The following is a 46,309-nucleotide window of genomic DNA, read 5'->3' as shown; positions in this document are numbered from 1 at the left end:
CCCCGAATAGTAATTCTCTCAAAATACTTTTCTCTCAATCGAGCTCCTCAAAATATCTCAATTATTTTCACCTTCGCCAATACGCACTAGCTCCCGATGAATATTCTCCACCGCTTCCGACTCGAAGAACCGCTCCCGATCGAACCGAACTGCAGTATTCGATCCCAACTCCCTGGCCAACTCGTCCAAGCTCCCGACCATTGACGCAGCACCATCGTCGACGAGCGGCCGGAGCACATCCGCACCATCCGTCTCGAACACGAACGTCTCCAGATCGAAACAGATCCCCTCGTACACCGCCGTCGATCCAACTCCAATCTGCGCGGTAGACTTTGCGAAGAGCCGGTAAAGGGGTGGTTCGGACTCGTCGATGACTCGCATGTCCGACGTCGCGAGCCACGGGTACTCCTCCTCCCACCGGTCGTACTCACCCGGGTGAAGCTTGTAGACGACGTCGTGGTCGATGCGCACGTCTTCGTGAACCGCCAGGGCGAACCGTGAGAGTTCGCGGCCGATCGTCCCCTGTGAGATGAATAGGAGCTGTTTGGAGCGCTCGATGTCATCGTAGGCGTCGAGACGTTGTTCGAGGTACGGATAGCCGACCGGGATCACGCGGTCCTCGGGGATCGGGAAGGAGACGTTCTCGTTCCAGAACTCGCCGAACGTCAGCAGATAGTCCGGAAAGGTGTTCTTTGTCACGTTCTCTGGATACGCGTACCCGTAATGGTGTTCGTAGATCACGCCGTGTTGTAACTCGACGACCGGGATTTCCTTCCGCTTGCATGCTTCGATCAGCGTCTCTTTGCCATACGAGACGACGACAACGACGACCGACGGATCGATCCGGTCTAGCAGTCGCTCATACAAGGGAAGAGTCGTGTTCCGGACGTGGAGTTTTTCTCTCGCTATCGAGACGAGGTCGATGTTGGCGCCGAATCGGCGTTGGATCTCCGTTTCAGCTTCGTGAAGACGTGAGACGACATCGTCGGGGAGTGACGGTCGGCGTAGCCCGAGCCGTCGTTGGAGAGTCCCGCCATACTGGATGAGTTCGAGGTAACGGAGGTTTTCCGTCTTCGCAGGACGTCGATGAGACATGAGGTGCGGTGTTTCCATGTGAACGTAGTCCAGTTCGTTTCGATCGTGGATCGGATCACAGTAGAGGTCCCACCAGTAGCCGTCCTCCTCGAGCTTTCGCCGGCTGTGACCGAAAAAGAGGAAGTCGTGTTCGTCCGCGAGATACGGGTTTCGGTAGACCGCATTTTTGAGTAACAATCCGAATCCGCGGAGGTTTGTCAGTAATCCCATCTCGTTTTGGGTATGGGCTTGGCCGCGGCCGTTCTGTTGGGCGATGTCGCGGAACGTCTTGAATCGGATCCGTTCCCAGATAGAGATACCGTCTACAGTAATTGAGAATAAATCATTGCCCTTCTCGAAGGCCTCAAAATCCTGTGGCTCCAAACTCATTCACCTCTGTATGAACATACTCTATATGTAAATCCGTGACTGTTTGGAGGCAGCGTTAACTTAGACAGCGTTCTATGTCTGGTAATTTCGTGTTGAAGAAACTTTCATGGAGAATGTGGCGTGTTTTGGGATCAACTGCTACAAACAGCGTGAGCTCTTTGCCATGTTGACTGATCGAAGTTTCGTCGAGTAGACAGACGGACGCTAGTTGAACTCCCGAGTCCACTTCCAGATCGCCACATTTGACCGCTCGAGGCCGATCTATTCGAAGATCTGCTCGCTCCCACGCTGGTTCAGACCGCAATCATACCGCAGAGTCACCAACTCGATGGGGGGTGCACCGGTAATATTTAATAACTTTGTATATGATCATTGAATATGGAAGCAGAAATTCAAGACTATGCGGAAACTCTTAATGAAGATGGAATTGTAATTATTGATAACTATTTGGATGAAAGCACCTGTGAGGAACTCTACGAAGAGATATCTCGCGAGATCGAAGAGGGTGGCTACGACGTGGTGGAGGGTGGTGACCACGAATATGGATACAACGATTTCGCCAACTGGGGTAGTCCAGTCGTAAACAAACGGTCGGGGCGTGACGAAGGGATGCTTGACGTGTTTAACGTTGATATGGCGGTTTCTGAAGTTGCCTCGTTCAAATCGGATGAGATGGTAAACAATATAATCAACCGAGCTACCTCGGAGGGTTACTCGCCAGATAACCTCAATGTCTACTGGAATAGATCGGTTACGACGACGCGTGACTTTCACGCAGATACGTACGGCGGAAAATTCAAGTCGTTCGTATATCTAACAGACGTTCCAAATCAATCGTTTGGTCCATTCAGCTACGTCAAAGGATCGCATCAGTCTTCGAAGATTAAAAATAAGACATCCAGCATCGTTAATAGAATTAAGGACAAACCCTCAACGGATGCTGTCTTCTATGATAAGGATGATATAACCTACTGCACGGCACCAAAAGGCACACTAATAATAGCGAACCAAGCGGGCTATCATCGAGGACAGCCACAAGAAGATGGAAAAGAACGAATGCTGATGACGACATCATATACACCGACCAATTAAACTTAGTATCCGGTATGATCACACATTTCAAACAGAAGATTCTACGTGCACAGAAAATCCGTTCCACAGAGGGAAATATTGCTCTTTTAAAAGATTCAATCGGATTCATTTATAGAAATTCTATCCGTAGAGTGGTACCCACTTCAGGATACTACACAAAAGCAGGAATCCCGGTTCGAGCTCGAAAACCCCTGGACTCCTTTGTTCCTGGAGTAAACTATTCGGATGATCCAGACCATGAGAATGCGCTAGTTTCCGAACTTCGATCTCATGTTGAATCCGGCGACAGCATAGTTATCGTCGGCGCTGGAAGCGGAACAACAACTGTAATAGCGGCCAAGCAAGCGACAACATCAGGACATGTAATATCATTTGATGGGGATGCCAGTAGAGTACGACAGGCACAAAACACCATTGCTCTTAACGAGATCCAGAATGGATGTGAGGTGCGTCACGCAATTGTTGGACCTGCAATACATCTCTCTATAGTTGAGGAAAACAAATCACAAGCTGAGCAAATATCACCTGAAGACCTTCCAGAATGCGATGTTCTAGAACTTGATTGTGAAGGCGCTGAAAAAGATATACTTGAGGAATTAAAAACTACTCCGAGAGTTATAATTGTGGAAACTCATCCCCACTTTGGTGCAGAAACAGAAGATATCAAAACTATCCTAGAAAATAGGGGATATAAAATTAGTAACCAAATAGATAGAGGTTCTGTACCAGTATTAACTGCGGTATATGATACAGGATGCTAAAGTTCATTAATATACTTGATATTAAATCTCACTCCATAATGTAATGTTATTAAAAGGGGTTTTATTTCTCATCTGACTTTCAATGTTATCATAGAATTCTCATTTCGACTCACATGTGGTGGAAATACGATGTCATAATATTAATGATGTTATTAAATTTATTATTTTAATACCACTATTTTGCAATTAATTTTAATAATACTTTTTTAGAAATGAATGCCGATATCCACGCCTTTAACCACCTCTATCGGAAGAGATTCATGCCATCGAACAAGTCCAAACATAATGAGCCAGCAAACAGTCGCAATTATCCAAGCCCGAATGGGTTCGACGCGCCTTCCTGGCAAGGTCATGCTCCCCCTAGCTGGTGACCACGTCATCACACATGACGTTCAACGCGTGGAGGCGGCCGAAAGTATCGACGAGGTCGTCGTCGCAACTTCGAATCGGACGGCTGACGATATCGTCGCCAGATACGCATCACGAAGCGGAGCGAGCGTGTTTCGGGGAAGCGAGTCGAATGTACTCGAACGAATATACGATGCCGCCCGAACCGCTAACGCCGACGTAATCGTTCGTATCACAGGGGACTGCCCACTCATCGATCCGGAAACGATCGACGCGGTTATACACCCGGTAACAGCGGGAAACGCAGAGTATGCAGCTAACTTCTTCAAACGAACCTTTCCGCGAGGACTCGACGTGGAGGCGTTCACGTTCGAGAGCTTCAAGCGAGTCTACGAGGAGGCGACCGAACCACACCACCGCGAACATGTGACTCCATACTACCGAGAAGGGCAAGAGGCTTTTAGGACAAAAAGCATAACTTCCAGGGACGTGTTCAACGAACCCGAGTTTCGGAATCGTGGTGACCTTCGTTTGACCCTTGATGAAGCCGACGATTACGAGGTTCTGCGGACGATCTATGAGAACGTTCCATTTGATGAGATTCTTCCGATTCGAAGGGCAATCCGTTACGTGGATGACAACGATCTGATGGAATTGAACAGGGATATCGAACAGAAAACTCACTGATGCATGTCGTCATTCGCGCCGACGGCGGACCGGAGATCGGCTACGGACACCTCGTCAGGACTGGCGCGCTCGCCAGTAAACTACTCGATCGCGGTCACCTCGTCACGTACGCGACGACGACTCCGGAACACGTTCAAGAGGTCTGTCCGGACGATGTCGAGATGGAAACCATTCTGTCCCGAGATGATCCCGAGCCGGTTCGCGAGTTCGTACGAGGTCATGCCGATGTAACCCTATTGGATTCGTATCTCGCGGATGGGAAATATCAAGAGCGACTTAGGGAGGTGGTTCCGCTCGTTGTCGTCGCCGACGACACGCGTCATCGGATCGCTGCTGACGTTCTTGTGAATGGCAACCTCTACGCACCCGAACTGAAGTATGACGTGATCGGTGCAGAACCCGAGTGGTGTCTTGGGCCCGAATACCTCCTCCTCCGGCCGTCGATCACGAAGTACGCCACAAGGGATCCACCTTGGCGTGAGACACCGATGCGTGCTATCGTCACGATGGGAGGCAGCGATATCGCCGGTCTGACGCCGACAGTGATCCGGGCCTTCGACGGATTCGATCTTCGCGTAGATGCTATCGTCGGACCAGGTTTTTCCGAGAAACAGGAGGCATCAATCAAACGGGCAGCTAACGAGGTAAGTGTCGACGTCCGTGTCGTCCGCGATCCCGAGAACCTTCCGAAGCGAATGTTCCAGGCTGACTTCGCCGTCACCACCGCGAGTACGACCACGTACGAACTGCTCGCGCTCGGAACGCCGATCGTGAATCTCCCCGTTATCGACAACCAAGCGCTGATCGCCAGTGCACTTCGAGAACACAACGCAGCAACCGTGCTGGATAAAACCGCTGACGAAACAGAGTTTGGCGAAGCGATCGAGGAATACGTCACGGATTCATCTCTTCGCCGGACCCGACATGAGATCGGCCGCAACCTCATTGACGGCCGAGGAACGAATCGTGTCTATCGAGAAGTTCTTTCAGCCGGTGACGCAAACTCAAAGCTATGACCGACGATATCGAGATCGTCTTTCTCGGCGTGAACGATGCCGGAATGCGAGTTTACAACTGGCTCTGTGAACGAACGAACGTCTTCGTTCGTGCCCTCTTGACGACAGAAGAGCAGTTAACCCTCATCGAGGATACGGAACCCGATCTCGTTGTTTCATGTGGATTTCGTCACATCGTTCCAGAGCAGATCCTCGATATACCCGAGATGGGGTGTTTGAATCTCCACCCTGCGTACCTCCCGTACAATCGTGGTGCGAATCCGAATGTCTGGAGCATCGTCGAAGACACTCCTGCCGGAGTGACGCTTCATTACATGGATCCAACGCTGGATACCGGGGATATCGTCGCGCGCCGGGAGGTAGAGAAACACTTCTCCGACACGGGAAAGGATCTCCATCAACGTCTCGAGGACGCACAATTCGAATTGTTCAAACAGACTTGGCCAAGCGTGGCCGCCGGTAACGTCTCGACGATCGAACAGGAAGACGGCGACGGGACATACCATCGTACTAGCGATTTCGAAGAACTGTGTGAACTCGATGCAGATGAGACCGTACGGACGAGAGAACTCCTTGACCGGCTCCGCGCACTCACGTTTCCACCCTACGACAATGCGAGAATCGAAGTCAACGGTGACACGTACTACGTAGACATAGACGTTCGTCGCGAGTGATCAGTCCTGATCGACGTCTTCCCACTTTATCCCCTTTCCCCGTTGAATATCACGGGTAGCAGTCGTCTCCAAGAGTTCATTGTAGAACTTCGGGTGGAGTCCGGACTCTCTCTCACCCGGCCGCAATACATTCAGATTTTCTTTGGTTAGCGGTTCGCCCTGTTCGATGTACTCACCCGCATGAATAGCACGGCGTGCTTTTTCGTGGAGTTCTTGCTCGACTTCCAGCACGCGTTTCTCCCCAGATCCGAGCGTGGCTTCCGTATCGCGGATCGCAGAGACCATTCGACCTAGTTCGTTGGGTTTAAGTGCAAACTCGTGGTCCGGCCCTTCCATCGACTTATCAAGCGTAAAGTGCTTCTCGACGACGCTCGCACCGAGTGCGACCGCTGCCGCCGGAGCTGTCACGGGATCAAGAGTGTGATCGGAGAGGCCAGTCGGAACGTCGAACTCCTCGTTGAGCGTCTCGACGACGCCGACGTTGATCTCGGAGATCGGCGTCGGATACGCGGCGACACACTGTAACAGGACGAGATCGGTGGCTCCCGCCTCGCGGAGCGCCGCTACCGATTCCGCCACCTCCGCTAACTCGTGAGCGCCCGTAGACATGATGATCGGCTTGTCGGTGCCCGCGAGGTGTTGGAGGAACGGAACGTGGCTGCTCGTGTATGATGCTACCTTCCAGGCTGGAACGTATTCTGCGAGCTCTTCGGCGGATCGTTTGTCGAACGGAGTCGACATGAACTGGATGCTCTGCTCGGAGCAGTAGTCGTGTAACTCCGGGATCCACTCGTAGGGCATCTCCATCGACTCGATGATCTCATAGATACCCCGATCGTCATCGAGATACTCGACTTCACCACTCTCCTCGACGTAGAGATCCTCCGCCCGGAACGTCTGGAACTTCACTGCATCGGCTCCAGCATCGGCAGCGACATCGATGAGTTCCTTCGCCGTCTCGAGGTCACCGTTGTGGTTCGACCCTGCTTCTGCGATCACGAACGTGGACTCGTCCGGACCAACCGGACGTCCTCCGATATCGAACGACTCCATGCCGAGAAACGGACCGCCCTCCGGATAAGCGCATCTACTCGGCGTGGTACGCGTGGAGTCGCTTGATCGCAGTTACAACGTCCGTAACGTCGCCATCATCCATCTCCGCGTGTAGGGGAAGACTCACCAGCCCCTCATACACCTGTTCCGTCTCGGGGAACATCCCTCTCTCATACCCAAACTCTTCCTGGAAGTACGGGTGATAATGGAGAGGAACGTAGTGGACCTGCACTCCGATGTTCTCCGCGTGCATCGCATTGACGAACTCCGTCCGGTTACACCCGAACGCCTCGCCAATCTCGACGGCGTAGAGATGATACATCGGATCGGCGTTCGTCGGATCTGGTGGTGTCCGAAATCCCTCCATGTCGACGAACGCCCCGTCGTACTCCGCGATGATTTCGTCACGACGTGTCTTGAACTCCCCGAGCCGATCAATCTGGGCGAGCCCGAGGGCTGCCTGGATATCCGTAACGTTGTAGTTGTAGCCAACTCCTTCCGTCACCTGATACCATGGCTCCTCCTCGTGGCCATCCGGACTATAGTCCATGTCGAACGAGCGGAGACGACGCAGTTGCGCCGCAAAGTCGTCGTTGTCAGTGACGATCATCCCGCCCTCGCCGGTGGTGACGTTCTTCACCGGATGAAAACTGAATACGGCCATGTCACGCTGTGCGCCGATCGGCTCACCGTTCCAGTTCCCGCCGAAGGCGTGACACGCGTCCCAGATCACAGTCAGGTCGTGTTCGTCAGCCACTTCGAGATGGCCCTCGATGTCGGCCGGCTGGCCGGCGTAGTGCATCGGGACGACCCCTTCCGTCTCCGACGTCATCTGTTTGCGGACGGCCTCCGGGTCAAGCGTTCGGCGATACGGGTCGATATCGGCCAGGACCGGCTCAGCCCCACAGTACGTTGCCGCGTGTGCCGTCGACACGAATGTGAGTGGCGTCGTGATCACTTCGTCGCCAACGTCGAATCCCGCTGCCCTCCCAGCGAGGTGAAGCGCCGTGGTGCCAGACGTCGTCGCGATCGCGTGGTCGACACCCACCAGATCGGCCACACGCTCTTCGAACGTCTTGACGGTCGGCCCACGCGTGATGTAGTCGCCCTCCAGCGCTTCGACGACAGCCTGCTTCTCGTCCTCACCGATACTCTGTGAACCGTAGCCGAGTACCTCCGTGCGGACGGGCTCGCCGCCGCAATATGCCGGAGTCCCCGTCATTATCGAGTGGTCTCCGCTTCCTCCTTGAGCCACGTCCGGAGGAGGGACACACCCTCCTCAAGTGAGACCTCCGGTTCCCAGCCGAGCAGCTTCTTCGCCTTCGTCGGATCACACAGCAGTTTCTGGACCTCACTTTGCGGGTGATGGTGTTCGACGTGGGTGATCTCCGTTCCGTCGGTCGCGATCAGCTCCGCGAGTTCGTTTATCGAGACGTCGGTCCCGGTCCCTGCATTGAGCACTTCGCCAATCGTCTCATCGCTGAACGTTCCTTCGACGATGAAGCGGGCACAGTCAGTTGCGTACAACAGATCTCGCGTCTGTGTTCCGTCGCCGAAGATCTTCAGCGTCTCGTCACGGATGTCTCGACTCGCGAAGATCGACACGACACCGCCGGCCATCCCGGTCTTCTGGTAGGGACCGTACGTGTTGAACGGGCGCAATATGGTAACTGGCAGGTCGTACCCATGGTAGTATCCCTCGGCGAGGTCCTCTGCGGCCAACTTCGACCCGGCGTACGGCGAGGCCGGCTTCGTGGGATGGTCCTCACTGATTCCCTCCTCGGAATCGACCATATCGTACACCATACACGTGCCGACAAGGCCGAGCCGAGTGTCGGTCCGTCGGCACGCTTCAAGGACGTTCTGTGTGCCGATCACGTTCGATTCGAAGTGTGATTGTGGATCTTCGAGACTCTCTTGGACGTCGATCTCGGCGGCGAGATGGATACACGCGTCCACGTCATGCTCAAAGATCCGATCGACATCGTCTCGGGAACGAACGTCGCCCTCGTAGATGTGGAACGCGTCGTCATCCCGGAACGACTTGATGTTCCGTTCGGACCCGTTCGAGAAGTCGTCGAGTCCGTAAACCGTGTGGCCACGATCGAGGAGTTCCGACACGACCCAGCGACCGATGAATCCTGCAGCGCCGGTGACCGCGACTGTCTCATTCATTGCTCGTCTCGAAGGAACAGTTATTCTCCAGAAGGGAGACGATTTCGTTCTTGGACAGCTTCTCGGCGTTCTTCGAGGACAGAACGATGTCTGACGCCTCCTTGAATCCATCCGGGGGTGTCGGTGTCCGGTTTTCTGTCTCTTCCGGGAGGATCGCATACATCGAGCCGTTCTCGTAGGCGCGCCGCGCTTCTCGTTCGGTCATGATCTTCTCGTGGAACGTCTCGCCGGGGCGGGGACCGATGATCTCGACGTCGATCTCATCGGGTGCGTATCCATACTGTGGAGCGAGCGTCTTAATCATGGCCTCCGCGAGGTCGACGATCCGGATCGACGGCATCTTGAAGACGAATACCTCTCCGCCCGTCGTTTTCTCGGCTGCACCTGTCACGAGATCGAACACGTCATCATAGGTGAGAAAGAAGCGAGTCATCCGTTCATCAGTCAGCGTGACTGGTCCTCCCTCTCGGATCTGTTCGGTAAACAGTGGAATCACGGACTGCGAGGAGTTGATCACGTTTCCGAAACGAACCGACGCGAGCCGGAGATCTCGTTCGCCGCGGTAGGTGTTGCCCGCGGTAACGAGCTTCTCACCGAGCAGCTTCGTGGTTCCCATCGTGTTTGCCGGATGGACTGCCTTGTCACTGCTCGTGAATACGACTCTATCGACGTTCTCATCGATAGCCGTATCGACGACGTTCTGGAGTCCGAGCGTGTTGGTCTTCACCGCCTCGAACGGATTATACTCACAGATGTCCACGTGCTTCATCGCGGCCGTATGGAAGACGACGTCTACACCGGACATCGCACGTGAGAGACGGTCCGCGTCCCGGACGTCGCCCGCGAAGAAACGACAGCGGTTGTCGTCGAGTTCGGACTTCAGGGATGCCAACCCCGGTTCACTGTTGTCCAGGATTCGGAGCGTCTGCGGATCTCGTTTGAGGATCCGGGGAACGATGGATCGACCGACCGACCCTGCTCCGCCGGTCAAGAGGATAGTACTGCCACTGATCATCTATTTCGTACCCTTCTAGACGATACGCATCAAGCTATTGAATCCGATCGAAGTACCGTGTGATGAGCTAACAGATCGATGTCCCGATCGAACTTCAGTTACTTCAATCGAGATCGATCCGGCTCTCACAGCTGACAGTCATTGAATCTGCAGATGAGAGATCCGCTACCGACTCGACTGGATCCCGTATAGATCCGCGTACTTCCCACCCTCCGCCACGAGCTCATCATGCTGTCCCGTCTCCGTAACTCGGCCATCCTCGATCGTGTAGATCCGGTCGGCGTTCTTCACCGTCGACAGGCGATGTGCGATCGTCACGATTGCGTAGTCACGATCCATCTCCTCGATCGATCGCTGGACCTGCTTCTCCAGGTTCGAGTCGAGGTCGCTCGTCGCCTCATCGAGGATCAACACGTCGGCGTCCTCAAGCAAGGCCCGTGCGAGCGCGACACGCTGCTGCTGTCCGCCAGACAGCCGAACCCCGTCGTCACCCAACAACGAGTCGTACCCGTCCGGAAGCTCGTCGATGAACTCGTCGACCTTGGCGATCGAACACACCCGGTCGAGGTCTTCCTCGGAGACGTTCCGGTTCCCGAGCGTCAAGTTGTACCGGAGCGTGTCGTTGAAGATGAACGGGTCCTGTCTGACCATCGAGAGCCGGTCGCGCCACTCCGCGATGTCCATCTCATCAATCGGGATCCCGTTCGCTCTAATCTCACCCTCATCGACCGGGTACAGCCGAGCAAGCAGGGATACGATCGTCGATTTCCCCGCGCCCGATTGCCCGACAAATCCGACGAATTCGCCCTTCTCAACGGTGAAGTCGATCCCACGGAGCACCTCCTCTTCGTCGTCGTACGAGAAGTGAACATCGTCGAACTCAACTTCTCGGATCTCTTCGGGAACCTCCCGGCTCGATCCGGTCGGTTCGTTATATGACGCCAATTCGTCGGTGAACTGGATGGTGCGGACGAGGTGCGGGAGATTGTTCTCGACTCTGTAGTACAGCGTGTTCACCTGGCTCGCCTTCGGACCGAGTCGGAACATCGCGAAGAGGAAGACGCCGAGCTCGCCGACCGAGAGGTTCGCGAATGTCAACGCGAGGTAGATGAGCACGAACACGGAGACCGCGACGACGAGGTTGTAGAAGTTGTTAATCGCGGCCTCGTTCCGCCGGAGGACGATCCGTGACTTGGTGAACTGTTCGATCGCCTCCGTGAAATCCTCGAAGATTTCCTCGGCAAGCCCAAATATCCGAACGTCACGGATGCCCTGCGTTCCGGCCTGTGCAGCCTCCTGTCGCATCTCGTTCGCCTCGGCGACTTTGTCCCCGACATCATAACCTGAATCAAGCACTCGCCGGAAGAAGACCGAAAACCCTCCGAGGATGACTCCGGTGACGATTGTCAATGCCGGCGCGATCACCAGCGCGACGGCGAAGTATACGCCGGCGAGGAACACCTGTTGAGTAAACTGGATTGCGTATTGAATCACCCGACTGGCATAGTTCGTTTGCGTGACGATCGCGTTCAGAATGTCGTCGGAGCCCTCCCTATCGAAGTACTCCACGCGTGCGTTCAGCGCGTTCCGGAACGCCCGCGTCTGGAGGTCCCTGATGTAGTAGGTCCGCAGTGCCTCTCGGAACCACGCGACTGCGAAGCTGGTCGTATACCGTGCGACCATCACGGTGGAGACACCAAGTACGACGTATCCCAGCGTGAAGGGGATCCCAAGCGTCTGGTAGGCCGTGACGAATACCGCGAGCAGCCCCTCCGCCTCCGCGGCAGGGTCCTGAAGCTGAACGAGTTCGACAATAGGAAGAATGAAGCTCAGGCCGACACCTTCGAGCACCGCGGCGACGACCCCGAGCGCGACGACTGCCACCGTGTACGTTGGGTTGTACCTCGCGACGTCGCGGAGGGCGTTGAGTTTCGCACGTCTGGAGACCGGTACCGGTTCGGGATCTGACGATGACATAGAGATGAGTTATCCTGATTTCAGGCAGCGGTCCGAATAATATCGTCGGTCTCGTTGTGCAAACCGCTCACGGCTTCCAAATTGGTCTCACTCGATTCCAAACATCCAACGACTACTCTCTACGTTAACTTTGAGATCCCGTAGGGACTCACGGGCTCGGTCGGATGGTCCTCCTCGTAGGGCAACGAGCGCGGCTTGCCGTACACCGACGAGGAACTCGCGATGATCACGCGATCGATGTCGGCCTCCGTCGACGCCTCCAGGAGGTTCACCGTCCCGTCGACGTTGATGTCGGTCACCTTCCGGGGGTTCTCTCACGCTCTCGCGCACGCCCGCCTGCGCGGCTTGATGGACGACCACGTCCGCGTCGGCGACGACCTCTCGGACCGTCTCTCGGTCTCGAACGTCGCCCTCGACGAACCGGTACTCGGTTCCCTCTTCCTCAGCCACCTCGCGGTGGATCTCGAGCGCGTGGCGTTTGATCCCCTCCGCGTAGAAGGGTTCGAAGTTGTCGAGGACCGTCACGTCGTGGCCGTCGGCGAGGAACGACTCGGCGAGGTGGCCGCCGATGAATCCCACACCGCCCGTCGAGGATTCGCATTACTGTGAGTGGGATGATCGACGGGCAAAAACCTCCCGTCTTCACGATCGGATCGAACCCCTCTCGCGTCCACGGGGAGACGATCGACATCCCCACCATCCACCGATCGGTCGGCACACTGATCGACGACGTCGACCACGAACAAGACACACCGGAGCGGGGATCTGACTCCGACCTGCCGTACTCGTACTTCGTGTGGCTGTCGACACGGGCGATACACGTCGACGCCGACACGGGTACGGTTGAATGCTCTCGCACCTGTCCACGACATGGCAGGTGCTGACGGAGCGGCAGGTACTGAGATCGAGACCGGTGTCACCCCACCATGTCGAGTGTTCTGGGTAGGGAGCATCCGGGAGCTCTCAGACCAGTCATACCACTGTGTCGAATGTTCCAGATCTCCGAGAAGGGATGTGTGTCACCCCACCGTGTCGAGTGTTCTCCGTCGGAGTGCTATCGTTGAAGATGGCGAATAACGAGAGACGGGCCACGCCAGAAGTAACCCACCCACACCACCGTGTCGAGTGTTCCAAACGACCGAGTCAACGATGGTGAGGACAGCGGACACACCCCGTACCGAGTGAATTCGGATGTGATCCATGGTCGTCGAGACGACGGGGAGACACACACCGGATACCGAATGAATATTGGCGTCAACGTGGGGGACACCTTCGAGTCAGTACCCACCCACACCGCATACCGAGTGAAACGGCTCGTTCCCTGAACCGACTCAATCGTGATCGAGAGCTTTGGCGACGATCTCCGGCGAGCGAAGCAGCTGGTGGACTCGATAGCTACCTTCACCGTGTCCACCGCCCGTGTGCTCGCTTTCGGTGATTCCCAGAAACGCCTGTTCGTTGAGTAGTCGCTGAACGCGATCGTATCCGAGCGGGTCGGTGTCCGCTTGTGTGGCGACGTTTTTGTACGTCTCGAAGACCTTTGCTGTGCGGAACCGCTTTCGATCCGTTCCCTCGGTCAACAAGGCGAGTGAACGGAGGATGTGTTTCACGTGGGGTGTCTGGCCGCTGACCAGTTTTTGAAACCGGTTGAGCTCCGCCCGCTGGAGCGCGGCGTCGACGTGACCCTCGTGGACGGACTCGGCGCGTTCCTTCTCCGCGAGTCGGCCGGCCTCATAGAGCATGTCCACCGCCTTGCGTGCATCCCCGTGTTCGCGTGCGGCGAGAGCAGCCGTCTTCGGGATCACGCTCTCCTCGAGAACACCGTCCACGAACGCATCCCGACGGTGAGTGAGGATGGCCTTGATCTGTGTTGCGTCGTAGGGATCGAAGACGAGTTCGTTGTCCTGAAGCGAGGAATCGACGCGCTCGCTGAGTCGATCGCGATACTCGATCTTGTTGCTGATGCAGATCGCGCCGATCAACGCGTCCGCCTTCCCGCTCTCCCGAGCTCGCGAGAGGCTTCGAAGGAGATCGTCGCCGTCGAGCTTGTCGATCTCGTCAAGGATCACTACGAAAGACTGCACGTCGTGTTCCGCCAGCAGCTCCCAGGTAATGTCGCGGTAGTCCGCGGCGGCGATGCCCTTCCGTGGGATCGACGTGTCCGCGGCCGCCTCATCGAGACTCGACTGGAGCTCCCGTGCGATCTCCCTGCTCGCCTGGGTCTCCGTCTGGTAGTCCGAACAATCGACGTAGGCGGACGCGAGGGTATGTCCGTTGTTCTCGGCTCGGCGCTTGGCTTCACGCGTGACACACCGCGCAACGAGTGATTTCCCGGTTCCGGTCTTGCCGTACACGATCGTCGTCTCGGGTGGTCCCCCCCGAGTGGCCGGGGCGAGTGCACTCCCGATGGCTTCGACCTCCGAATCCCGGCCGACTACCCGGTCGAGCTCCGGGACGTGTCCAACGCGGACGAGCTGTCGATCCGTGAACTACCCTACTCTACTCGCTCACGGCTGACACCGCTCGCTCCTTGAGGGTAGGGCTTCCTGCTTCAACGACGCGCTTTGCAGATACAGGCGTATCCACAGGGAGCGCAGTCTCCACAGGCGTTAACGAATCGCGGAGCGATTCGTTCGCACACCAGAAATCGGAGATTTCTGGGGACGCTGTATCCCCAACCTCCTCCGCTCCCTTCGGCCGCTCCGTTGAGAGGGGCTTAGCGCCTATATCAAGCGAAACGGACACACCTCGTACCGAGTGAAGATCTGGGTCGATATGGATTCCGTCCGTTCTCCTCCACGTCGACGAGAACACGCTCCGTTCTCGTCCACGCCGAGACGTTCGGACTCGAACGACATCACCAACCGTTTTTCTGACCCCTTATCCCGACCCGTCCGTGATAACGCTTAACCCGGCACGCTCATTTCTCCCGCCATGGACGGACCGGATGCGGGGTACGATTGCGGATTTCTGGACGACGTCGTCGACGACGGCCGAGTGAGTTTCGACGTGAGCCGTCGCGAACAGTACGCCGGGGACGCAAGCCCCCACGAGCCGCGGACGCCCGATGCAGTGGTCTGGCCGACCGACGCCGAGGGAGTGTCCCGCGTCCTCGCGGCGGCGAACGAGCGACAGGTCCCCGTGACCCCATGGTCGGGCGGATCGAGTCTTGAGGGCAACCCCATTCCAGTAGCGGGCGGGATCGTCCTCTCCACCTACGAGATGGAGTCGATCGAGGTCCGTGCCGACGACCTGCAGGCGACCGTCGGACCGGGCGTCGTCTACGACGACCTTAACGAGACGCTGGCTCGTGACGGCCTCCGGTTCCCGCCGGGCATCTCGAGCGGCGACGTCGCCACGATAGGCGGGATGATCGCCAACAACGCCAGCGGTTTCAACGCCGTCCGCTACGGGGAGACACGCGATCACGTCCGCCGCCTCGAAGTCGTGCTCCCGGACGGGCGGATCATGGAGTGCGGCGGCGACGTCGTCAAGACGTCGGCGGGCTACAGCCTGAAGGATCTCTTCGTGGGGAGCGAGGGAACGCTCGGCATCATCACGGAGGCGACGCTCGGCCTCGACGGCATTCCCGAACATCGGCGGGCGGCGCTCGTGACGTTCCCGACCGAACGGGACGCAAGCGAGGCCGTCTCCGAGGTCGTCCGCTTTGGCGTCCGGCCGGGCGCGATCGAGTACATCAGCGAGGGGACCATCGAACTCATCGACGAGTACGCCGACGACCTGTCGTTGACCGCCGCCCCGACGCTCATCGTCGAACTTCACGGCAACAACGAGGGCGTCGACGAGGACGTCGCATTCGTTCGCTCGATCTGTGAGGACAACGGCGCCTTGGGCTGGGAATCGGCAGCCGGCGACGATCGCGAGGACATCTGGCGGGCGCGGCGGGAGACCTACGATGCCGTCCGCAACTATCAGGAGGACCTCGCTCCGGCCATCGTCGGCGACGTGGTCGTCCCGATCTCTCGGTATCCGGACATCGTCGAGGCGCTCGGCGAGGCGAGCGCCGACCTCGATATCTTCTGCCCGGCGGTCGGTCACGCGGGCGACGGCAATCTCCATTATACGCCGCTCGTGGATGCCGACGACGAGGACGCCGTCGACCGGGCCCTCGAACTGAACGACCGCATCGTAAAGCGGGCCATCGACGTGGGCGGGACCGCGACGGGCGAACACGGCGTCGGCATCGGCAAGCGGAAGTTCATGGAGCGGGAGCACGGCGCGGCCGTCGACCTGATGCGTGAGATCAAGGCGACGATGGATCCGAACGGCATCATGAATCCCGGGAAAGTCATTCCCGACTCCAACGAATAACGCCGCACCTGGGCCAGCGACAAGTAACGTCACGTTCAGGACATCGACGAGTAACGCCGCACCCAGAACCCCGACGAATAACCCGGGCCCGGGACAGGAGTTAACTCCCCCACCGGCGACGTATCGGTCCATGAGCCGCGTCGGCGAGACGACTGAACGCGACGTATTGACAGTGGCAGCGAGGCTGGACCTCGAGCTCACGGACGAGGAGGCGGTGGCGGCCGCGGACCGCATCGAGGCACTTTCGGGACTCTACGACGATCTCGAAGCGACTCCGGCAGGCGCGACAGCTGGCGACCGGGACGTCTTCGAGACCACGCCGCACCGCCCGGCCGAGGGCGACGACCCCCACAACGCGTGGCTGTGGCGCTTCGATCTCGTCCGTCCCGACGGATCGGGTGCGCTCGACGGCCTCGACGTCGCCGTCAAGAACAACATGGGCATCCGTGGCGTCGAACTGACCTGTGGATCACGTGCGTTCGAGGGCGTCGTTGCCGGCGCTCACAGCGCGGTCGTCGAGCGCCTGCTCGATTCCGGCGCGCAAATCGTCGGCGCGACCAACATGGACGAACTCGCCTTCGGCCCCACTTCGGAGACGAGCGCGTTCGGGCCGACGACGAATCCCGTCGCAACCGACCACGTCGCCGGCGGTTCCTCGAGCGGGAGCGCCGCCGCGGTCGCCGCTGGCGACGTCGACCTCGCGCTCGGCTCCGACACCGGCGGGAGCATCCGTATCCCCGCGAGCTACTGCGGCATCGTGGGTCACAAGCCGACCTACGACGTCGTCCCGCGTCGCGGCTTCGTGGCGATGGCGTACTCGATGGATCACATCGGGCCACTGGCGCGCGACGTGGAGACTGCCGCCCGCGGCATGGACGCTATCGCCGATGCACCGCCGGATGCCGATGCCTACGCGGCGGACCTCGGTGTCGACGCCGACGATCTCACCGTTGGCGTCCCCGAGCGGCTCTTCGAGAAGCACGTCTCGGCGGACGTCGACCGGACCGTCCGCGATGCCATCGACCGACTCGACGATCTCGGGGCGACGGTACAGGAAGTACAGATACCGGAACTCGACCGTTCCCGGGAGGCCTGGTGGGGAATCGCTCCCGTCGAGTTCGCTGCGACGTACGCCACGAACGGTCTCGGTCTCTGGCGGCGCGGTCGGGTCGATCCCTCGCTGGCGGCCGCCGCTCGCCGGGTCCGCGGAGCGACGAGCCGGGAACTGGGGGCGAACGTCACGCAGATGCTGGCGCTCGGCGGCGCGCTGCTGGAGACGCATGGCGGCAGTCACTACGTCCGCGCGCGGAACCTCCGGGCGGAGCTCGCCGAGTCGTTCGAACGAACGTTCGAGGAGGTGGACCTGCTCGCGTCGCCGTCGACGCCGATGACGGCCCTCGAACTCGACGAATTCGAACGCGGCGTCACGCCGCCGATCAACTGGGACACCCACCCCGCGGATCTGACGGGGCATCCGGCCATCAGCCTTCCCTGCGGCGAGACCGACGGTCTGCCGGTGGGACTCCAGTTCATCGGCCCGCGACACGGCGACAAGGCCGTTCTCGATGCGGCCCACACCTTCGAACAGGGGGCGTAGTTCGAGGAGTTCCGACCCGTTTCGGGTCCAATTCTGTGGTGTCGACGACCGGGATGGTGACCGACGATTCGACTGAGACGGTCACTGACGGTTCGGCTGTGGCGGTGACCGACGGTTCGACCACGACACTGACTCACAGTTCAGCTAGACGAACGACCACTCCCCCGCCCCTATATGACCGACCGAGACAAGGAGGGGGGACTTATTATCCCGGCAGTCACCCATTGCCCCATGGCACCAGCCATCACGAAGATCGAGTCGACCGAATTCAGCTATCCGCTCGAGGATCGCGGCCCGTATCCCGACGGATTCGGGATGGGGTATCACCCTGGCCAGACGACGGAACGGCACCTGTTCGGCCTGCGGGTCTACACCGACGAAGGCATCACCGGCGAGTACGTCGGCGGCAACTCCCCGGCCATGGCCGAACTCCACCAGGTAGCGGACTACCTCGTGGGGAAAAACCCCCTGAACCGCGAGAAACACTGGTCGGAGCTCAAACGTGCGCTCCGCAAGTACGACCGGATGGGGATCGGACCGATCGACATCGCACTGTGGGATTTCGCCGGCAAATACCACGACTCGCCGATCCACGAATTGATCGGTACCTACCGCGAGCGTATCCCCGCCTACGCCTCGACGTACGGCGGCGATCGCAACGGTGGACTCGACTCTCCGGAAGCCTACGCCGACTTCGCGGAGGAGTGTCTCGAGATGGGCTATCCCGGCTTCAAGATCCACGTCTGGGGTGGCGAGTGGCGAAACACGTCGGAAGTGATCGACGTCGTGCACGCGGTGGGCGAGCGCGTCGGCGACGAGATGGACCTCATGTGCGATCCCGCCTGCCATATCGAGACGTTCGGCGAGGCCCTGAAGGTCGGGAAGGCCTGTGATGAACAGGACTTCTTCTGGTATGAGGATCCCTACCGCGACGGCGGCATCTCCCAGCACAGCCACCGCAAACTCCGACAGATGCTCGACACCCCCATTCTCCAGACCGAGCACGTCCGCGGGCTGGAACCGTTCACCGACTTCATCACTAACGAGGCGACGGACTTCGTCCGCGCCGACCCCGAGTACGACGGCGGCATCACCGGTGCGATGAAGCGCGCCCGCGTGGCCGAGGGCTTCGGATTGGACGTGGAGTACCACGCGCCGGGTCCGGCCCAGCGGCAGTGCATTGCGGCGACGCGCAACACGAACTACTACGAGATGGCACTCGTTCACCCGGAGGTCCCGAACACGACGCCGCCGGTCTATACCGATGGCTACGACGACCAACTGGACTCGATAGACGAGAACGGGTACATCGAGATTCCGGACGGCCCGGGACTCGGCGTCGAATACGATTGGGACTTCATCGAGGCGAACAAGACGGGCCGGCGCGTCTACGAATAGCCGAAGCCGGCCTTCAAGCACCGCGATACACCCGCACTCACAACGTCGGCGTCGGCGTCGACGTCGGTCTCGGTCTCGGTCTCGATCTCAACCGAGTTAGGGTCCGCGGCTTCCCCAGGCGAATGCCGTCCACCCGCCGTCGGCCGTCAGAACCTCGCCCGTGACGAAGTTGTCCCGGGAGGCCAAAAAGAGCGCACAGTTGGCCATCTCCTCGGTCGTTCCGAAACGTCCCAACGGCGTCCGGTTCTGGATGTCCGTCTCCGTGTAGCCCGCCGACTCCATCGATTGGTCGGTGATTGCGGTCCGGATGTAGCCCGGTGCGAGCGCGTTGACGTGGATCCCGTGTTCGGCCCACTCGACGGCGAGCGTCCGTGTCAGGTTGTCCACGCCTCCCTTCGCGGCGCAGTACGGCGAGCGGCCGTGCAGCCCCATCGACCCCATCATGCTGGAGATGTTGACGATGGCACCGCCGTCCTCCTGGTCGATCATCTGCCGACCGGCCGCCTGCGATCCGTAGAAGACGCCCGAGAGGTCGACGTCGATGACCTGCTGCCAGTCCTCGGGATCCATCTCCTCGGCAGGGCCGACGATCGTCATTCCTGCGTTGTTCACCATCACGTCGAGGCGACCGAACTCCTCGACGGTCGCCTCCACCATCGCCGCCACCGAGTCGGGGTCGGTCATGTCACACTCGACGGGCAGCGTGGATGCGTCGTCGACGTCGGCCGCGATCTCCTCGGCGGCGGCCTCCGCTCGCTCGTACGACCGTGAGTTCGTGACGACGTTTGCGCCCTCCCGCGCGAGTTCCGTCGCGATGGCTTTCCCGATTCCTTTGCTCGATCCTGTGATGATGGCCGTCTCTCCGTCAAATCGTCCACACATGTGAGTTTCCGGTCGTACTCACAGTTAATAGTCCCTTCCCTCGCGCGGTCGGACGTCCTCGTTGATGGCCCCTCGATCTCGCGATCGACACTTGGTGTTCGCTCGATCATGGCGGTGCCTCCCGGCGTCGCCGCGTGACGAACGCGTGGCGTCGGCGTACCGCCTTCGACCTTGACTCCTCCCTCCGGTTGAGCGCGTCGACTATGCGTCCTCGGCGACCGGTCGGCCGTCGTCGCTCGTCGGCGGTGCGCCGATGATGAGCCAGACGTGTTCGCCCTCGGTGTCGTTGAGCACCTGTCGGTTCGTCTCCGGCGGGATGCGGACGGCCGTCCCTTCGGGCACGTCGATCAGCTCGTCCTCGATCTTCATCCGACCGGGACCGTCGAGGAGGTAGTAGAGTTCCTCCTGTTCCGTCTGGCGGTGGTAGCTCATCGCGTCGCCGGGCGAGAGATACCACACTTTCGGCCGCATCTCCGTACACCCGAGTTCCGACACGAGATCGACGTGGTCCGTCCCCGAACTCGCCGATGGCGTGGGCTCGACGTCGTCGACCTGTACCATGCTGTAGTCGTCAGTCATGCTCCGGGATTTGCCGTCCTCCGACAAAAAGATGGGCCGTTTCTCGCTCGCGTCGGATCCGGTCCGTTCGCTCGATCAGGGGATGCTACCCCGAGGAACGTCGTGAACGGCGTGTCGAATGAGTCGAGTTAGTTGGTCGACACCGTGGTAATACCGTTCTACCACTCCCAACTCGTCGCGCCGTCGACGTGACTGCGCCGCCCCCCGAAAAGAGCGTTCTCGGCCGATACGGAGTCCGTAGGTCGAACCTACCGGAGTCGAAATCGGTGTATAACTATCCGTCGGCGTAACCGTCTCTCCAGTATGAGCGCACAAGTAACCGATCGCGATGGCTTGGAACAGCACCTCCAGGAGGCGCTCGAAGTGGCCGAGAACGACGAAGCGAGGTACCACCTCCGCGAGTCGCTCCAAAAGCTCCAGGTCGAGTGACCCAGATCAAGTTAACCACCCCCCGCACGCCCTCGGAAACCGGTCCAGAAGATCGCCGTGACGTCTCCGAACAGTCCCAAGACTATTGGGGAGGAGACGGGAAAAACGGCCGTGAGCGATACACTGCGCGAATGGCGGCTCGCCGAGCGACCGCATGGGGAGCCGGATGCGGACTGTTTCGAACTGCGGGAACGAGACGTCCCGGAGCCGGATGCCAATGAACTCCTCATCCGTGTCAACTATCTCTCTGTCGATCCGTACATGCGTGGCCGGATGCGTGACACCGAATCGTACGCGGAGCCGTGGGCGGTCGGCGACGTGTTGAAAGGAGGGATCGTCGGCGAGGTCACGAAGAGCGAAAGCGACCGGTACGACGCCGGCGATCTCGTCACCGGCAGGGGAACGTGGGGCGACTACAGCGTCATGGATGCGGACGATGTCGTTCCGGTTGACCCCACGATCGCCGATCTCCCGGCGTATCTGGGCGTGCTGGGGATGCCCGGACGAACGGCCTACTTCGGCTTGCTCAACGTCGGCGATCCGAAACCGGGTGACACGGTCGTCGTCTCCGGTGCGGCAGGCGCGGTCGGATCGGTCGTCGGGCAGATCGCGAAATTGAACGGCTGTCGCGTCGTCGGCTTCGCCGGAACGGCGGAGAAAACCGAGTGGCTGACCGAGGACCTGGGGTTCGATGCCGCGATCAACTACAAAGCCACCGACGACTACGGTGCGGCGCTTGCGGAGGCGGCACCGGACGGCGTCGACGTCTACTTCGACAACGTCGGTGGTCCGATCACGGACGCGGTGTTCACGAAACTGAACCTCGACGCCCGCGTGGCGGTGTGCGGCCAGATCGCCCACTACAACGACGAGGACATGCCCACGGGACCACGAAAGCTCCCGCTGCTCATCGCCACTCGTGCCACGGTCGAAGGGCTACTCGTCCACGATTACGCGACGCGGTTCGGCGAGGCACGCGACCGGCTCACGACGTGGGTCGCCGACGGTGACATCCGCCACCGCGAAACCGTCGTGGATGGACTCGAGCAGGCCCCCGACGCCTTCATGGGCCTCTTTAGCGGCGACAATATCGGAAAGCAGGTAGTGCGGGTTTCGACGCCGTCGTCCTGACGACCGGACCCGTTCAGGGGAGGTCCGTCGCGAGGACGCCGACGATGCGGTCGAGCCGCTCGTTTATCTCGTCGTCATTCGAATTGCCCGAGTCCTCCCACTCAGCGGATTCATCAGAAGTGTCCGAATCGCCGGCGTCCGTCCGTTCACTCATGGGCCGTGATCTCGGATCCGGCGTGCCTCTTGTGCTCTCCAATGTGTCTTCTCGTGCCTGTCAGGGCGAAGAGGACGTCACAGCCGCTTCGGGGGCCGAACGGGCTGCCGACTTTTCATCGAGACTGATCGCTCCGTCACTAGTAACGGTAACCTCGTGGCCCGCGTACGTGAACGTGACCTCGCCATCCGACATCGACTCTATGATCGCGTTCAGCGCATCCGGATCGACTGCGTCGTACAGCAGCGGGAGATCCAGAGGGTCACTGTCGGTGGTCTCCGCTACGTTCCGTATCACTCGTTCGGAGACGGGGCCGTTCATCCCTTCCATACGTCGTTGTGATACACACGACACTTAAACTCTCCGTCAGACAATCGTTGGAATGCTGATGCGTGTCGTGAGACCAACACTCACACGGGCGGGTCCGTAGACGCCCGTATATCATCGATCGAATTATCGAATACACGAATCGACCTATCGGATTCTCGATGACACGAGTGATAGTCTAATTACACAAACGAGGGACAGTTCGTTCGCGTCTGACGTAGGTTAATATGCGTCGGTACTGATGGATCCACCAACACATGGTCTCAGCGATCCCCGTGCGGTTCGACCGATCACGCCGACGACACGGACAGTCCAGCCGAAAGAGCCGGAGGAATCGACGATGAAACTCGCGACCATCGGTGTCGGGAACGCAGGAAGCAAGCTCATCGATCGGATGATCGAGTTCGAACGGGACACCGGGCGAAACCTCTGTCGACACGCGCTCGTCATTAACACCGCCCGCACCGACCTGGCAAAACCCGAATACATCCCCGAGGACCGGCGCGTCCTGATCGGCGATACCCACCGGAAGGCCAAAGGACACGGCGTCGGCGGCGACGCCGAGGTCGGAGCGGAGGTCGCCAAAACCGACATCGACGAGATCCGGCGGGTGTTCGACGACGTCGAGATCCACAACGTCGACGCGATCCTCGTGGCCGCCGGGCTTGGCGGCGGCACCGGCAGCGGGGCTGCCCCAGTCGTCATCGACGAGATACAGAAGATGTACGACGAACCGGTCTACGGCCTCGGCGTCCTGCCCGGCAAATACGAGGGCGGTCGCCCGGCCCTCAACGCCGCCCGGTCGCTCCAGTCGTTCGTCACCAAGGTCGACAACTTCATCGCCTTTGACAACGACGCCTGGCGCTCCCGCGGCCAGACGATCGAACAGGGCTACGAGGAGATGAACGAGGAGCTTGCGACCCGGATCGTCACGCTGCTGGCGGCCGGCGAGGTCGACGAATCCGACGTCGGGGAGAACGCGATGGACTCAAGCGACATCATGCGGACGCTCGACACCGGCGGAGTCTCCTCGATCGGCTACGCGTCCACGGAACTTGACGTCCAACAGGAAGGACTTCTCTCGCGGTTCAACGACGGGGAGCAGCCGGAGGCCGACTCGACGGATGCCGCCAAGATCAAGGGCCTCGTTCGCCGGGCGGTCAACTCCCGATTGACGGTCCCCTGTGAGGTGTCGAGTGCCGACCGCGCGCTGATAGTTTTCGCTGGACCGCCCGCGGTGATCTCACGGAAGGGCGTCGAGGCTGCCCGCGAGTGGCTGGAAAACGAGGCGGACACCGTCGACGTGCTCGCCGGTGACGATCCTCGAACGGACTCGTCGACGCTTGCGGCCGTGGTATTGCTCTCGAACGTCACGGAAACCCCGCGTATCGACGAAATACAGAACCAGGCCGTCGACGCACAAAACAAGATCAGGGAACTGGATGCCGTCCGCGAGGAGGAGATCGAGTCGCTGATCACCGACGATGACAATGACCTGGATCCCATCGTTTAGCGTGCCACGTCGACCGCGCTCGACGACGAGGGCAGACGGATGAAGCTCTCGCTGCTCGGCGTCGGAAACGCTGGCACCCGGATCGTCGATCGACTGGTCGAGGCCGAAGCCGGCACGGACCGGAACTTCACCGACGGAAACGTCCTCGCGTTCGACACCACGACTACGGCCTTCGAGGAGACGACGTCGATTCCCGAGGAGCGCCAAGTCCTGATCGGTGACACCCATCCGGCCGTCACGCAGCACGAATCACGCACCGAGACCGCGGGCAATGCGACCGCGAATGACGACGACGGCGACGGTGATTCCGCGAACAGCGGCGATGGCGAGCGTGCCGGCGTCGGCGGAGATCCGGACGTGGGGGCCTCGGTTGCCGACGAGGAGCGTCCGGAGATTCGTCGTGCGCTGGATCGGGTCGACGAAACGGAGGTGGACGCTGCGATACTCGTCGCCGGGTTGGGCGGCGGAACGGGTAGTGGCGTCGGGAGCGTCCTGCTCGAGGAGCTCAAATCGAGCTACGAGGACCCAGTCTACGTCCTCGGCGTCCTGCCAGCCACGACGGAATCGGACGACCGAGCCCTAACCGCCGCTCGGGCGGTGCGGACGATCGTCCCGATGGCGGACGCGGTAATCCCGATCGATAACGAGGCGTGGCGACGGGATGCCGATCGGATCGCCGACTGCTACGACGAGATCAACGACGCGATCGCGACCCGCATCGTCTCGCTTTTTGCGGCCGGCGAGTCGGATCCGACGTCGGTCTCGGAGATGCGGATCGATCCCACGGATATCAGCCGGACGCTCGGGGTCGGCGGTCTCGCCTCGATCGGCTATGCCACGTTCGAAGCCGAACCCGACTCAAACGGCTTGCTCGCCCGCCTCAAACGGCTATTGGGTCTGGCGGATGACACCGAAGCCAACACCGCTACGGACGCCGCCACGATCAAGCGGCTCGTGCGCCGAGCGCTCGAATCGAAGCTGACGCTGCCCTGTGACGTCTCGGCCACGGATCGTGTACTCCTGATCCTCTCTGGACCACCCGGAGACATCTCCCGGAAGGGTTTCGAGACCGGTCGATATCTCCTTGAGGAGGAGACGGGGACCGTCGAGGTGTTGGCCGGGGACGAACCGCTTGCGGGGGCGACGACGATCACGGCGACGGTCCTGTTCTCGAACGTGACTGCCGTTCCACGGATCGAAGAGTTGCAACGGCGGGCAGTCGCTCATCTGGACGAGACGTCGGCGGCGGCGGTGGACGATCGGGGCTTCGAGTTTCAGGATGAGTCCGCCGATCGAGCGCCGGCGGAACAGGAAGCCGAACGGGAGTAGGTGTTGAGTCCGAACGGGAGTCGATGGCGAGTGTGCGCGGAGGCAGACATCGAGCCCGAACGGAAGCAGACATCGAGCCCGAACGGAAGCAGACATCGAGCGAGCACGGTTTCTGACTGATTACCACAGTCGGGATGCGTCCGACATCTCGGAGATCAATGAGAGACGGAGATCACATCTAGATACCGAATTAGCATCCAACATCCCAAAATGCCAATACTGGATACACCTCGGAGGGATAGACGGTATATTTTACTTGGCGAGGAGAAAATGGGTAGCAAATGTATATTGTAATCGTCGGGGCGGGAGATGTTGGATCGCCGCTCGTCGAGATCGCGACTCGGTCGGGCAACGACGTCGTCGTTATCGAAAAGGACGAAACAAGAGCAGATCGGATAGCAAGCGAATACGATTGTTTGGTACTTAACGCGAATGCGACGACAAAAGACACCCTCAAAGATGCGGACATTACGCGGGCTGACGCGATCATCTCGACGACGGAGCAAGACGCGACGAATATTATGGTCTGTCTGCTCGCAAAGGAATTCGAGGTGCCAACGGTCGTTTCCGTCGTCCACAACCCCGAACATATGGGGCTTTACCGGCAGATCGGTGTCAATACGATGGAAAATCCCCAGCAGCTTATCGCCGAATATCTCTATCGTGCCGTCGCACGTCCAGCGATCGTTGATTTCCTCCGGATCGGTGAAGAGGCGGAAGTATTCGAGATAACGATCACTGAAAATGCGCCTCTGAGTGGAAAAACGGTCGAGGAAGCGGCCCAAGAGGACATCCTTCCGGACGATGTTCTGATAATCGCCGTCGAACGAAATGGCCGCGAATCTCCGATCACACCCAAAGGAAGCACTACGTTCAAACCGGGTGATCTCGTGACAGTCTACTCCGGGTTTGGTGCTGACCCGGAACTCACAGACCTGTTTGGACATTACGAGGATCAATGAGTCACCATCTCAGCCGACTTCCGAAACCACGATCAACGTCGCCCCAATGAGCACATCCAAGACTAACCTCGCTGTAGACATGGCGGAGCACGGACGATGAAGGTACATCTGAGAGCGGTCGGTCGAGACGTTGGCCGTATCCTCCAGGCCGTCTCGCTCATGTTGATGGTTTCAATCGGGGTCGCGGTGATAAACCAGGAGTATTATGCCGTCCCTGCGTTCGCGATCTCGGCACTCGTAGTGGCTGTTATCGGTGTCGTTCTCTCCCGGCTCTACCGTGATGCGGAGCCACCGGGGAAACTCGAAGCAATGATTACTGCAGCTAGCGCCTGGGGTGCGACTGGGTTACTGGGGGGATTACCATTTCTGTTACTCGCGTGGACGATCGTCCTCGATCCGTTTCCGGTGTGGACTCAGACGCCACCACTGAATGAAACGACGGCGATATTTCTGCATCCGTTGGATGCGCTTTTTGAGAGCATGAGTGGCTTCACCGGTACCGGGCTGACGATGGCTGCCGTCGAAGAAGAGCTTCCGCGGTCGCTTCAGTGGTGGCGTTCGTTCACGGAGTGGATCGGGGGTGTCGGTGTAATCGTCTTGACGGTGGCTATCCTTGCGCGACCCGGGAGTGGGTCGTTCACCTTGTATGAGAGTGAAGCCCGCTCGGAAAAGATCCACCCGAGTATTGTCTCGACCGTCCAGGAAATCTGGAAGATCTACTTCGGGCTCACCGTCGGATCAATTCTGCTGTTCGTTGCGGTAGGAATGCCGTTATGGGACGCGATTAATCACGGGATGACTGGCATCGCAACTGGAGGATTTTCGGTCCATGCGGATTCTATCGGCCACTATGGCAGTCCGTTAATAGAGTACGCAGTCGTCCCAGTAATGGTCGCGGGGAGTATCGCGTTCCCGATCCATTATCTGATATTTAAGGGAGAACTGCATAATTTCTATTCTGACCTGCAGACGCGGTGGGTCTTCATTTGGTTCTCCATCGGTACCGTTGCGCTGACGGGCATTCTGTATACAAACGGACAGTACGAGTCGTTCGAAGAGACGTTCCGAATTGCGTTGTTTCAGTTCGTTTCCGCCACTTCGAACGCCGGCTTCGGGACGGCAACGGTTGGAACGGGAACGGGACAGGTCTGGAGTGCTGGGGCAACGTTACTGATGTGTCTCGGGATGCTTACGGGGGCTGCGGCTGGTTCGACGGTGAGTGGTCTCAAGCTCATTCGGGTGATTACTCTTATAAAAGGTACCGTCTGGCAAATCAAGAGTGTGTTTTTGCCGGAAAGTGCGGTTCGCTATCTCCAAATCGGGGAACGAAGACTCAATGAGCAACAGGTTCAGCGTGAATATACTGAAGCAACGGTCGTGTTCGTTCTGTGGCTGCTATTTTTGGCCATTGGTGTCTCCGTTCTTTTGCAATCACTGTCTCCGGCCCATCCGTTGGAGTACGTCATTTTCGACGTCATGAGTGCACAGAGTAACGTTGGATTGGACTCCGGTATCACTGGGCCCGATATGCCAGCACCTGCAAAGGCAATGTTAATACTCAACATGTGGGTCGGCCGTCTCGAAATCATTCCGATTGCGGTGCTCCTTGGTTCGATCTTTGGGCACCTCAATATGTACCAGCAGTAAGAGGGGTTATCTCTCACACCATCCATTCTCGTCGAATTGTTGAAATCCTCGACCACTGATAGTTTCTGGCGCCATTGCCGGTCAAAACAGAGCACTCCGGCTCTGTCGAACTGTCTATTCGACGCAATTTCGTTTGAATCTGCCAGCGTTGAAGACTGCTATTTGATCACTCGATTTCTAATTGGTCGCTCCCGCCATCCCCCTCACTGCCGTTTTCGTCCCATTCGAGCTCGAACTCGATACTCAATTCACCGGGGCCGTCCGTCGGTCCTTCGCGTTCGGCTTTGACCTCAAACGTCGGGCGGGCTGGTGGTTCCATTGTCACGGACTGGGAACCGGATGTTAGTGTGATAGAATCTCCTTGTTCGAGCCTATCAGCGACACTGCGAAGAGACGATGCGATTTCTTCTCGGCTCTGGTTGCGCTCCGATTTGAACAGGACTTCTTCGGGCATACAGAGCCAATACACCGCCTGCACCGATAAGTACATCCGCTCTGTTGGCCTTGGTAAACGAACGCGCTCCACCCCTCACTACTCACTCGTGGTTCGAGACACCTTCTGCGTCCCGTCATCACGAAAGACCTCTGGTCTTTCGTTGAAAGTAACCCGTTCGTTCGAGAAGTATCGGTCAATGAACGACTTTCCGAAATCGGATCTGCTTCGGTTCGTCGAACGAGCCGTTGAGCTTGCCAGTCGGGCAGTCGCTCGATATTCCTCAAAATTCTCGAAGAAGCGGAACACCCTTCGCCAGCATGTCGTCTTGCCCTGTCTCAAAGTGACGAAGACCACCACGCACCGCGATCTCGCTGATGAACTCATCGAGATGCCCCGCATCCGTGATGCCCGTGCTCTCGACTCGATTCCTGCATCCTCGACACTCTGTAAGGCGTTCGAATGAGTAGGAAGTGCTGACCAACCTGGTAGACCATCCCACATGGTTATCCGTCTCCCGCTCCTTTTTTCTAAAATGGAAGATGTCTCTCCGCGGCGTTCACTACGAGCATATCTGACTATGGCGTTCCCACACGGTGAGACCGCATGAGGCGACGATCTCTCATCAAGACCACCGCCGGGCTCGGAACCGTGCTCCTTGCCGGCTGTTCCGGCATCGACAGTGGTGCTGATGACGGCAGTACGGAAAGCGGGACATTCCGGCTGTTGATTAGCGATCAGCCGGTAGCCATCGAGGACTTCGACTCACTGGATGTCACCTTCTCGGCTGCTCGTGTCTTTCAGGCCGATGAGGACGAAGAGATCACTCCAGGAGTCGTCAACGGCACTGTAAACGAAAGTCCCACGCCGTCATCCGACGACGATACTGGGGATTCCGAAGACGACGAGAGCGGGGGATTCGTCGAATTCGACCTCGATAGTGTGACCGTTGATCTCACCCAGGTCAAGGGTGATCGAGCTGTTTCGGTGCTTGAGGCCGAACTTGATGAGGGGCGGTACTCGGGGATCGAACTCCGAGTCGCCAGCGCCGAGGGGGTCGTTGACGGCGAGGCTGTCGACGTGATGGTGCCAAGTGATAGACTCCGCATCATCAAACCCTTCGAGATCGGGGCTGACGAGGAACTGAACTTCGTCTTCGACATTAACGTCGTCCAGAAAGGCCCGACAGGGGACTATAACTTGCTCCCAGTCATCGGAAAAAGCGGCGTCGCAGGTGAAGACGTTGAAGTCGAAGAAGTCGACACCGAAGCCACCGAAGCGACGGGGGCACCAAACGGCACTGACACGGCAGACGAAAACGAAGATTGACACGCAGAACCCCTGAGCGCTCCACGATCCAAGCTAGCCCCGAGGATAACGGAATCGGAGATGGGGATACCACGGACTGAGGAAAGAGCAACGGCAACGACGCCAGTGATTGCGACGCCAGTGATTGCGACGTCGATGGTGGCGGATGTCAAGACATCATAGCGTGCAAAACGGGTTCTGAGATTTAGACGGTCGGTAGCGTAAACGAAGCGAAGCCACGGAGTGTCTCCGCTTCGATTTCGAGCAAGCGGTTGTACTTCGCTAGTCGTTCGGACCGAGCGAGTGACCCGATCTTGATCTGGCCCGCATCCAAGCCGACGGCGAGATCCGCGATGGTGCTATCACACGTCTCTCCGGACCGGGCCGAGATGACCGGATTACATCCCGCGTCCTGAGCGCGATGGACGACGTCAATCGCTCGCGAGATCGTGCCGGCCTGATTCGGTTTGACCAAGACGGCATTTGCCGCATCCCGTTCGAGCGCGTGGTCCAACCGGTCTCCATTCGTCACCAGAAGGTCGTCTCCCAGTAACTGAACGTCAGTCAATCGGCTGGCAAGTTCCTCCCAACCGGCCCAATCATCCTCGTCAAGTGGATCCTCGATCGAGACGAGTGGATACTGTTCAGTCCATGACACCACGCGATCCACCATCTCGGAGCGTCTGAGTGTTGCATCGACACTGGAGAGCGTGTATCGCTGGGTATCCTGATCGTAGAAGTGGGAGGCCGCCACGTCAACTGCGAGACCGAGATCCGTTCCCGGAACGAATCCGGCTGCCTCGATGCCGTTGACGACGAGATCGAACGCGTCCTCGATCGAGTCCAACGGTGGGGCGAATCCACCTTCGTCAGCGACGAGTGGCCGATGGCCGGCGTCCACGATGGACGATTCGACGGCGTCGCGGACCTGCCAGACCATCGCGAGACCCTCGGAGTACGTGTCCGCGCCCGTAGGAATCACCAGGAAATCCTGGATCTCGATTCCGCCCCGGGCGTGCAACCCTCCGCTGAGGATATTGACCATGGGCATCGGAAGCGTGCCGTCGGCCACATTGGAATGGTGTTTCTGGCCGATATACTCATACAGTGGACGCCCGGCGACGCTCGCTGCCGTGCGGATTGCGGCGCCGGAGACCCCGAGAACGGCGTTGGCGCCGAGACGTTCGAGTTTCTCAGTACCGTCGAGTTCGACGAGTGCGTTGTCGAGTCCTCGCTGGTCGAACACGTCTCGACCGATGACGGCGTCTGCAAGCTCCCGCTCGACGGCGTCAATAGCTTCCTGCACGCCCTTCCCGCCGTACCGGTCGGCATCATCACGGCGTTCGAGCGCCTCATGGACTCCGGTGCTTGCACCCGATGGGACCGAAAAGACCCCGCGCTCGCCACCTGCCTCGATGGCGACGCGCACGGTCGGATTCCCGCGGGAATCAAGGATCTCCCAGGCAGAGACCGTCTCGATGGTGCTCATGCGTCAGCCACCTCCGTGAGAAGGTCCAGATAACCCGGGACAGTCGCAACGTCCTCCGTGAGGGCTCGTTTTGCGATTCGTCGAAGGATTTCCTTCGTGTCGGGTGACGTGACGTACTCCACTGGTGATTTGCCGTCGACGCGGGCAAGCATCAGTATCGCAAGTTCGGTGACGGTGTCAGCTTCGATATCCCACTCGATCACGTCCGTATAGGCCTCCCAGAAGTGGGTCGCCGTCTCGAGATAGGCTTGCTGGCGACCCGGATTGTACACCGCCTTGATGCACAGATGGTTCAGCATGAACGCCGTATCGAATGACGGATCACCCCAGTGTGCCACCTCGAAATCGAGGAGCCACACGGGGGTCTCGTCCGCGGAGTCGACAAGCACGTTCTTTGGACTGAAGTCACCGTGGACGAGCGTTCGCTCAACGTCGCTGATGCGTTCGATCTCGGCGTCGACGACTGCCCGAATATCTGGATGTTGCTCGGCGACCGTTCGATGATAGGGGTCGAGTCGAAGCTGTTCGAAGGGGGTCTTGTTGGCGAACTCGGAGCGAATCGTCTGCTTCTCCGAGGCGTCCCGGTGACTCGTTGCGAGGAAGCGTCCCAAGGTAGCCCCGACGTCAGGGTCGACATGCCTCTCGAGCAGTTCGGCCTTCCACATGCGTGACGTGGCGGGCGCACACGTGATCGCGATGACGCGATTCTCGGTATCCTCGAAGACGACGGCCGAGACTTCGATGTCGTCGAGGCCAGCTGCGTCGATGATTCCGTGGTAGGCTCTGACCGCCGCAGCCTCGTTGTGGACGCGTGCTGTATCCGCGGGCCAGTCATCCTCAACCGCAAGGTTAGCGAGCGGTTGCTTTACGACGTAACACGCGTCGGGCGTCGAGACCTGGAGGACGGTGTTGGAGACGCCGCCACCGAGCGATGTGACCGTTGGCTCGACGTCATCGCGAATCACGTCGTTGTCGGACAGGTACGCCGCAATATTCCGTTCGGAGATGTGAAAATCCGTCATAACCAGTCCCCGTCACGGGTGCCGCCTGCTTCCTGAGGAAATCTCACGTCTCTCATAGTTGGGTCTGGGTTTAATTGTGTTAATTGCTTTGGGTAGTGACGTCTGGAGTGATCGTTCGAGCGGGGAATGATGCGGCCGCCAGTAGTGTGGGAGATGTCGATCCCGAGATCAGCCAACGAAGGTCTCCTCTGTGACGGCCGTCACGTCCCCGTGGAGGCCGTTCTCCGCTTCGACGTGGAGACCGACGTCAGGCGGCTCCCCGACCATCCCTTCGAAGGTGTTCCGGTCGTACTCGCGAACGCGATCGGGATCACGTTCCCCTACGCCTTGGCGGGCGGCACGGTCACGGTTGCCGTCTCGTCGACGCTCATACCGACGATGGCCTCGTCGAGTCCCTCAATGACCTCTCCGCGGTTGACGATGAACGACAGCGGTCCGAACTCCTCGGGGTCTCTGCCCTGTGCCTCCCGTAGCCCGTGTTCGCTGGCGACGTCGGGATCCGAGGTCGCGAACACGCTTCCGTTTTCGAATCGACCGACGTAGGCGAGACGGACGCGGTCACCTGGCGTGATACTCACGACATCCATTGTCGCAGGACGCAAATACGTTCGTCGGTGGCCGACCAGGAGCTACCGTCGAAGATCGTAGAGCCGGCGGAACACGGTCGGCGGGAACCGTAACTCCACGCGGCTTGGCGGCCGTCCTTTCCCTGCTTGCGTCGACGATTGGACGCGCTCGACGACGCCGATCTCCGCCATCTCGTAGAGGTATCGCTTGACCGTTCCCGCCGAGAGGTCCACCGCGGGATCGGCGCTGATCGCTTTCGTCGTCGCGGTGACTGAGTCGCGATCGGCGGGATCGAGATCGACGAGTTTCCGCAATACGAGTTGCTTGTTCTCGGGGAGGCAAAGCACCCGTCCGAGGGAGACTGACGGTCGAGGAACCGCCTCCATCGCCGCCGCGACGTCGGCTTCCGTGAGGCGACCTCGATCCGCCCGGTTCGCGCGATCGGTGGCGACGAACAGCGCCGCGAGCGCGTCGTGGGCGTTCCCGTCGGCCCACTCCGCGATCTGTCGGGCGAGATCGTGGGTCAGCGCCTGCTGGGTGAGCCCCTTCGAGACGCGCGTCATCAACACGTCGACGAGCATCTGTCGCTGGTAGCGCTCGACGGCGATCGTCGTCGCGGTGTACTCGGACAGCGCCGTCTCCTCGGGCGCGGCACGGCCGATCGCCAGCCAACTCGCGTTGCTCGGAAGCCCCGAGAACAGATCGACAAGGCGGTCGACATCGATGCTATCGGGGGTGCCGACGTGGTCGACGCCGACGACGACCCCGGCCCGCGACGTTCCGAGGCGGTCGTGGAGGCGCCGGCGAATCTCCTCGGTGCCGACGCCGTGTTCCGGGACCGGATCGTCGGCCAGTGCATCCAGGACGTGGTGATAGAACGCGAACTCGCTTTTCGTCTCCCGGAGGTCGACGTAGGCGAATCCCGGGGTCGTCGGCGATCCCGCACGTGTGCTGGTGTAGATGACGGAGCGAGCCTGGCTGGACAACTGATCCAAGTGATCCAAAAGCGCCGTCACGATCGCCGTCTTCCCGGACCCGAACGGACCGTGAACGTACGCGTTGGGTGGTAATCGACCGTCGAACACCGGATCGAGGTGGTCGAGTAGCCGTTCGAGAACGGGGCCCCGGTGCGACGGCTCATCGAGGTGGGTGACCGGCGACAGGGCTTCGTAGTCCTCCACCAGTCGTGGGCCTTCCTCACGGCGTTGTCGTCGCTTTATTCTCGCGTCGATGTCCATGGCGAATCCAATCGTTCCTTAGTGACGGTACCAACCACGTAATAAAAAGGAACGGGGTTGGGGTCGTTCACAGTCCCAGGTATCCCGCGTTGGGAATGATTCCGAGCAGATAGAGGACGCCGACGACCGACATGACGATCGCGATCGCCATCGCCGGCGGGTCGACGTGGGTTCCCGAATGCGAGTAGAAGACGCGCTGGCTCACCTCGCCGAGAACGCCGCTGACCGCACCGAACACGCCGCCAACGAGCAGCGCGATCACCCCGCTACCGAAGACGGGAGCCGCGACCACGGCGCCGACGGCCCCCACGAGCGTGATGTGGTGGGTGACCGGGATCTTCTCCACGCCGAGTTGGAGAAACAGGAGGCTCATTGCGGAGACGGCATACCCCATGAAGACGCTCCCCGTTTCGAGCCAGATGTAACTCGCGAGCACCCCGCCGATCAGCCCGATCGTGACGATACCCGACCACCGGTACTGGTGGGGAAGCCACGGTTCGGTTGCCGGTCGGGCGGGCGTTCCCCCGTCCGTCGCTGTGCGCGTCTCTTCGCGTTCGAAGGGCGTCATATCGAAGACGCTTGACCCGGCTACCGTCCCGATCAGTGGGTAGCCGAAGGCGACACGCGCGATCAGCGCCGTCGCGACGACCGACAGCGCGATGCCGTCCGTGGGGACTCCGGCCCCGCTCACGACCCGGGTGATGAGCATCCCGAGCGCGCCGAATATCGCGCCGACCGCGAGGATATCGGGTTTGGTCCCGAACGCATACAGGATGTTCTTGCCGAAATGGTAGTTCCAGCCGTCGGGTTTCATCTCCGGGTATCGGCTGCCTGCATACGCCGACGCCGCCACGCCGCCCGCAAAGGCGATATGGGGTCCGGTGATCGCCCCGAATCCGATGATGCCCGTGAATCCGGTGGCGATCCCCCCTTCCGGGACGGCCCCGATGGTGCGGCCGATCTGGCGTTCGAGGATCGCGATACCCTCCCCGAGGAAGACGAGGAAGCCCGTAAAGATGAACGCGGGCAACGCACCGAGGGCCGCGCCAAACGCGCCCCCGGCCAGCGCAGTGATCAAAAGCACGGCGAACGGTTCGAGTTCCATGCCGATGACTGGGATCTGCAGCGTCCCGTACATGGATTACTCCTCCTGTGCCCAGTCGAGAGAACGCTCGACTGCGTCGTCCCAGCGGTCGTACATCCGGTCCGCCTCCTCCCGTTCCATCTCGGCATGGAACTCCCGGTCGATCTGCCAGTTCGAGCGTAACTCGCCGATGTCGTCCCAGTAGCCGACTGCCAGGCCGGCGGCGTACGCTGACCCGAGCGCGGTGGTCTCGTCGACCTGGGGGCGGGCGATATCGGTCTGGATGATGTCCGACTGGAGTTGACAGAGGAAGTCGTTTTTCACCGCTCCGCCGTCGACGCGCAACGACGTGGTTTCGACGCCCGAGTCGGCCTCCATCGCTTCGGCGATGTCGCGAGTCTGGTAGGCGATGGACTCGAGGGTCGCACGCACGATGTGTTTTTTGCGCGTTCCGCGGGTCATCCCGACGATGGTCCCGCGTGCACGGCCGTCCCAATGGGGCGCACCGAGTCCGGTGAACGCCGGAACCAGGTAGACGCCATCGGTCGATTCTGCGGATCGAGCGAGCTCCGCCGTCTGTGCGGCGTTGTTGATGAGGTCGACGTCCTCGAGCCACTCGATGGCGGCTCCCGTGACGAAGATGGATCCTTCAAGCGCGTACTGGACGGGCTCTCCCGAGAGTTGAAAGCCGATGGTGGTAAGGAGTCCGTGATCGGACTCGACGGCCTGATTGCCGGTGTTCATCAGATAAAACGAGCCGGTGCCGTAGGTGTTCTTGGCGTCGCCCTCGTCGAAGCAGGTCTGGCCGAACAGCGCAGCCTGCTGGTCACCGAGTGCGGCGGCGACGGGGATCTCCGCGCCCAGGAATCCATCGGGGTCGGTGTGTCCATATAGCGTCTCATCGGAGGATGGCCGGACTTCGGGCAGCATCTCCTCGGGAACGTCGAACTCCGCGAGCAGGTCGTCGTCCCACTCGAGGTCGTGGATGTTGTACAGCATCGTCCGGGAGGCGTTCGAGACGTCCGTAACGTGGGCGCCGGTCAGATTGTAGATGAGCCACGAGTCGACGGTGCCCATCAGGAGTTCGTCGTTGCGTGCGCGGTCCCGAAGCCCCTGCGTGCGTGAGGACTGGAGTTTCAGTGGTTCGGCGTTGTCGAGGATCCACTCGGTCTTGGTCGCCGAAAAGTATGCATCACACTCCAGTCCCGTCTTTTCGCGAATCTCCTCGACTTTGCCCGCGTCCTGGAGTTCCTCGACGCGGTCGGTCGTCCGGCGGTCCTGCCAGACGAGCGCGTTGTGGACCGGCTTGCCGCTTTCGGCGTCCCAGACGACGGTGGTCTCGCGCTGGTTCGTGATGCCGATCGCCTCCAGTTGCGTGGCTTCGAGACTCCCTCGTTCGAGGCCGGCGGTCACGACCGATTTCGTGTTCTCCCAGATCTCGACGGGATCGTGTTCGACCCATCCGGGTTCGGGATAGATCTGCTCGTGTCGTTCGTATGCGTTCGCGACGACCTGTCCGCTGTGGTCGAAGACCATAAAACGGGTTCCAGTCGTTCCCTGGTCGATCGAGCCGACGTATGTGTTTGCCATGGGTTGGTATGCTCCGTGGGGGGCCTCGATTAGTTTACGATCTTCCCCGCTCTAGCAGTAAATAATTGGGGAGTATAATAAATGTTGCTTTTAGATCAACGACGACGACGATCGATAGCGCACCGACGGACGACGTTTGAAGGTCTGAAACTGCCAGAAATCACCCGTTAATGGTTCGAAGACCGAATTGTGGCCGATATCGACATACGATGCCGATCAGAATTGCGATGGTGTGAGACCGAGCCACTGGAACCGACGGCTCGACTAGTAGTAAATTTACTAGAGACTCGCACTCTACGATAAAATAAAGTAGGTGGCCTTCAAACCGGGAAGATAGATGGCATCGGTACCACACATCGCCGTCATCGGCGGCGGTTCGACGGGCGCCGGGATCGCCCGTGACCTCTCGATGCGGGGTCTCGACGTGACGCTTCTCGAACAGGGGACCCTCACACACGGCACGACCGGCCGGATGCACGGGTTGCTCCATAGCGGCGGGCGGTACGCCGTCTCCGATCGAGCCAGCGCACGCGAGTGCATCGAGGAGAACCGCGTCCTCCGGGACATCGCCAGCCACTGCGTGGAGTTGACCGGCGGCCTGTTCGTCAAACGCCCCGAGGATTCCGAGGAGTACTTCCAGGAGAAACTCCGCGGCTGTGAGGCCTGCGGCATTCCCACGGAGGTCGTCTCCGGGGCGGAAGCACGCTCGATGGAACCGCATCTCGCGACGGACGTCGAGAAGGCGATCTCGGTTCCGGACGGCGCCGTCGACCCGTTTCGACTCGTCGTCGCCAACGCCGCCAGTGCCAAAGAACACGGCGCGCGCGTCGAAACCCACTCGACGGTGACGGACCTCCTCGTTGAAGGCGGCGAGGTGGTCGGTCTCGGGGTCGAACACGCCTCCGGCCCCGGCAAGCACGTTCACGGGACCGAAGGGGGAACGGAGGAGATCCGGGTCGACCACGTCGTCAACGCGACCGGCGCCTGGGCGGGTCGGATAGGTGAGATGGCGGGGGTGGACATCGCAGTGCGACCCTCCAAGGGCGTCATGACGATCATGAACGTCCGACAGGTCGACACCGCGATCAATCGCTGTCGGCCGAAAGGCGACGCGGACATCATCGTCCCCCACGAGACGACGGTCATCCTCGGCACGACTGACGAGGAGGTCGACGACCCCGAGGACTACCCCGAAGAGCGGTGGGAGGTGGATACGGTGATTGACACGCTCTCGGAACTCGTGCCGATGCTTCAGGAAGCGCGGACGATCCGCTCTTTTTGGGGCGTTCGACCGCTGTATGAACCGCCGGGCGTGGGAAGCGAGGACCCGACCGACATCACGCGGGACTACTTCCTGCTCGATCACGAGGACCGTGACGACCTGCCCGGGATGACGACCGTCGTCGGCGGGAAGTTCACGACCTATCGGATGATGGGTGAGGCGGTAAGCGATCACGTCTGCGGGAAGTTCGGCATCAACGCCGACTGCCGGACTGCGGACGTTCCACTCCCCGGGAGCGAGGAGTTCTCCGTCCTCCGGGACTACATGGACGAGTTCGGGCTTCGCTCCCCGATCGGACGCCGCAGCGTCGAGCGCCTCGGATCGCGCGCCGACGACGTGTTGCAGACCGACGGACCGAACCCGACCATTTGTGCGTGTGAGGGCGTCACGCGCGCCGAGGTACGGGACGCGATCGCCGGGTCCGGATCCGATCTCAACGCCGTTCGCATTCGCACTCGTGCCTCGATGGGGAACTGCCAGGGCGGGTTCTGCTGTCATCGGCTGGCCAGCGAACTGCATGGTGACTCCGCTACCGACGACGCCAGCTACGACGAATCGACCGCGCGCCGAGCGTGGGACGAACTCCTCCAGGAGCGCTGGAAGGGCCAGCGCCACGCGCTCTGGGGCGAACAGCTCTCGCAGGCGATGTTGAACTACGCGCTACACGCCACCACGCAGAACCGTGATCAGGACCCTGCGGACGGAGACGACGTGGACTTCGACGCGTTCGACGGCGGCCCGCGGGCAAGTCGGTCCGATCCGGGCGTCGCTACCGACGGAGGCAACCGTGGCGATTGAATCCGACGTGCTCGTGATCGGCGGCGGACTGGCCGGTCTCACGAGTGCGCTCGCCGCGGCGCGCACGGGCGCGGACGTTCGACTCGTCTCGTATAAACAGAGCACGCTTCGGAACGCTTCGGGTCTGGTCGACGTGCTCGGATACACGTCCGACGGCGACGGTCCGCTCGTCGATCCGTACGCGGCGATTCCGGACCTTCCGGCGGATCATCCCTACCGGAGAGTCGGCGTCGAGACGGTCAGGGACGCGATGGCGCTGTTCGACGACGCCGTGCCCCAGTATCGGGGGTCACACACCGACGCGAACGCCCTGCTGCCGACCCACGGCGGGACGATCAAGCCGACCGCACGCTACCCCGACGGGGCAAGCGCCGGCGTGGCAAGTGACGTGCGGGACACCTTGCTCGTGGGCTTCGAGTCGCTGGTCGATTTCGATGCGCCACACGCCGCTGCACACCTCGAGGCGGCGGGCGTCCCGTTTGACGTCCGTGGGGTAACGATTCGGTTCCCCGGTGACCTCCGGGCCGACGCGAAGGTAACGCGGTACGCGAAGCTCCTCGATACGGACGGGAACGTGGTCGTGGAGGGCCGCGACCAGCCGGTCCGTGAGGCGTTGGCCCGACGAGTGAGGGCGGAACTCGATGGGGAGGAGCGCGTGGGATTTCCTGCCATCCTCGGCGATGATGACGCTGCAGGCGTCCGATCCGCTCTTGAGAACGCGCTCGATGCGGACGTCTTCGAGGTGCCGATGGGACCGCCGTCGCTGCCGGGGCTCAGACTGGAGGACACGCTCTTCGACGCGCTGGATGCGGCCGACGCCAGCATCGAGACCGGGAATCCCGTCACGGATTTCGACGGCACCGACCGCATCGAGCGCGTGTACGTCGAGAAGAACGGTGCACGCATCCCGAACGCCGCCGATCAGTACGTGCTCGCGACCGGCGGACTCGTCGGCAAGGGCGTCGAATCCGACCGGGATCGCGTGTACGAGCCGATTTTCGACTGCCACGTCGAGCACGCGGCCGATCGCTACGACTGGTTCGAAAACGAAGCGTTCGGCGACCACCGATTCCCGCGGTTCGGCGTCGCGACGGATGCCGACCTGCGTCCGGAAGCGGCTGACGGGAGCGTCGAGTTCGAGAACCTGCGAGCCGCCGGCTCCGTGCTCGGGGGCTACGACTTCGCCGCGGAGAAGTCCGGCAGCGGCGTCTCGATCGCGACGGGCTATGCTGCCGGCCGAAATGCAGCCACGGAGAGACGATGAGCGATAGCCAATCCAACCAGCAGTTCGACCCAGCAGCACCGAACACCGGCAGCGAATTCGAGCCGGTCGACATCTTCGAGGACAGCGACGGGTTCGATCTGCGGCCGGGCGCGGACTCCTGTTATAAATGCTCGACGTGCGATACGAACTGTCCAGTCGCCGAGGTCGACGACGACTTCCCCGGACCGAAGTTCCAGGGACCCGAACAGTGGCGGCTCAAACGACGCGATGACGCCCACGGCGTGGACGAGTCGGTGATGGACTGCTCGAACTGCATGCGGTGTGACAATGCCTGTCCCTCGGGTGTTCCGCTCTCCCAGATGCACAACACCGCCCGCGGCGAGTACGTCAGCGAGGAGATGAACACGTTCTCTCTCGAGTACGTACGCAATCGAATCCTCGCGAACTACCGGAAATCCGCGTGGTTTGCCAGCAAGGTCCCGCGACTCGCGAACGCCATGGCGAACTTCGGACCGGCTCGGTGGCTCGGCGAGCGGCTGTTGGGCGTCACCGGCGAACGGGAGTTCCCCGAGTTCGCGACGGAGACGTTCACCAGCTGGTGGGCCGGACAGGGCGGTGCCGCCGGCTCGAAAGAGCGGGCACGCGAGGCGCGCGAACGGCGCGGAGAGCCCGTCGACGCCGACAAGCGGATCGCCTACTTCCACGGCTGTTATGCTGAGTACAACACGCCCGAGGTCGCAAAGGCGCTCGTGCGCGTCTACGAGCACTTCGGCTATGAGATCGTCGTCCCCGAACAGGGATGTTCCGGCACGCCGATGTTCGCCAACGGGATGCTCGACGATGCTCGCCGGGACGCCGAGATCAACGTCTCCTCGCTGGCTGACCTCGTCGCGGAGGGATACGACGCCATCGCCTCATGTACGTCGTGCTCGATGGCGCTTCGACAGGAGTACCCCGAGTTGTTCGATATCGACGGCATCGACGATGTCGCGGCGAACACCTTCGAGTCCGTGGAGTATCTTCGAATCCACGAGGATCTCACCGACGAACTCGACGATGCGGACGTCGACGGGGACCTCGCTGCGGAGTTCGCGTACCACGCACCCTGTCACGCGCGCAATCAGGGTCTTGACCGACAGGCCGTCGAGTTATTCGGCGACCTGGATGGGGTCGGGATCGAGGACGTCGGCGACTCCTGTTCGGGCATCTCCGGTACGTACGGGTGGAAGGTCGAGAAGTACGAGAAATCGATGGCGATCGGCGAGGAGATGTTCGACCACATGAGCGACGCCGACGGCGAAACCGGGATGACCGAGTGTCCGACCTGCGCCATGCAGATGGCACACGGGACGGGCTATGAGGTCCGCCACCCGGTTGAACTGCTTGAAGCGGCGGTGGTCCCATGATACTGTCCGATGGCGCCGCGAGTGTTCCTTCCTCACGGAGGTTGATCTGACATGCGTATTGCACTTATTGCACACGACGACGAGAAGGCCGACATGGTCGCGTTCGCGAACGAACACGAACGAATCCTCGACGAACACGATCTCATCGCGACCGGGACCACGGGCAGTCGCCTGAACGACGAGACGAATCTGGAGGTGACGCCGCTTGAGTCCGGTCCGCTCGGAGGCGATCTGATGATCGGTTCCGCCGTCGCCAACGACGCCTGCGATGCCGTGTTCTTCTTTCGAGATCCCATGACTGCACAGCCGCATGAACCCGATATCTCCGCGCTATTGCGAATCTGTGACGTGCGGGGCATTCCGCTGGCGACGAACCGAGCGAGCGCCACCGCCTTACTAACGGGACTCGACGCCGCCATCGAGTGATGCCGTCGGGCGGGGAGCCGATCAACCATCACTCCTATGAGTGCTACCGTTCATCTTCCGCCATGGACTCGCGAGTGAGACTCTACGTATCGGGATTCATCGGAGCCACCATCTCGTATATCACCACCATCTTGGCCTTTGCTGGCCGGTTCGTCGTGTTCGAATGGATCGCGTTCACGATCGCCTTCCTCGTCATCTTCGTCGGCTTCGAGCGATTCTTGATCTGGGTGGAAACGCTCGAGTAGGGTCGACGCGGGGTCTCAGACTGTCCAGACGCATTCCGGCTGCACGTCTTTGAGTGATGGACGTCGACGAACTCCCGATCGAGCGTGGTCCGATCAGCATCTTTCGAGACGGAGTCTCCGGCCTCAAGGAGCGAGGGGCTCCGACATTCAGTCGCAAGCACGACGCGGGTCGGCCGGAGAGGAAGCCGACACGGTGGGAAACGAGCAATGAGGCTGCTGCTGGGTGACTCGCCCCCCAATACACTTTTTCCGGGTGCCCACGTACCAGTACTCAGTGATATCGTCGCACACGTCGCCGGTATCACGGGCCGCAGTAGCCCGGCCCCTGAATGGTGGGGACGCCGACCCCGAAGGTCGTTCGGTACGGGCGAGGAAAGACCATCCTCCCCGGCGACAACTGACGGCGAGTCCCACATCAAAGCCCCACCCTCCACGAGCGAACCCGTCAGGATGACCGAAGTAGGGTGGGGTCGGTTACAGTCCCCACGGATAGAGTTCGGGCATGCCCTTCCGCTCTGCATGGATCGCGAGCGGGTGAAGGGAAGTGGTTTCGTCGAGATGAAGAAAGGCGTCGTATCGTTCGGGCAGATTCGTCGGCACGTAATTCCCGGCTTCGCGGGAAGGGTGATAGACGACGCCGATGGCACGATTTCCACGTGGATGTGTGAGTGCCGACTCATCGGGTAGGTCCTCGGTTACCAGGAGGCGATCGCGCTCCCCGGCCTGGTGGAAGACGTGTTCATAACTCCCCTCCTGAGCGGCCGGAACAGTCATCTCCTCCATCGGTGCATCCCAGGAACTCGCGGCGATGACGCTCCCTCGATGTGAACCCATACCGATCAATGCCGTCTCCGATCTGCCGTCGCGTTGTCGCACGAGCTGTCCGATATTGTGCCGGCCACGGGTTTCCATGTCGGTTGCCCGAGCGTCGCCGACGTGGGTGTTGTGTGCCCAGACGATTCCTTTGGCATCCGATCCGTGATGGTCCTGGAGGCGATCGAGCGTCTCGACCATGTGTTGATCCCGGATGTTCCAGGAGTCGGCGTCGTCTCTGACCATTTTGCGATAATACTGCTCGGCGTTTTTCGCGACGAGCGCGTTCTGTTCGGCGTTGAAATAATCGTCCCGGTTGTGGTCGTACTCCGGAACGTCCTCTCGCACTCGCGTGAGGATGTCGACCACCTCCTCCTGGCAGGTTTCCGGAACCATCCGGGTCGCCTGCGCGTATTCTTGTGCATCCTCTCCGTAGGGTTCGAAACAGCGGTAGGCCTCCTCCGCTTCCGCTGCAGCGTCCGGATCGACGTCGTTGAGATACTCGATGACGGCGTCCATCGACTCGAACAGGCTGTAGACGTCGAGGCCATAGAACCCGACGCGGTCGTCTTCGGGACGCCCCTGGTTGTACGTCTCGAGCCAGTTGAGAAAGTCGAGTGTTTCCCAGTTCGCCCACATCCACGTCGGCCACCGGTCGAAGGCGTCGAGGACGGCACGAGTCGTTTCGTGTGAACTCGGCATGTCCTTGACATATCGATTGACCTCATAACAGTCCGTCCAGTCGCCCTCGACGGCGACAAACGAGAAGTCCTTCTCTTGGAGGAGTCGGACGGTCAGTCGGGAACGCCAGCGGTAATATTCCGAGGTCCCGTGTGAGGACTCTCCGAGCAACACGTATTTCCGGTCGCCAAATCGCTCGACGAGGCGGTCCAGGTCGTCGGGGTGATCCAGTTCGTGTGCCGTGGTGCGGACCGCTTCGACGGCCGCGTCGACATCGTCCGGTTCCGTCCACGACATGCGGTCCTGTAGTGTCATGAGTGTTCTCCATCGATCGCCTTCGTCACGTCGAGTCGCTGGTCCCGTTTTCCTCGAGTCGATCGGGTGCGTTTGACTGCCGATCCCGCTCCGTGAGTGCACCAGCATCGACGTCAGTCTCGTGTAACTCCCGGATGATCCCATTCCCGTGGGCACCGACGTCGTCCCACGATTCGTGGAGACGGGACCTGGAGACGCGTTCGTTCATCAGTGGGTTCTCGCCGAGCGGCGGATCACTCCGAATAGCCTTCCTGGAGGAACCGTCCTTCGGTCTCGTACATGGACACCAACTCCTCGATGAACTCCTCGTGTGATTCGCCCTCATCGAGATGGTCGTCCAGTCGGTCTTTGAGTTCGTTACTGATTTCGAGGGTGTATGTCATGGTAGTGGCTGCTGACGTCGCGTAGTACAACACGGTCCCGATCGATATATCTTGGCAGTCATTCCTATCCAATAGTAATCGCCGGCCCTTTCTCGATGCGAACGCGCTCCTCCCCTCCCTACTCGCTCCCTCCGGTCGCTCCTTGAGGAAGGGGACTCCGCGCTACCGAACAGTTGAATGCGAACGCGTTCGCGTTCGTCCTCGCAGTCACGTTCGCTGCAAGCACCGCCTTCATGTCGCCGATCGGCTATCAGACCAATCTCTTCGTCTACGGTCCCGGCGGGTGCGAATTCAGCGATTACGTTCGCGTCGGCGGACCGCTCCAGGTGATCCTGGCCGTCGTAACGACGCTCGGAATCGCCGTCTTCTGGGGAGTCTGACGACAGGTGGACCGATTCGGTGTCCGCGTTCCGTTGTGAGGACGGGAAACGCGGAGAAACGGCGACTGGTCGACGGGGTCCCCGGTTCCGGACTCTTCTTGGTTCCGGACTCTTCCCCGGATCCGGGACTCGGCCTCGATTTTTCGAAGCTCATTCCTCGAACGGTCGTTGTACGACGAGTACTGGAGCAAGCGTCCGTTCGGCTATCCGCTCCGACATCTCGCCGAAGATCCAGTTCAGGAAACTGGGGTCGTCCTCTCCGAGGATGAACAGATCCTGCCGGTCCGCCCGATCGAGGATCGTCGTCTCGGGATCGGCCGTCCGTTCGGTGACCTGTGAAATTCGCTGGTCCGATATCCCCGCTTCCTCCAGCGTCGTCGCTATCCCCGAAAGGGTACGATGACCCGTCTCCTCGTCTTCGTCTCCCGCGTAGAGGAGGGTGATCGTCGCATCCGTGGGGCCAACGAGTGCGGTAATGGTCGCCGTAATCGCGGGGACCAATTCGGGACGACGAACTTCCACGAGAACGTTCTCAACGTTCTGAACTGGATTCGGATGACAGACGACGCCGCGGTCGACGTCCTCAACGACCTGCTGGATGGCCTGTGCCAGATCGTGAGTAAAAACGAGCTCGGTCTCGACGGTTGCGTCGTACGATTCAAAGGCGTCTTCGAGGTCGGCCAACTCTTCTGATGCCCGATCTCCGAACTCGTCTTGCGCCTGTTCGGGAAGCGTCTGTTCCGGAATCTCGTGATAGCCGAGAACGACGATCGGGACCGACGAGAGGAACTCTATGAGCGTCTCTGAAACGACGTGTCCCTCGAGAATCGAAACGGGAATGATGATCTGCGGAGTTCCAACCATTATTCGGTCCTTCTCCGTAACGTGCGGTTCTCACCGTATAAATAGTACCATGCGGCTCCAAAGCCCGTGAGGAGGATACCGATAACCTGCGACAGGGGTTGCATGAACGCGATCAGTCCGATGCTTGCGATACCCCCGCCGATCGGAACGTACGGTGTTCCAGGGCATCGAAACGTCGGAGCATACCATTCTGGATCCGATCGCCATAGCGTCAATTG

At 60.1% G+C, this 46,309-nt stretch carries 40 protein-coding genes and 6 pseudogenes; 22 read left to right on the top strand and 24 right to left on the bottom strand.

All coding sequences use genetic code 11. The annotated features are described in order from the left end of the window. Nucleotides 1-57: 57 nt before the first annotated feature. On the bottom strand, nucleotides 58-1,464 hold the full coding sequence (locus tag ACERIT_RS13365; RefSeq protein WP_373675359.1) for a hypothetical protein: 1,407 nt from the start codon (nucleotides 1,462-1,464) through the stop codon (nucleotides 58-60). 378 nt (nucleotides 1,465-1,842) lie between these two features. On the opposite strand from ACERIT_RS13365, the gene ACERIT_RS13360 reads away from it, so the two are divergent. The 5 genes from ACERIT_RS13360 to ACERIT_RS13340 all read left to right on the top strand — a co-directional run bounded on the left by ACERIT_RS13360 (nucleotide 1,843) and on the right by ACERIT_RS13340 (nucleotide 6,042). After that, a complete protein-coding gene (locus ACERIT_RS13360; RefSeq protein ID WP_373675358.1) occupies nucleotides 1,843-2,556 on the top strand; it encodes a hypothetical protein in 714 nt (237 codons plus the stop codon). A gap of 14 nt (nucleotides 2,557-2,570) precedes the next feature. Continuing rightward, nucleotides 2,571-3,317: an FkbM family methyltransferase gene (locus ACERIT_RS13355; protein WP_373675357.1), complete on the top strand. Its 747-nt coding sequence runs from the start codon at nucleotides 2,571-2,573 to the stop codon at nucleotides 3,315-3,317. A 285-nt stretch (nucleotides 3,318-3,602) separates the two neighbouring features. Continuing rightward, nucleotides 3,603-4,352 (top strand): cytidylyltransferase domain-containing protein, encoded by a 750-nt coding sequence (locus ACERIT_RS13350; RefSeq protein WP_373675360.1) that lies wholly within the window; start codon nucleotides 3,603-3,605, stop codon nucleotides 4,350-4,352. Further along, complete coding sequence (locus ACERIT_RS13345) at nucleotides 4,352-5,368, top strand: PseG/SpsG family protein (protein ID WP_373675356.1); 1,017 nt, start codon at nucleotides 4,352-4,354, stop codon at nucleotides 5,366-5,368. Before ACERIT_RS13350 ends, ACERIT_RS13345 begins: the two co-directional genes overlap by 1 nt. Further along, on the top strand, nucleotides 5,365-6,042 hold the full coding sequence (locus ACERIT_RS13340) for a formyltransferase family protein (RefSeq protein ID WP_373675355.1): 678 nt from the start codon (nucleotides 5,365-5,367) through the stop codon (nucleotides 6,040-6,042). The genes ACERIT_RS13345 and ACERIT_RS13340 overlap by 4 nt, the downstream gene beginning before the upstream one ends. Here ACERIT_RS13340 and ACERIT_RS13335 read toward each other — a convergent pair whose 3' ends face one another. The 8 genes and pseudogenes from ACERIT_RS13335 to ACERIT_RS13300 all read right to left on the bottom strand — a co-directional run. Further along, nucleotides 6,043-7,095: an N-acetylneuraminate synthase family protein gene (locus ACERIT_RS13335; RefSeq protein WP_373675354.1), complete on the bottom strand. Its 1,053-nt coding sequence runs from the start codon at nucleotides 7,093-7,095 to the stop codon at nucleotides 6,043-6,045. Nucleotides 7,096-7,129: 34 nt separating this feature from the next. Then, entirely contained in the window at nucleotides 7,130-8,317 is a 1,188-nt protein-coding gene (locus ACERIT_RS13330) for a DegT/DnrJ/EryC1/StrS family aminotransferase (protein WP_373675353.1), read from the bottom strand. Then, entirely contained in the window at nucleotides 8,317-9,270 is a 954-nt protein-coding gene (locus tag ACERIT_RS13325; protein ID WP_373675352.1) for a dTDP-glucose 4,6-dehydratase, read from the bottom strand. Before ACERIT_RS13325 ends, ACERIT_RS13330 begins: the two co-directional genes overlap by 1 nt. Next, nucleotides 9,263-10,285 (bottom strand): SDR family NAD(P)-dependent oxidoreductase, encoded by a 1,023-nt coding sequence (locus ACERIT_RS13320; RefSeq protein WP_373675351.1) that lies wholly within the window; start codon nucleotides 10,283-10,285, stop codon nucleotides 9,263-9,265. Before ACERIT_RS13320 ends, ACERIT_RS13325 begins: the two co-directional genes overlap by 8 nt. A gap of 165 nt (nucleotides 10,286-10,450) precedes the next feature. Beyond that, entirely contained in the window at nucleotides 10,451-12,262 is a 1,812-nt protein-coding gene (locus ACERIT_RS13315) for an ABC transporter ATP-binding protein (protein ID WP_373675350.1), read from the bottom strand. A gap of 125 nt (nucleotides 12,263-12,387) precedes the next feature. Continuing rightward, nucleotides 12,388-12,841 (bottom strand): annotated as a pseudogene (locus tag ACERIT_RS13310) (GDP-mannose 4,6-dehydratase); the annotation flags it as partial. Between the two features lie 752 nt (nucleotides 12,842-13,593). After that, nucleotides 13,594-14,751 (bottom strand): annotated as a pseudogene (locus ACERIT_RS13305) (Cdc6/Cdc18 family protein); the annotation flags it as partial. A gap of 10 nt (nucleotides 14,752-14,761) precedes the next feature. After that, a pseudogene (locus ACERIT_RS13300) lies at nucleotides 14,762-14,872 on the bottom strand (RNA-guided endonuclease TnpB family protein); the annotation flags it as partial. A 324-nt stretch (nucleotides 14,873-15,196) separates the two neighbouring features. Here ACERIT_RS13300 and ACERIT_RS13295 point away from each other — a divergent pair. The 3 genes from ACERIT_RS13295 (at nucleotide 15,197) to ACERIT_RS13285 (ending at nucleotide 19,589) form a co-directional block, all read left to right on the top strand. Next, complete coding sequence (locus ACERIT_RS13295; protein WP_373675349.1) at nucleotides 15,197-16,594, top strand: FAD-binding oxidoreductase; 1,398 nt, start codon at nucleotides 15,197-15,199, stop codon at nucleotides 16,592-16,594. A gap of 130 nt (nucleotides 16,595-16,724) precedes the next feature. Continuing rightward, on the top strand, nucleotides 16,725-18,191 hold the full coding sequence (locus ACERIT_RS13290; protein WP_373675348.1) for an amidase: 1,467 nt from the start codon (nucleotides 16,725-16,727) through the stop codon (nucleotides 18,189-18,191). Nucleotides 18,192-18,422: 231 nt separating this feature from the next. Then, nucleotides 18,423-19,589 (top strand): enolase C-terminal domain-like protein, encoded by a 1,167-nt coding sequence (locus ACERIT_RS13285; RefSeq protein WP_373675347.1) that lies wholly within the window; start codon nucleotides 18,423-18,425, stop codon nucleotides 19,587-19,589. A 96-nt stretch (nucleotides 19,590-19,685) separates the two neighbouring features. Here ACERIT_RS13285 and ACERIT_RS13280 read toward each other — a convergent pair whose 3' ends face one another. After that, complete coding sequence (locus ACERIT_RS13280) at nucleotides 19,686-20,471, bottom strand: SDR family NAD(P)-dependent oxidoreductase (protein ID WP_373675346.1); 786 nt, start codon at nucleotides 20,469-20,471, stop codon at nucleotides 19,686-19,688. A 201-nt stretch (nucleotides 20,472-20,672) separates the two neighbouring features. Beyond that, nucleotides 20,673-21,050: a cupin domain-containing protein gene (locus ACERIT_RS13275; RefSeq protein ID WP_373675345.1), complete on the bottom strand. Its 378-nt coding sequence runs from the start codon at nucleotides 21,048-21,050 to the stop codon at nucleotides 20,673-20,675. Nucleotides 21,051-21,353: 303 nt separating this feature from the next. Between ACERIT_RS13275 and ACERIT_RS13270 the strand changes: the two genes are divergently transcribed. Beyond that, a complete protein-coding gene (locus ACERIT_RS13270) occupies nucleotides 21,354-21,479 on the top strand; it encodes a hypothetical protein (RefSeq protein WP_373675344.1) in 126 nt (41 codons plus the stop codon). A gap of 111 nt (nucleotides 21,480-21,590) precedes the next feature. Then, a complete protein-coding gene (locus tag ACERIT_RS13265) occupies nucleotides 21,591-22,610 on the top strand; it encodes an NADP-dependent oxidoreductase (RefSeq protein WP_373675343.1) in 1,020 nt (339 codons plus the stop codon). A gap of 13 nt (nucleotides 22,611-22,623) precedes the next feature. Here ACERIT_RS13265 and ACERIT_RS13260 read toward each other — a convergent pair whose 3' ends face one another. Both ACERIT_RS13260 and ACERIT_RS13255 read right to left on the bottom strand, forming a co-directional pair. Then, nucleotides 22,624-22,764, bottom strand: coding sequence for a hypothetical protein (locus ACERIT_RS13260; RefSeq protein ID WP_373675342.1), 141 nt, complete (start codon nucleotides 22,762-22,764; stop codon nucleotides 22,624-22,626). Between the two features lie 60 nt (nucleotides 22,765-22,824). Continuing rightward, nucleotides 22,825-23,094, bottom strand: coding sequence for a HalOD1 output domain-containing protein (locus ACERIT_RS13255; RefSeq protein ID WP_373675341.1), 270 nt, complete (start codon nucleotides 23,092-23,094; stop codon nucleotides 22,825-22,827). Between the two features lie 337 nt (nucleotides 23,095-23,431). Here ACERIT_RS13255 and ACERIT_RS13250 point away from each other — a divergent pair, with 337 nt between their 5' ends. From ACERIT_RS13250 to ACERIT_RS13235, 4 genes are all read left to right on the top strand, one after another. Then, nucleotides 23,432-24,604 carry a tubulin/FtsZ family protein gene (locus ACERIT_RS13250; RefSeq protein ID WP_373675340.1) on the top strand — a complete coding sequence of 391 codons (1,173 nt, stop codon included), beginning with the start codon at nucleotides 23,432-23,434 and terminating at the stop codon, nucleotides 24,602-24,604. A gap of 39 nt (nucleotides 24,605-24,643) precedes the next feature. Next, on the top strand, nucleotides 24,644-25,933 hold the full coding sequence (locus ACERIT_RS13245) for a tubulin/FtsZ family protein (protein WP_373675339.1): 1,290 nt from the start codon (nucleotides 24,644-24,646) through the stop codon (nucleotides 25,931-25,933). Nucleotides 25,934-26,214: 281 nt separating this feature from the next. Beyond that, the gene (locus ACERIT_RS13240) at nucleotides 26,215-26,895 is read left to right on the top strand and encodes a TrkA family potassium uptake protein (protein ID WP_373675338.1); all 681 of its coding nucleotides are present in this window, start codon (nucleotides 26,215-26,217) and stop codon (nucleotides 26,893-26,895) included. A gap of 96 nt (nucleotides 26,896-26,991) precedes the next feature. Then, the gene (locus tag ACERIT_RS13235) at nucleotides 26,992-28,542 is read left to right on the top strand and encodes a TrkH family potassium uptake protein (protein ID WP_373675337.1); all 1,551 of its coding nucleotides are present in this window, start codon (nucleotides 26,992-26,994) and stop codon (nucleotides 28,540-28,542) included. A 166-nt stretch (nucleotides 28,543-28,708) separates the two neighbouring features. Here the strand turns inward: ACERIT_RS13235 and ACERIT_RS13230 are convergent, their stop codons facing one another. Further along, nucleotides 28,709-28,996, bottom strand: a complete 288-nt coding sequence (locus tag ACERIT_RS13230; protein ID WP_373675336.1) for an amphi-Trp domain-containing protein — start codon at nucleotides 28,994-28,996, stop codon at nucleotides 28,709-28,711. A 178-nt stretch (nucleotides 28,997-29,174) separates the two neighbouring features. Between ACERIT_RS13230 and ACERIT_RS13225 the strand changes: the two are divergent. Further along, a pseudogene (locus ACERIT_RS13225) lies at nucleotides 29,175-29,435 on the top strand (IS5/IS1182 family transposase); the annotation flags it as partial. Between the two features lie 146 nt (nucleotides 29,436-29,581). Then, nucleotides 29,582-30,304 (top strand): DUF4382 domain-containing protein, encoded by a 723-nt coding sequence (locus ACERIT_RS13220; RefSeq protein ID WP_373675335.1) that lies wholly within the window; start codon nucleotides 29,582-29,584, stop codon nucleotides 30,302-30,304. 184 nt (nucleotides 30,305-30,488) lie between these two features. Here the strand turns inward: ACERIT_RS13220 and eno are convergent, their stop codons facing one another. From eno to glpK, 6 genes and pseudogenes are all read right to left on the bottom strand, one after another. Then, complete coding sequence (gene eno, locus ACERIT_RS13215) at nucleotides 30,489-31,772, bottom strand: phosphopyruvate hydratase (RefSeq protein WP_373675334.1); 1,284 nt, start codon at nucleotides 31,770-31,772, stop codon at nucleotides 30,489-30,491. Continuing rightward, nucleotides 31,769-32,794 (bottom strand): aminoglycoside phosphotransferase family protein, encoded by a 1,026-nt coding sequence (locus tag ACERIT_RS13210; RefSeq protein ID WP_373675333.1) that lies wholly within the window; start codon nucleotides 32,792-32,794, stop codon nucleotides 31,769-31,771. Before ACERIT_RS13210 ends, eno begins: the two co-directional genes overlap by 4 nt. 183 nt (nucleotides 32,795-32,977) lie before the next feature. Then, nucleotides 32,978-33,372: pseudogene (locus tag ACERIT_RS13205) on the bottom strand (peptidylprolyl isomerase); the annotation flags it as partial. A 51-nt stretch (nucleotides 33,373-33,423) separates the two neighbouring features. Continuing rightward, complete coding sequence (locus ACERIT_RS13200; RefSeq protein WP_373675332.1) at nucleotides 33,424-34,599, bottom strand: Cdc6/Cdc18 family protein; 1,176 nt, start codon at nucleotides 34,597-34,599, stop codon at nucleotides 33,424-33,426. 67 nt (nucleotides 34,600-34,666) lie between these two features. After that, a complete protein-coding gene (locus tag ACERIT_RS13195) occupies nucleotides 34,667-35,737 on the bottom strand; it encodes a hypothetical protein (RefSeq protein ID WP_373675331.1) in 1,071 nt (356 codons plus the stop codon). 3 nt (nucleotides 35,738-35,740) lie between these two features. Continuing rightward, a complete protein-coding gene (gene glpK, locus ACERIT_RS13190; protein ID WP_373675330.1) occupies nucleotides 35,741-37,273 on the bottom strand; it encodes a glycerol kinase GlpK in 1,533 nt (510 codons plus the stop codon). A gap of 337 nt (nucleotides 37,274-37,610) precedes the next feature. Between glpK and glpA the strand changes: the two genes are divergently transcribed. From glpA to ACERIT_RS13165, 5 genes are all read left to right on the top strand, one after another. Beyond that, nucleotides 37,611-39,353 carry an anaerobic glycerol-3-phosphate dehydrogenase subunit GlpA gene (glpA, locus tag ACERIT_RS13185; protein ID WP_373675329.1) on the top strand — a complete coding sequence of 581 codons (1,743 nt, stop codon included), beginning with the start codon at nucleotides 37,611-37,613 and terminating at the stop codon, nucleotides 39,351-39,353. After that, the gene (gene glpB / locus ACERIT_RS13180) at nucleotides 39,343-40,617 is read left to right on the top strand and encodes a glycerol-3-phosphate dehydrogenase subunit GlpB (protein ID WP_373675328.1); all 1,275 of its coding nucleotides are present in this window, start codon (nucleotides 39,343-39,345) and stop codon (nucleotides 40,615-40,617) included. Before glpA ends, glpB begins: the two co-directional genes overlap by 11 nt. Then, the gene (locus ACERIT_RS13175; protein WP_373675327.1) at nucleotides 40,614-41,984 is read left to right on the top strand and encodes an anaerobic glycerol-3-phosphate dehydrogenase subunit C; all 1,371 of its coding nucleotides are present in this window, start codon (nucleotides 40,614-40,616) and stop codon (nucleotides 41,982-41,984) included. Before glpB ends, ACERIT_RS13175 begins: the two co-directional genes overlap by 4 nt. Nucleotides 41,985-42,035: 51 nt before the next feature. Continuing rightward, nucleotides 42,036-42,410, top strand: a complete 375-nt coding sequence (locus ACERIT_RS13170; protein ID WP_373675326.1) for a methylglyoxal synthase — start codon at nucleotides 42,036-42,038, stop codon at nucleotides 42,408-42,410. Nucleotides 42,411-42,472: 62 nt separating this feature from the next. Continuing rightward, complete coding sequence (locus ACERIT_RS13165) at nucleotides 42,473-42,655, top strand: hypothetical protein (protein WP_373675325.1); 183 nt, start codon at nucleotides 42,473-42,475, stop codon at nucleotides 42,653-42,655. 474 nt (nucleotides 42,656-43,129) lie between these two features. On the opposite strand, the gene ACERIT_RS13160 is transcribed toward ACERIT_RS13165, so the two are convergent. The 3 genes from ACERIT_RS13160 to ACERIT_RS13150 are packed head-to-tail and all read right to left on the bottom strand — an operon-like array spanning nucleotide 43,130 to nucleotide 44,847. After that, complete coding sequence (locus ACERIT_RS13160) at nucleotides 43,130-44,464, bottom strand: erythromycin esterase family protein (RefSeq protein WP_373675324.1); 1,335 nt, start codon at nucleotides 44,462-44,464, stop codon at nucleotides 43,130-43,132. Between the two features lie 25 nt (nucleotides 44,465-44,489). Beyond that, nucleotides 44,490-44,672, bottom strand: a complete 183-nt coding sequence (locus ACERIT_RS13155) for a hypothetical protein (protein WP_373675323.1) — start codon at nucleotides 44,670-44,672, stop codon at nucleotides 44,490-44,492. Between the two features lie 25 nt (nucleotides 44,673-44,697). Then, nucleotides 44,698-44,847 carry a hypothetical protein gene (locus tag ACERIT_RS13150; RefSeq protein WP_373675322.1) on the bottom strand — a complete coding sequence of 50 codons (150 nt, stop codon included), beginning with the start codon at nucleotides 44,845-44,847 and terminating at the stop codon, nucleotides 44,698-44,700. Between the two features lie 167 nt (nucleotides 44,848-45,014). Between ACERIT_RS13150 and ACERIT_RS13145 the strand changes: the two are divergent. Next, a pseudogene (locus tag ACERIT_RS13145) lies at nucleotides 45,015-45,227 on the top strand (SLC13 family permease); the annotation flags it as partial. A 150-nt stretch (nucleotides 45,228-45,377) separates the two neighbouring features. Here the strand turns inward: ACERIT_RS13145 and ACERIT_RS13140 are convergent. Continuing rightward, nucleotides 45,378-46,091 (bottom strand): universal stress protein, encoded by a 714-nt coding sequence (locus tag ACERIT_RS13140; RefSeq protein ID WP_373675321.1) that lies wholly within the window; start codon nucleotides 46,089-46,091, stop codon nucleotides 45,378-45,380. Nucleotides 46,092-46,309: the final 218 nt, after the last annotated feature.

The organism is Halopenitus sp. H-Gu1 (genome assembly GCF_041821145.1).
Lineage (GTDB): Archaea > Halobacteriota > Halobacteria > Halobacteriales > Haloferacaceae > Halopenitus.
The sequence above is the reverse complement of the archived record's forward strand: the minus strand, read 5'-3'. Positions and strand labels throughout refer to the sequence as shown.

Excerpts from the sequence above, each read along its gene's own strand:
- ACERIT_RS13365 (WP_373675359.1), bottom strand. The coding sequence starts at position 1,464 with ATGAGTTTGGAGCCACAGGATTTTGAGGCCTTCGAGAAGGGCAATGAT.
- ACERIT_RS13360 (WP_373675358.1), top strand. The coding sequence starts at position 1,843 with ATGGAAGCAGAAATTCAAGACTATGCGGAAACTCTTAATGAAGATGGA.
- ACERIT_RS13355 (WP_373675357.1), top strand. The coding sequence starts at position 2,571 with ATGATCACACATTTCAAACAGAAGATTCTACGTGCACAGAAAATCCGT.
- ACERIT_RS13350 (WP_373675360.1), top strand. The coding sequence starts at position 3,603 with ATGAGCCAGCAAACAGTCGCAATTATCCAAGCCCGAATGGGTTCGACG.
- ACERIT_RS13345 (WP_373675356.1), top strand. The coding sequence starts at position 4,352 with ATGCATGTCGTCATTCGCGCCGACGGCGGACCGGAGATCGGCTACGGA.
- ACERIT_RS13340 (WP_373675355.1), top strand. The coding sequence starts at position 5,365 with ATGACCGACGATATCGAGATCGTCTTTCTCGGCGTGAACGATGCCGGA.
- ACERIT_RS13335 (WP_373675354.1), bottom strand. The coding sequence starts at position 7,095 with ATGGAGTCGTTCGATATCGGAGGACGTCCGGTTGGTCCGGACGAGTCC.
- ACERIT_RS13330 (WP_373675353.1), bottom strand. The coding sequence starts at position 8,317 with ATGACGGGGACTCCGGCATATTGCGGCGGCGAGCCCGTCCGCACGGAG.
- ACERIT_RS13325 (WP_373675352.1), bottom strand. The coding sequence starts at position 9,270 with ATGAATGAGACAGTCGCGGTCACCGGCGCTGCAGGATTCATCGGTCGC.
- ACERIT_RS13320 (WP_373675351.1), bottom strand. The coding sequence starts at position 10,285 with ATGATCAGTGGCAGTACTATCCTCTTGACCGGCGGAGCAGGGTCGGTC.
- ACERIT_RS13315 (WP_373675350.1), bottom strand. The coding sequence starts at position 12,262 with ATGTCATCGTCAGATCCCGAACCGGTACCGGTCTCCAGACGTGCGAAA.
- ACERIT_RS13295 (WP_373675349.1), top strand. The coding sequence starts at position 15,197 with ATGGACGGACCGGATGCGGGGTACGATTGCGGATTTCTGGACGACGTC.
- ACERIT_RS13290 (WP_373675348.1), top strand. The coding sequence starts at position 16,725 with ATGAGCCGCGTCGGCGAGACGACTGAACGCGACGTATTGACAGTGGCA.
- ACERIT_RS13285 (WP_373675347.1), top strand. The coding sequence starts at position 18,423 with ATGGCACCAGCCATCACGAAGATCGAGTCGACCGAATTCAGCTATCCG.
- ACERIT_RS13280 (WP_373675346.1), bottom strand. The coding sequence starts at position 20,471 with ATGTGTGGACGATTTGACGGAGAGACGGCCATCATCACAGGATCGAGC.
- ACERIT_RS13275 (WP_373675345.1), bottom strand. The coding sequence starts at position 21,050 with ATGACTGACGACTACAGCATGGTACAGGTCGACGACGTCGAGCCCACG.
- ACERIT_RS13270 (WP_373675344.1), top strand. The coding sequence starts at position 21,354 with ATGAGCGCACAAGTAACCGATCGCGATGGCTTGGAACAGCACCTCCAG.
- ACERIT_RS13260 (WP_373675342.1), bottom strand. The coding sequence starts at position 22,764 with ATGAGTGAACGGACGGACGCCGGCGATTCGGACACTTCTGATGAATCC.
- ACERIT_RS13255 (WP_373675341.1), bottom strand. The coding sequence starts at position 23,094 with ATGGAAGGGATGAACGGCCCCGTCTCCGAACGAGTGATACGGAACGTA.
- ACERIT_RS13250 (WP_373675340.1), top strand. The coding sequence starts at position 23,432 with ATGAAACTCGCGACCATCGGTGTCGGGAACGCAGGAAGCAAGCTCATC.
- ACERIT_RS13245 (WP_373675339.1), top strand. The coding sequence starts at position 24,644 with ATGAAGCTCTCGCTGCTCGGCGTCGGAAACGCTGGCACCCGGATCGTC.
- ACERIT_RS13240 (WP_373675338.1), top strand. The coding sequence starts at position 26,215 with ATGTATATTGTAATCGTCGGGGCGGGAGATGTTGGATCGCCGCTCGTC.
- ACERIT_RS13235 (WP_373675337.1), top strand. The coding sequence starts at position 26,992 with ATGAAGGTACATCTGAGAGCGGTCGGTCGAGACGTTGGCCGTATCCTC.
- ACERIT_RS13230 (WP_373675336.1), bottom strand. The coding sequence starts at position 28,996 with ATGCCCGAAGAAGTCCTGTTCAAATCGGAGCGCAACCAGAGCCGAGAA.
- ACERIT_RS13220 (WP_373675335.1), top strand. The coding sequence starts at position 29,582 with ATGAGGCGACGATCTCTCATCAAGACCACCGCCGGGCTCGGAACCGTG.
- eno (WP_373675334.1), bottom strand. The coding sequence starts at position 31,772 with ATGAGCACCATCGAGACGGTCTCTGCCTGGGAGATCCTTGATTCCCGC.
- ACERIT_RS13210 (WP_373675333.1), bottom strand. The coding sequence starts at position 32,794 with ATGACGGATTTTCACATCTCCGAACGGAATATTGCGGCGTACCTGTCC.
- ACERIT_RS13200 (WP_373675332.1), bottom strand. The coding sequence starts at position 34,599 with ATGGACATCGACGCGAGAATAAAGCGACGACAACGCCGTGAGGAAGGC.
- ACERIT_RS13195 (WP_373675331.1), bottom strand. The coding sequence starts at position 35,737 with ATGTACGGGACGCTGCAGATCCCAGTCATCGGCATGGAACTCGAACCG.
- glpK (WP_373675330.1), bottom strand. The coding sequence starts at position 37,273 with ATGGCAAACACATACGTCGGCTCGATCGACCAGGGAACGACTGGAACC.
- glpA (WP_373675329.1), top strand. The coding sequence starts at position 37,611 with ATGGCATCGGTACCACACATCGCCGTCATCGGCGGCGGTTCGACGGGC.
- ACERIT_RS13175 (WP_373675327.1), top strand. The coding sequence starts at position 40,614 with ATGAGCGATAGCCAATCCAACCAGCAGTTCGACCCAGCAGCACCGAAC.
- ACERIT_RS13170 (WP_373675326.1), top strand. The coding sequence starts at position 42,036 with ATGCGTATTGCACTTATTGCACACGACGACGAGAAGGCCGACATGGTC.
- ACERIT_RS13165 (WP_373675325.1), top strand. The coding sequence starts at position 42,473 with ATGGACTCGCGAGTGAGACTCTACGTATCGGGATTCATCGGAGCCACC.
- ACERIT_RS13160 (WP_373675324.1), bottom strand. The coding sequence starts at position 44,464 with ATGACACTACAGGACCGCATGTCGTGGACGGAACCGGACGATGTCGAC.
- ACERIT_RS13155 (WP_373675323.1), bottom strand. The coding sequence starts at position 44,672 with ATGAACGAACGCGTCTCCAGGTCCCGTCTCCACGAATCGTGGGACGAC.
- ACERIT_RS13150 (WP_373675322.1), bottom strand. The coding sequence starts at position 44,847 with ATGACATACACCCTCGAAATCAGTAACGAACTCAAAGACCGACTGGAC.
- ACERIT_RS13140 (WP_373675321.1), bottom strand. The coding sequence starts at position 46,091 with ATGGTTGGAACTCCGCAGATCATCATTCCCGTTTCGATTCTCGAGGGA.